The 53616-nt window shown below is 71.1% G+C and carries 60 protein-coding genes, 3 tRNA genes and 3 pseudogenes (2 of these 66 cut by a window edge); 32 read left to right on the forward strand and 34 right to left on the reverse strand.

What is annotated here, in order from left to right; translation table 11 throughout:
- From FHR36_RS38315 to FHR36_RS38330, 4 genes are all read right to left on the reverse strand, one after another.
- A protein-coding gene (locus FHR36_RS38315) for an efflux RND transporter periplasmic adaptor subunit (RefSeq protein ID WP_253804872.1) crosses the window boundary here: on the reverse strand, positions 1-262 show its 5' end (the start). The gene continues 959 nt to the left of window position 1, outside the view; 262 of the gene's 1221 nt are visible here — the first part of the coding sequence; it begins with the start codon at positions 260-262; the stop codon falls past the left edge of the window.
- Positions 263-568: 306 nt separating this feature from the next.
- Positions 569-955 (reverse strand): Imm32 family immunity protein, encoded by a 387-nt coding sequence (locus tag FHR36_RS38320; protein ID WP_253804873.1) that lies wholly within the window; start codon positions 953-955, stop codon positions 569-571.
- On the reverse strand, positions 952-1440 hold the full coding sequence (locus FHR36_RS38325; RefSeq protein ID WP_253804875.1) for a PH domain-containing protein: 489 nt from the start codon (positions 1438-1440) through the stop codon (positions 952-954). Before FHR36_RS38325 ends, FHR36_RS38320 begins: the two co-directional genes overlap by 4 nt.
- Before the next feature lie 241 nt (positions 1441-1681).
- Positions 1682-2587: an NADP-dependent oxidoreductase gene (locus FHR36_RS38330; RefSeq protein WP_253804877.1), complete on the reverse strand. Its 906-nt coding sequence runs from the start codon at positions 2585-2587 to the stop codon at positions 1682-1684.
- A 216-nt stretch (positions 2588-2803) separates the two neighbouring features.
- Here FHR36_RS38330 and FHR36_RS38335 point away from each other — a divergent pair, with 216 nt between their 5' ends.
- A complete protein-coding gene (locus FHR36_RS38335; RefSeq protein ID WP_308199742.1) occupies positions 2804-3535 on the forward strand; it encodes an ATP-grasp domain-containing protein in 732 nt (243 codons plus the stop codon).
- 72 nt (positions 3536-3607) lie between these two features.
- On the opposite strand, the gene FHR36_RS38340 is transcribed toward FHR36_RS38335, so the two are convergent.
- A complete protein-coding gene (locus tag FHR36_RS38340; RefSeq protein ID WP_253804879.1) occupies positions 3608-4345 on the reverse strand; it encodes an SDR family oxidoreductase in 738 nt (245 codons plus the stop codon).
- A 143-nt stretch (positions 4346-4488) separates the two neighbouring features.
- Here FHR36_RS38340 and FHR36_RS38345 point away from each other — a divergent pair, with 143 nt between their 5' ends.
- Positions 4489-5061: a TetR/AcrR family transcriptional regulator gene (locus FHR36_RS38345; RefSeq protein ID WP_253804881.1), complete on the forward strand. Its 573-nt coding sequence runs from the start codon at positions 4489-4491 to the stop codon at positions 5059-5061.
- A 67-nt stretch (positions 5062-5128) separates the two neighbouring features.
- Here the strand turns inward: FHR36_RS38345 and FHR36_RS38350 are convergent, their stop codons facing one another.
- A complete protein-coding gene (locus FHR36_RS38350; RefSeq protein ID WP_253804883.1) occupies positions 5129-6253 on the reverse strand; it encodes a lytic polysaccharide monooxygenase in 1125 nt (374 codons plus the stop codon).
- A 136-nt stretch (positions 6254-6389) separates the two neighbouring features.
- Positions 6390-7736 (reverse strand): Fic family protein, encoded by a 1347-nt coding sequence (locus tag FHR36_RS38355; RefSeq protein ID WP_253804885.1) that lies wholly within the window; start codon positions 7734-7736, stop codon positions 6390-6392.
- Between the two features lie 290 nt (positions 7737-8026).
- On the opposite strand from FHR36_RS38355, the gene FHR36_RS38360 reads away from it, so the two are divergent.
- Positions 8027-8272 (forward strand): hypothetical protein, encoded by a 246-nt coding sequence (locus FHR36_RS38360; RefSeq protein ID WP_253804887.1) that lies wholly within the window; start codon positions 8027-8029, stop codon positions 8270-8272.
- Positions 8273-8353: 81 nt separating this feature from the next.
- Here FHR36_RS38360 and FHR36_RS38365 read toward each other — a convergent pair whose 3' ends face one another.
- From FHR36_RS38365 to FHR36_RS38375, 3 genes are all read right to left on the reverse strand, one after another.
- The gene (locus FHR36_RS38365) at positions 8354-8878 is read right to left on the reverse strand and encodes a hypothetical protein (protein WP_253804889.1); all 525 of its coding nucleotides are present in this window, start codon (positions 8876-8878) and stop codon (positions 8354-8356) included.
- A gap of 71 nt (positions 8879-8949) precedes the next feature.
- Positions 8950-9450 (reverse strand): hypothetical protein, encoded by a 501-nt coding sequence (locus tag FHR36_RS38370; RefSeq protein WP_253804891.1) that lies wholly within the window; start codon positions 9448-9450, stop codon positions 8950-8952.
- A 62-nt stretch (positions 9451-9512) separates the two neighbouring features.
- Positions 9513-10007, reverse strand: a complete 495-nt coding sequence (locus FHR36_RS38375) for a MarR family winged helix-turn-helix transcriptional regulator (RefSeq protein WP_253804893.1) — start codon at positions 10005-10007, stop codon at positions 9513-9515.
- Between the two features lie 84 nt (positions 10008-10091).
- Here FHR36_RS38375 and FHR36_RS38380 point away from each other — a divergent pair, with 84 nt between their 5' ends.
- Positions 10092-10592 (forward strand): cupin domain-containing protein, encoded by a 501-nt coding sequence (locus FHR36_RS38380; protein ID WP_253804895.1) that lies wholly within the window; start codon positions 10092-10094, stop codon positions 10590-10592.
- Positions 10593-10618: 26 nt separating this feature from the next.
- On the opposite strand, the gene FHR36_RS38385 is transcribed toward FHR36_RS38380, so the two are convergent.
- The 5 genes from FHR36_RS38385 to FHR36_RS38405 all read right to left on the reverse strand — a co-directional run bounded on the left by FHR36_RS38385 (position 10619) and on the right by FHR36_RS38405 (position 15340).
- Positions 10619-11809, reverse strand: coding sequence for a hypothetical protein (locus FHR36_RS38385; RefSeq protein ID WP_253804897.1), 1191 nt, complete (start codon positions 11807-11809; stop codon positions 10619-10621).
- Positions 11810-12000: 191 nt separating this feature from the next.
- Positions 12001-12894, reverse strand: coding sequence for a methyltransferase domain-containing protein (locus FHR36_RS38390; protein ID WP_253804899.1), 894 nt, complete (start codon positions 12892-12894; stop codon positions 12001-12003).
- Positions 12895-13132: 238 nt separating this feature from the next.
- Positions 13133-13636, reverse strand: coding sequence for a DUF3592 domain-containing protein (locus FHR36_RS38395; protein WP_253804901.1), 504 nt, complete (start codon positions 13634-13636; stop codon positions 13133-13135).
- Between the two features lie 152 nt (positions 13637-13788).
- Positions 13789-14256, reverse strand: a complete 468-nt coding sequence (locus FHR36_RS38400) for an FxLYD domain-containing protein (protein WP_253804902.1) — start codon at positions 14254-14256, stop codon at positions 13789-13791.
- A 100-nt stretch (positions 14257-14356) separates the two neighbouring features.
- Positions 14357-15340 (reverse strand): hypothetical protein, encoded by a 984-nt coding sequence (locus FHR36_RS38405; protein ID WP_253804903.1) that lies wholly within the window; start codon positions 15338-15340, stop codon positions 14357-14359.
- A 400-nt stretch (positions 15341-15740) separates the two neighbouring features.
- Here FHR36_RS38405 and FHR36_RS38410 point away from each other — a divergent pair.
- The 5 genes from FHR36_RS38410 (at position 15741) to FHR36_RS38430 (ending at position 16801) form a co-directional block, all read left to right on the forward strand.
- Positions 15741-15825, forward strand: a tRNA-Ser gene (locus FHR36_RS38410).
- A gap of 46 nt (positions 15826-15871) precedes the next feature.
- Positions 15872-15964 (forward strand) — tRNA-Ser (locus FHR36_RS38415).
- 1 nt (position 15965) lies between these two features.
- Positions 15966-16046, forward strand: a tRNA-Tyr gene (locus FHR36_RS38420).
- A gap of 210 nt (positions 16047-16256) precedes the next feature.
- On the forward strand, positions 16257-16544 hold the full coding sequence (locus FHR36_RS38425) for a hypothetical protein (RefSeq protein ID WP_253804904.1): 288 nt from the start codon (positions 16257-16259) through the stop codon (positions 16542-16544).
- Entirely contained in the window at positions 16541-16801 is a 261-nt protein-coding gene (locus FHR36_RS38430) for a hypothetical protein (RefSeq protein WP_253804905.1), read from the forward strand. The genes FHR36_RS38425 and FHR36_RS38430 overlap by 4 nt, the downstream gene beginning before the upstream one ends.
- 507 nt (positions 16802-17308) lie before the next feature.
- Here FHR36_RS38430 and FHR36_RS38435 read toward each other — a convergent pair.
- Positions 17309-18385: a hypothetical protein gene (locus tag FHR36_RS38435; protein WP_253804906.1), complete on the reverse strand. Its 1077-nt coding sequence runs from the start codon at positions 18383-18385 to the stop codon at positions 17309-17311.
- Positions 18386-18727: 342 nt separating this feature from the next.
- Here FHR36_RS38435 and FHR36_RS38440 point away from each other — a divergent pair, with 342 nt between their 5' ends.
- Positions 18728-19234, forward strand: coding sequence for a DUF6624 domain-containing protein (locus FHR36_RS38440; protein WP_253804907.1), 507 nt, complete (start codon positions 18728-18730; stop codon positions 19232-19234).
- 129 nt (positions 19235-19363) lie between these two features.
- Here FHR36_RS38440 and FHR36_RS38445 read toward each other — a convergent pair whose 3' ends face one another.
- Positions 19364-19780 (reverse strand): ester cyclase, encoded by a 417-nt coding sequence (locus FHR36_RS38445; RefSeq protein ID WP_253804908.1) that lies wholly within the window; start codon positions 19778-19780, stop codon positions 19364-19366.
- Between the two features lie 743 nt (positions 19781-20523).
- On the opposite strand from FHR36_RS38445, the gene FHR36_RS38450 reads away from it, so the two are divergent.
- Positions 20524-21399 carry a hypothetical protein gene (locus FHR36_RS38450; protein WP_253804909.1) on the forward strand — a complete coding sequence of 292 codons (876 nt, stop codon included), beginning with the start codon at positions 20524-20526 and terminating at the stop codon, positions 21397-21399.
- A 317-nt stretch (positions 21400-21716) separates the two neighbouring features.
- A complete protein-coding gene (locus tag FHR36_RS38455; protein WP_253804910.1) occupies positions 21717-22190 on the forward strand; it encodes a hypothetical protein in 474 nt (157 codons plus the stop codon).
- Positions 22191-22275: 85 nt separating this feature from the next.
- On the opposite strand, the gene FHR36_RS38460 is transcribed toward FHR36_RS38455, so the two are convergent.
- Entirely contained in the window at positions 22276-22845 is a 570-nt protein-coding gene (locus FHR36_RS38460; protein ID WP_253804911.1) for a DUF4262 domain-containing protein, read from the reverse strand.
- A gap of 447 nt (positions 22846-23292) precedes the next feature.
- Here FHR36_RS38460 and FHR36_RS38465 point away from each other — a divergent pair, with 447 nt between their 5' ends.
- The 5 genes and pseudogenes from FHR36_RS38465 to gap all read left to right on the forward strand — a co-directional run bounded on the left by FHR36_RS38465 (position 23293) and on the right by gap (position 28429).
- Positions 23293-23826: an RICIN domain-containing protein gene (locus FHR36_RS38465; RefSeq protein WP_253804912.1), complete on the forward strand. Its 534-nt coding sequence runs from the start codon at positions 23293-23295 to the stop codon at positions 23824-23826.
- Positions 23827-24397: 571 nt separating this feature from the next.
- Positions 24398-25675 (forward strand): MFS transporter, encoded by a 1278-nt coding sequence (locus FHR36_RS38470; RefSeq protein ID WP_253804913.1) that lies wholly within the window; start codon positions 24398-24400, stop codon positions 25673-25675.
- Between the two features lie 130 nt (positions 25676-25805).
- Positions 25806-26267: pseudogene (tpg, locus tag FHR36_RS38475) on the forward strand (telomere-protecting terminal protein Tpg); the annotation flags it as partial.
- Between the two features lie 77 nt (positions 26268-26344).
- The gene (locus FHR36_RS38480; RefSeq protein WP_253804915.1) at positions 26345-27301 is read left to right on the forward strand and encodes a GlxA family transcriptional regulator; all 957 of its coding nucleotides are present in this window, start codon (positions 26345-26347) and stop codon (positions 27299-27301) included.
- Between the two features lie 129 nt (positions 27302-27430).
- Complete coding sequence (gene gap / locus FHR36_RS38485) at positions 27431-28429, forward strand: type I glyceraldehyde-3-phosphate dehydrogenase (RefSeq protein WP_253804916.1); 999 nt, start codon at positions 27431-27433, stop codon at positions 28427-28429.
- 168 nt (positions 28430-28597) lie between these two features.
- Here gap and FHR36_RS38490 read toward each other — a convergent pair whose 3' ends face one another.
- Positions 28598-29752: a helix-turn-helix domain-containing protein gene (locus FHR36_RS38490; protein WP_253804917.1), complete on the reverse strand. Its 1155-nt coding sequence runs from the start codon at positions 29750-29752 to the stop codon at positions 28598-28600.
- A 231-nt stretch (positions 29753-29983) separates the two neighbouring features.
- Between FHR36_RS38490 and FHR36_RS38495 the strand changes: the two genes are divergently transcribed.
- The gene (locus FHR36_RS38495; protein ID WP_253804918.1) at positions 29984-30370 is read left to right on the forward strand and encodes a hypothetical protein; all 387 of its coding nucleotides are present in this window, start codon (positions 29984-29986) and stop codon (positions 30368-30370) included.
- Positions 30371-30514: 144 nt separating this feature from the next.
- On the opposite strand, the gene FHR36_RS38500 is transcribed toward FHR36_RS38495, so the two are convergent.
- Together FHR36_RS38500 and FHR36_RS38505 are read right to left on the reverse strand one after the other, a co-directional pair.
- Complete coding sequence (locus FHR36_RS38500) at positions 30515-31234, reverse strand: G1 family glutamic endopeptidase (RefSeq protein ID WP_301331228.1); 720 nt, start codon at positions 31232-31234, stop codon at positions 30515-30517.
- A gap of 353 nt (positions 31235-31587) precedes the next feature.
- Positions 31588-32430, reverse strand: a complete 843-nt coding sequence (locus FHR36_RS38505) for a helix-turn-helix domain-containing protein (protein WP_253804919.1) — start codon at positions 32428-32430, stop codon at positions 31588-31590.
- Between the two features lie 270 nt (positions 32431-32700).
- Between FHR36_RS38505 and FHR36_RS38510 the strand changes: the two genes are divergently transcribed.
- A complete protein-coding gene (locus tag FHR36_RS38510; RefSeq protein WP_253804920.1) occupies positions 32701-34134 on the forward strand; it encodes an amidohydrolase family protein in 1434 nt (477 codons plus the stop codon).
- Positions 34135-34208: 74 nt separating this feature from the next.
- Here FHR36_RS38510 and FHR36_RS38515 read toward each other — a convergent pair whose 3' ends face one another.
- A complete protein-coding gene (locus FHR36_RS38515) occupies positions 34209-34766 on the reverse strand; it encodes a hypothetical protein (protein WP_253804921.1) in 558 nt (185 codons plus the stop codon).
- A 258-nt stretch (positions 34767-35024) separates the two neighbouring features.
- Positions 35025-35798 (reverse strand): DUF6928 family protein, encoded by a 774-nt coding sequence (locus tag FHR36_RS40470; protein ID WP_407660896.1) that lies wholly within the window; start codon positions 35796-35798, stop codon positions 35025-35027.
- Between FHR36_RS40470 and FHR36_RS38525 the strand changes: the two genes are divergently transcribed.
- The gene (locus FHR36_RS38525; protein WP_253804923.1) at positions 35721-36200 is read left to right on the forward strand and encodes a hypothetical protein; all 480 of its coding nucleotides are present in this window, start codon (positions 35721-35723) and stop codon (positions 36198-36200) included. The two genes, FHR36_RS40470 and FHR36_RS38525, sit on opposite strands and share 78 nt — an antisense overlap.
- Before the next feature lie 36 nt (positions 36201-36236).
- Here the strand turns inward: FHR36_RS38525 and FHR36_RS40475 are convergent.
- The 3 genes and pseudogenes from FHR36_RS40475 to FHR36_RS38540 all read right to left on the reverse strand — a co-directional run bounded on the left by FHR36_RS40475 (position 36237) and on the right by FHR36_RS38540 (position 38433).
- A pseudogene (locus tag FHR36_RS40475) lies at positions 36237-36964 on the reverse strand (SDR family oxidoreductase).
- A 90-nt stretch (positions 36965-37054) separates the two neighbouring features.
- Positions 37055-37582: a GNAT family N-acetyltransferase gene (locus tag FHR36_RS38535; RefSeq protein ID WP_253804924.1), complete on the reverse strand. Its 528-nt coding sequence runs from the start codon at positions 37580-37582 to the stop codon at positions 37055-37057.
- Positions 37583-37911: 329 nt separating this feature from the next.
- Positions 37912-38433, reverse strand: coding sequence for an SMI1/KNR4 family protein (locus FHR36_RS38540; protein WP_253804925.1), 522 nt, complete (start codon positions 38431-38433; stop codon positions 37912-37914).
- Between the two features lie 317 nt (positions 38434-38750).
- On the opposite strand from FHR36_RS38540, the gene FHR36_RS38545 reads away from it, so the two are divergent.
- The 4 genes and pseudogenes from FHR36_RS38545 to FHR36_RS38560 all read left to right on the forward strand — a co-directional run bounded on the left by FHR36_RS38545 (position 38751) and on the right by FHR36_RS38560 (position 41674).
- Complete coding sequence (locus FHR36_RS38545; RefSeq protein ID WP_253804926.1) at positions 38751-38906, forward strand: hypothetical protein; 156 nt, start codon at positions 38751-38753, stop codon at positions 38904-38906.
- 57 nt (positions 38907-38963) lie between these two features.
- A pseudogene (locus FHR36_RS38550) lies at positions 38964-40345 on the forward strand (transposase); the annotation flags it as partial.
- 145 nt (positions 40346-40490) lie between these two features.
- On the forward strand, positions 40491-41096 hold the full coding sequence (locus FHR36_RS38555; RefSeq protein WP_253804927.1) for a hypothetical protein: 606 nt from the start codon (positions 40491-40493) through the stop codon (positions 41094-41096).
- A gap of 110 nt (positions 41097-41206) precedes the next feature.
- Entirely contained in the window at positions 41207-41674 is a 468-nt protein-coding gene (locus tag FHR36_RS38560) for a hypothetical protein (protein ID WP_253804928.1), read from the forward strand.
- A gap of 10 nt (positions 41675-41684) precedes the next feature.
- On the opposite strand, the gene FHR36_RS38565 is transcribed toward FHR36_RS38560, so the two are convergent.
- The 3 genes from FHR36_RS38565 to FHR36_RS38575 form a co-directional block, all read right to left on the reverse strand.
- Positions 41685-43013: a NucA/NucB deoxyribonuclease domain-containing protein gene (locus FHR36_RS38565; RefSeq protein ID WP_253804929.1), complete on the reverse strand. Its 1329-nt coding sequence runs from the start codon at positions 43011-43013 to the stop codon at positions 41685-41687.
- A 227-nt stretch (positions 43014-43240) separates the two neighbouring features.
- Positions 43241-43513 carry a transposase family protein gene (locus FHR36_RS40480; RefSeq protein WP_407660897.1) on the reverse strand — a complete coding sequence of 91 codons (273 nt, stop codon included), beginning with the start codon at positions 43511-43513 and terminating at the stop codon, positions 43241-43243.
- Between the two features lie 3 nt (positions 43514-43516).
- Positions 43517-43672: a hypothetical protein gene (locus tag FHR36_RS38575; protein WP_253804926.1), complete on the reverse strand. Its 156-nt coding sequence runs from the start codon at positions 43670-43672 to the stop codon at positions 43517-43519.
- 254 nt (positions 43673-43926) lie between these two features.
- On the opposite strand from FHR36_RS38575, the gene FHR36_RS38580 reads away from it, so the two are divergent.
- Positions 43927-44526 carry a cation efflux transmembrane domain-containing protein gene (locus FHR36_RS38580; protein WP_253804930.1) on the forward strand — a complete coding sequence of 200 codons (600 nt, stop codon included), beginning with the start codon at positions 43927-43929 and terminating at the stop codon, positions 44524-44526.
- Between the two features lie 152 nt (positions 44527-44678).
- Here the strand turns inward: FHR36_RS38580 and FHR36_RS38585 are convergent, their stop codons facing one another.
- Positions 44679-45209 carry an ArsR/SmtB family transcription factor gene (locus tag FHR36_RS38585; RefSeq protein WP_253804931.1) on the reverse strand — a complete coding sequence of 177 codons (531 nt, stop codon included), beginning with the start codon at positions 45207-45209 and terminating at the stop codon, positions 44679-44681.
- Between the two features lie 103 nt (positions 45210-45312).
- Between FHR36_RS38585 and FHR36_RS38590 the strand changes: the two genes are divergently transcribed.
- Complete coding sequence (locus FHR36_RS38590; protein WP_253804932.1) at positions 45313-46566, forward strand: MFS transporter; 1254 nt, start codon at positions 45313-45315, stop codon at positions 46564-46566.
- Positions 46567-47060: 494 nt separating this feature from the next.
- Complete coding sequence (locus FHR36_RS38595) at positions 47061-48158, forward strand: carboxylate-amine ligase (RefSeq protein ID WP_253804933.1); 1098 nt, start codon at positions 47061-47063, stop codon at positions 48156-48158.
- Between the two features lie 65 nt (positions 48159-48223).
- On the opposite strand, the gene FHR36_RS38600 is transcribed toward FHR36_RS38595, so the two are convergent.
- The 3 genes from FHR36_RS38600 to FHR36_RS38610 form a co-directional block, all read right to left on the reverse strand.
- Positions 48224-48562: a PRC-barrel domain containing protein gene (locus FHR36_RS38600; protein WP_253805022.1), complete on the reverse strand. Its 339-nt coding sequence runs from the start codon at positions 48560-48562 to the stop codon at positions 48224-48226.
- Positions 48563-48640: 78 nt separating this feature from the next.
- Positions 48641-48814, reverse strand: coding sequence for a CsbD family protein (locus FHR36_RS38605; RefSeq protein ID WP_253804934.1), 174 nt, complete (start codon positions 48812-48814; stop codon positions 48641-48643).
- Positions 48815-48926: 112 nt separating this feature from the next.
- Positions 48927-49529, reverse strand: a complete 603-nt coding sequence (locus tag FHR36_RS38610; RefSeq protein WP_253804935.1) for a hypothetical protein — start codon at positions 49527-49529, stop codon at positions 48927-48929.
- A gap of 126 nt (positions 49530-49655) precedes the next feature.
- Here FHR36_RS38610 and FHR36_RS38615 point away from each other — a divergent pair, with 126 nt between their 5' ends.
- The 3 genes from FHR36_RS38615 (at position 49656) to FHR36_RS40485 (ending at position 51214) form a co-directional block, all read left to right on the forward strand.
- On the forward strand, positions 49656-50351 hold the full coding sequence (locus FHR36_RS38615; protein WP_253804936.1) for a TetR/AcrR family transcriptional regulator C-terminal domain-containing protein: 696 nt from the start codon (positions 49656-49658) through the stop codon (positions 50349-50351).
- A gap of 159 nt (positions 50352-50510) precedes the next feature.
- Complete coding sequence (locus FHR36_RS38620; protein ID WP_253804937.1) at positions 50511-50666, forward strand: hypothetical protein; 156 nt, start codon at positions 50511-50513, stop codon at positions 50664-50666.
- Between the two features lie 425 nt (positions 50667-51091).
- On the forward strand, positions 51092-51214 hold the full coding sequence (locus tag FHR36_RS40485) for a hypothetical protein (RefSeq protein ID WP_407660898.1): 123 nt from the start codon (positions 51092-51094) through the stop codon (positions 51212-51214).
- A gap of 476 nt (positions 51215-51690) precedes the next feature.
- Here FHR36_RS40485 and FHR36_RS38630 read toward each other — a convergent pair whose 3' ends face one another.
- Positions 51691-52692, reverse strand: a complete 1002-nt coding sequence (locus tag FHR36_RS38630; protein ID WP_253804938.1) for a helix-turn-helix domain-containing protein — start codon at positions 52690-52692, stop codon at positions 51691-51693.
- Positions 52693-52888: 196 nt separating this feature from the next.
- Here FHR36_RS38630 and FHR36_RS38635 point away from each other — a divergent pair, with 196 nt between their 5' ends.
- A complete protein-coding gene (locus FHR36_RS38635) occupies positions 52889-53407 on the forward strand; it encodes a hypothetical protein (protein WP_253804939.1) in 519 nt (172 codons plus the stop codon).
- A 174-nt stretch (positions 53408-53581) separates the two neighbouring features.
- Positions 53582-53616, forward strand: the 5' portion of a protein-coding gene (locus FHR36_RS38640; protein WP_253804940.1) for a hypothetical protein. The gene runs 430 nt beyond the window's last position; only the first 35 of its 465 coding nucleotides appear in the window; its start codon is at positions 53582-53584; its stop codon lies beyond the right edge, outside the window.

Below are 53616 nucleotides of genomic sequence, written 5' to 3' on the forward strand. Positions count from 1 at the left end.
CGCGGCCGAGACCGGTCGCCGGGTCCGGGGACGACGTGAACCACGCGCACGGATCCTCGGTGCCCGACTGCGGATCCCCCGCCGCGGCGGAACGCCCGAAGAACAGCCAGAACCGGGCGGTCGGCACAACCGTCCCCGTCAGCCGTACGGTGCGCGAGACGTTCGCCCGCTCCGCCTTGCGGCCGGTCGCCGGCGCCGCGGTGGACGCGACCAGGAGGTACCCCGTCGTGGTGGCGAAGAGGCACAGGATCGAGCCCAGCAAAAGCCACGCCCCCCGCGGTCCGCCGAGGCCGCCGAACGGTGCTCCCATATCGCTGCCCCCGCAGTGTCGGTGCTGTCGCTCACCCCTCAACGACCGGTCGAGTGGATCGACACTGTTCGATCCGCCGTTCGGGTGCACCGCGCCACCGACCGGCCGAAGGACAGGCGACAGCCGCGTTCGTGCTGCGTGCGTCGAGATCGCTGCCGCAGAGACAGGCGCTCGGGCTCGGCGACTCACGCCTTCCGCTGTCTCGGAGACCGACTCGTAGCAGGCAGCAGCCAGTGACTCCACCTGGCAACGCCGCACTCAGCAGGCCGGCATGCCTCCGTGTGGGCTGTTGACCACCAGCGGCAGAGACCCTTCGGCAAGGTAGAAGTGCCCGGGGAAGTAGTCGATGTGGAGGTGGCCGCCGTCCTCAGCGGAGGCGATGCTACGGAGATTGTCCGCGAGCACCGCCCGGCCGGCGGATTCACCGCTGATGACAAGGAACCGCCGCTCGGCATCCAGCTGGACCAGCACGCCAGGGCCGGCAGTCCTCTTGACCTCGATCCCCGCCAGAGCGTCGCTGCCCGGCGAGGACGTGGAGCTGAGCTGCCCCTCGCCCTCGGCCACTGCGTCCGCCAGACGATGCAACTCCTCCGCAGACGCCGTGAGATCCACTTCGCCGTATACGGGGTCGCAGATGAGCCTCACTTCGGCGATCCGGTGGCCAGCACGGCCACCACCAGAAGCGTGACGGCGACCAGGACGGCCAGCGTGACGAGCCAGCCGAACCCCATCGGGTGCCGGTCCCGGAACTTCAGCGGGGGCCGGATCCGGGCGCTCGGGTGCGTGGAGGCCTTCCACCAGGCATCCACCTGCCGGATGTTGTCCTCGAAGTTCGGCGAGGAATAGAACACGCTGCGGTGCAGGCCGGGCAGGACGCGGCGGCGGCCGTCGGTGAGGTGTATCCGGGCGTCGTGCGTCGACCCGGACGTGCGGATGTCGAGCCACTGGATCCGGTGCCAGGGGTAGCTGCGGCCGGCGCCGAACCAGATGACGGTGATCCCGGCGGGACCGACGGTCGTCGCGGCCCGGAAACGCAGGTAGACACCGACGGCGCCGAACACCAGGAAGACCGGGAGTCCCCAGAGGATCCCTGCCTCACCCAGCCGGACCGAGCTGACCACGACCGGCACGGCCCCGCACCCGATCGTGACCGCTGCCCTCCTCACCCCGGCAGCCCGGTACTGCTCTCTCCCCTGGAACCGCAGTTCGTCCACGGCGGGCACACTACTCGCGCACGCCCGGCGGGAGCCAGGCCCTGGGTCTGAGCATCGTGCGGAGCAGGCGACGGCAGCCGGGCGGGTGCGCCCGACTGCGCCGGGGCGGCGACCCGCATGGCGCTCACGACCCCGCTGTGCCGGTATTGAGGCGGGGTCAGGGGAGGAGGACGGCCTTGCCCTGGTTGCGGTGGGCTTCGAGGTCGGCGTGGGCCCGGGCGGCGTCGGAGAGGGGGTAGGTGCGCCAGATCGGGACGGTGAGTGCGCCGGTGGCGGCCAACCGCGCCAGCTCGGGCAGGGCTTCGCCGCCCTGGTCGGCGGTGCCGGCGCTGAAGCGGACGCCGTGCTGCGCGGCGGCCAGATCGGCGATGGTGACGACCTTGCCCGCGTCGCCGGTCAGCGCGACGGAGTCGTCGAGGACGCCGGCGCCGGAGGCGTCGAACACGGCGTCAACCCCCTGCGGAGCGGCGGCCCGGACCCGCTTCGGCCAGCCGTCGCCGTAGCGGACGGCGGTGGCGCCGAGCGCGGTGACGCGTTCGAGATCCTTCGCGCCGGCCGTGCCGACGACGGTGGTGCCGCGGGCGACGGCCAGCTGGACCGCGATGACGCCCACGCTGCCGGCGGCGCCGTGGATCAGCAGGGTCTGCCCCGGCTGCACGCCGAGCTCCCCGAGGACCCGCATCGCGGCCCGGCCGACCGACACCAGCGAGGCCGCGACCTCCCACGACAGGGCGTCGGGCTTGGCCACCGGCCGCTCCAGCAGGGCGTACTCGCGGTAGCTGCCGCCGACGGTGACGCCGAGGACCTCGTCCCCCACGGCGGCGTCGGCCCCCTCGCCGACGGCATCGACGACACCGGCCGCGTCCAGCCCGAGGACCGCGGGGAAGTCGACCGGGGCCATGCGCGCCATCAGGCCGGACCGGATCTTGATGTCGAGCGGGTTCACCGACGCGGCCCTGACCCTGATCCGGACCTGGCCCGGGCCCGGCTCCGGCGGGTCGACCTCCGTCAGCCGGAGCACCTCGGGCGCGCCGTACTCGGAGAAAGTGATCGCTTTGGACATCGGAACTCCCAGGTCGAGGCAGACGGGGACCGCTCCCTCCGACCCACTCTGCGGCGGCGACGGCGTCCTCGCCGCTCGGGCGGTGGGACGGGGGCCGGTCGGTGCGTCGGCGCGGATACTCGGCTGCGGCCGCGGGCCCGGCGGTCTAGCGTGAGGGCCTTGCGGAGTGGGGGAGGGGTCGAAGTGCTGGTCATGCCGGGGCGGCGGACGTCGACGATGGAGCTGCTGGCCGCCGAGGCGGCGGGCCGGGGGATGGCAGTCCGGGCAGCAGAGGCGCCAGGCCCGCTTGCGGGCCCGGCGCACTGGTACGGCGGGCCGGTGGCGGGTGCGCGGCTGGCGGACCGGCTCGGGTTCGCGCTGCTCGAACCGGCGGACGACTGGCTGGCCGAGCTGCCGGAGGAGTTCACCGGCCGGGAGGTCCGGGCGGCGACCGTCGCGGACGCGGGGGCGCTGCAGCGGCCGACGTTCGTGAAGCCGCCGCGGGACAAGTCCTTCCCGGCGGACGTCTACGCCGACGGTTCCCGGCTGCCGGCCGGACTGGACCCGGCGACGCCGGTGCTGCTCTCCGAGGTGGTGACGTTCGCGGCCGAGTACCGGCTGTTCCTGCTGGACGGGCGGATCGCCGCGGCGAGCCGGTACGCGGTGTTCGGCCGGCTCGACCCGCGCCCGATCGGCGCGGACCGGACCGTCGCCGCCGAGATCGCCGCCTTCGTCGACCGGCTGGTCGCCGCAGCCGGGCACACCCTGCCCAGCGCCGTCGTCGTGGACGTCGGACAGCTGCTCGACCCGTACCGACCGGGCCACCGGTGGGCGGTGGTGGAGGCCAACATGGCGTGGTTCTCGCACGTGTACGCCGCCGACCCGGCGCGGGTGCTGGACGTGGTGCTGCGGGCGGCCGGGCCGCGCAAGCGGGTGAGGCCGGGGGATCTGCCGTATGTGCGCCACTGATGGCGGCGTGCCGCGCAGAGTTGGGACGGCTGCGCGGCCCGGTGCGGGCAGGCCCGGTGCGGTGCGTCGCGGTCAGGCCTGCACGGTCGGGCGGACGACGATCTCGCTGACGTCGACGCCGTCGGGCTGCTCGATGGCGTAGCCGATGGCGGAGGCGACGGCGCCGGGCGGCATGGCGATCTCGTCGCGCTGTCGGGTCATCGCGGCCGCGATCTCGGGGCCGGCGCCTTTGCCGATGCCTTCGGTGTGGGTGAAGCCCGGCGAGACGAGGGTGACGCGCAGGTCGGGGCCGGATTCCTGGCGCAGGCCCTCGGTGAGCACCTTCACCGCCGTCTTGGTGGCGGCGTAGACCGCCTGGGGGCTCTTGACGACGTAGGCCGCGGTGGAGCCGACGTTGACGAAGTGGCCGGAGCGCTGTCGGCGGAAGACGGGCAGGGCCGCGCCGATGCCGTTGAGCAGGCCGGTGATGTGGGTGGCGACCATGGCGTCCCAGTCGTCCTGGCGCAGGTCGTCGAAGGGGGAGACGGCCATCGTGCCCGCGTTGGAGACGAGGACGTCGAGCCGGCCGTACCGGTCGAGGGCGGTGTCGGTCAGACGCACGAGGTCTTCGCGGCGGGTGACGTCCACGACCACGCCGGTGGCGGCGCCGCCGTTCGCCGTGATGGCGTCGACGACGGCGCTCAGCCGGTCCTCGCGGCGGGCTCCGAGAACGAGCCGGGCGCCCCGTTCGGCGAGGTGGATGGCGGTGGCCTCGCCGATGCCGCTGCTGGCGCCCGTGATCGCGACGACCTTGCCCCGGATACCCGACATGGGCAGCTTCCTTCCGCTGGATGTGCGCAGGTTCGGTGGGGTGGCCTACAGTCAACCGGAGGCGCGCCCACTTACGCCCACGCTAAGTGGAGGCGCCTCCACTTAGCAAGCGGACAGGTCGACGAGAGGAATGACGAGCAGCGATGGGCGACGGAGCGGTTCGACCGTTGAGAGCCGACGCGCTGCGCAACCGGGAGAAGATCCTCGCCGCGGCCGTGCGGGCCTTCACCACCCAGGGGCTGGACGCACACCTGGAGCAGATCGCCAAGGACGCGGGGGTGGGCACGGCGACCCTCTACCGCAACTTCCCCACCCGGGAAGCCCTGGTCGAGGCGGTCTACCGCAACGAGGTGGCCGGCCTGTGCGACGCCGCCACCGCACTGCTCGCCCAACACGCACCCCTGGAGGCGCTGCGCGCGTGGACCCGCCTCTTCCTCGACTACGTCACCGCCAAGTACGGCATGATCGACGCCCTGCGCGCCATCGCCGCGACCGGCGGCAACCCGTACGGCCACAGCCGGGAGATGATCCGGGACGCCATCGGCACGCTCATGGACGCGTGCACGGCCGCCGGGGAGATCCGCACCGACATCCGGCCCGCCGACATCGCGGCCGCTCTGGAGGGCATCGCCCTCACCTCGGCGGGTGCCGAGCACCGCGAGCAGGCGGAGCGCCTGCTCGACCTCACCCTGGACGGCCTCGCGCACCGCCCCTGAGGGCGCGTACGCGAGGCCGCCGAGGACGCCGAGGCCGCCGCGGCGGCGGCCGGGTGGTGGGCCGGTCTCAGCCGAACCGGACGTCGCAGACGGAGACGAAGTACTCGCCCCAGCCGCCGTGCCCGCCGTGGCCGCCCCAGATGTTGACGAGGGCGTGGCGGCCGGACTTGCGCGGGACGGTGCGCAGGGTGCGGGTCTCGATCCGGTTCAGCGGCTGCTCGGGGGCCGGGACGTCGTCGCCGCCGTAGAGGTCGACGAGGAAGGGCACCGGGTCGAGGGTGTCCCAGGAGATGCCGTCCTCGGGTCGCCAGCCGTCGCGGGTGACGAACCACTGGTGGGTCCAGGTCCAGCCGGTGTGCGGCTGCGTGTAGCCGTACGTCAGGGTGAGCTCGCCCCCGGCGGTGTCGAGGCGGTCGACCGGCCAGTCGGCTCCCGCGACGTCTCCCGGACGCAGCGCCAGGCCGCGGAACTCCTTGCGGCCCGCGGAGGGGACGACGGGCTCGTCGGCGGCGAAGTACTTGCGATACTCGAGGTACTGGCCGTTCCAGGCCTTGTTGTCGGCGGTGACGGCGGGGACGACCGCGGCCCAGTCGCCCGGGTTGTCGACCTGCTGGTAGGCGGCCTGGCAGACCGGGTCCTGCTCCTTGCGGACCAGGGCGCGGTAGGTGCGCGACAGTGGGTGGTAGACGGTCCCGTGCCGCGGGGCGCCGTCCGCGGAGCCGGCCGGCGAGTCGTCCGCGGTGCGGGCGGGGGAGCCGCTCTCGGAGTACGGGTTGCGGTAGGCCTCGGCGCCGGCGAGGTCGGCCTCGGCGGGCTCGGTCCACTCGCTCCACCCGCCGTCCAGCTCGGCCCGGATCCGGACGGAATGGCGGCCGGTCGCGGCGGGGCCGAGGCTCAGCCAGTGCGTACGGGCGAGGTTCCAGTACGTGCCCCAGGACGGCAGGCTGTTGAAGCCGATGACGACGGTCTGCACGAACTCGCCGCCGTTCACCTCGACTTCGTACTGGCGCGGGTAGTCGCCGTTCTTGCCCTCCGTCCAGTCGCCCGGCAGGCCGGAGCCGTTGTTCCGGCCGACGGTCCACTCCAGGGAGATGCCGAGGATGCGTTCGGCTCCGTCCTGGCGGTACGTCGGGGAGGCCTTCAGTGCGGTGGGCGGGAGGGTCGCTCCGGCGGGTCGTGGGGTCGGGCTCACGGTTCGCTCCATTCTCGGGCCGCCCGGCGGGGTGCGGGCGGCGTGAAGTTTGCTTGCGAACCATTCCCCTCCGGGCCGGGCCGGTGAAACGCGGTTGCCCGGATTTCACCCCTGACAGCGCGGCCGTGACCGTGTCCTATCCGGTGGTGGAGTGGGCGGCGAGGTTGCGGCGGGTCCCCTCCAGGTGGATGCCGATGTACTGGGCGAGGGTGGGGCCGTCCTGAGGATTCGCGGCCTGGAAGGAGATCCGCCGGAGCAGGAGGACGTCGTCGAGCGTGATCCCCTCGCGGGCGAGGACGAACACGAGGGTGAGGAAGGCGGCCCGGGCGTTGCCGTCGTCGAACGGGTGGAAGAAGCAGACGTCGAGGTGGGCGCGGGCGGCGCGGGCGGTGAGGGGGAGGGGACGGCCGGCGTCGGCGGTGCTCTCGGCCAGACAGGCATCCAGCTGGGCACGGGTCTCCGGGCCGATGCCGTAGCGCTCCCGGCCTTCCTTGGCGAACGCGGGCGAGGTGCGGAACGGCGGCGGCTGATCCGCGCCCAGAACGTGCTGCTGCCATCCGCGGAGAAGGCCGAAGTCCAGGGAGGCGCCGCGCGCCGCGTCGGCCCGTACCGCCGCCAGGGCGGCGAGCATGCCGTCGGCGCGGGCGGGGTCGATGGTGCCGTCGAACGCGCGGATGTCCTCGGCGGCGCCGTCCCGCGACGGGACCACCGGACCGTCCGCGCCGGCGTCGGGGCTCTCCCGCCAGGGCGCCGACGCGCGCACCGCGAGCCAGCTCTGCAGGTGGTCCGGCGGGGGCGGGTCGACCCGTTCGGCGGCGAGGTCCGGCCGCAGCGACAGCGACAGCCGCTCCGCGACATCCTCGACCAGCACCGCGTCCGGGCCTGTCCAGCTCCGGAACCGGCCCCCGATCGCCTGCTCCACCATGCCCACGGCGGCTCCGGGCTCGACCCCCCAGCGGGTGAGGAACCAGGTGAGCACCTGACGGCAGTGCCCGTACCAGCCGCTGCCGCCGCCGGTGCGGTCGGACACCTGAAGGATCAGGTTGCGGGCGGTGCGTTCCCACAGGATCCGCTGCTCCCCGACCGAGGCCAGGTCCAGCGGGTGGGCCTCGAACCACCCCGCGAGGGACTCCAGCCATGCACGCCACTCGCACAGTGCCGCGACGACCAGGGCGAGCGTCTCGTCCGCCGTGGTGATCGAGTGCGGCGGGCAGCACCAGCTCCCGACCGGACCCCCGTCGAAGTCGCCCTCGTCGTGCGCCCAGCGCCAACCCGCGGCCCAGACGCCGTAGTGGCCGATGAGGGCATGCGACATCGCGTCGGCCCACGGCTTGCCCTCGTCCCGGGTCCAGGCCCTCGATGCCGGACGGTCGGGGCACGACGGCACCCGAGCGGCAGGTCCGAGGGACCGCACCACCCGCACGGCCGCGTCGGCGTCGAAGGGGTGCCGGGCCGGGTCGACGTCGTCCCAGTTCAGACGCACAGGGGACAGCTCATGAATCACCGCCCAAGCCTCCCGACCCTCCGGCCTCCGATCAAGCGGATTTGCCGCCGATGCGACCCGCCGGGGGCAGCCCGCTCACCCTGGTCGAGGGCGGCACCGACCTCGCCGTCGCCTCATGGTGGTGAGTGGACGGCTGGAGGATCTTGTGAAGGAATCATCCAGCCTGTTGGATGGGCGGCATGCTGACGCGGTCTGACAGGGGCACCTTCGAACAACGGATCAGCCCCTACCCGATATCGACGCCCCGCTCCACGTGGGAGCGGTTCAACATGGCGAAGACCGACTCCGGCTGGCCCCTGCTGATCGCGAATCTTCTGCTTGCTGCGGCAGCCGCCGGCGTGCTCACCTACCTCGGCGCATCGCGCAGTCGATTGTTCCTGGTCCTCGGTATCGCCATGATCGGACACGTCATCAGGACCATCTACGTCATGGCCTGTGTTGTCCGAGGCGAAACCGATCGAGTGGCGCCGGGAGGCACTGCCGGTGCTCGGAGGGGTGCCGGTCGGCACAGGTGAAGATGCCGCAGGAACGACGTCGTGTCTCTGGAAGCAGCGGAGAGTTACCGGTCTGACGGGTAATCCGGCGTGGGCGGGTGGTCAGCAGCACTGCTCCGGGGCGTCCTCGACCAGACCCATGATGGCGAGGATCTCCGCGTCGACGAGGAAGATCGCGGCGCCTTCGTGATGGTCCGGCATGGCGGTGGCCTCGGCGGCGGTGAGGCCGATCCAGCCGATCGCCCCGCCGCCGATCTGTGCGGGGTCGAGGCCGTAGCGTGCGCACAGCTCGCGGTGCAGGGCGGTCAGGTAGGCGGCCCAGGTCGCGTGGTCGGCGCGGTCGATGCCGCTGAGGTCGTTGAGCCAGCCGTCGGCGTGGTCCTGGTATCCGGTCCTCGGCCCGCGGAAGTCGCTGGCCCAGCCGCACCGGCCCTCCGCCGGGTCGGACGCCCGTTCCACGGTATGGAGCCGGTGCCAGGGCCTGCTGCGCGCGAGGTGGTCCGCACAGTAGGTCACGGTCACGGCGGGGCTGATGCCGGCGGCCGGGTCAGGCGCATCGGTGAAGCCGTCGACGGCGGTGGTGACGTCGGCGTCGCAGCGGTGGATCGCCCGAGTGGTCCCGTGCATCATGCACCTCCTGGTCGGGGTGAAGCTCGGCGCGCAGGCCCGGAGCCCGTGAGCCTGTATCTGGGGGTCGGTCAGTCGCGGATCCCGACATGCAGGATGGTGGCCCAGTCGCTGGTGATCAGCAGCAGGTTGCGCCACGCCAGGTCGCCCGCGTGCGGGCCGGTGACGTCGCCGGAGCCCCGGACCGGCCCGAGGTGTGCTTCGATGAGGTCGGCGATGCCATCGGCGAGTTCGCTTGCCTGCCGGATCTCGTCGGGCGTGCGCAGGTTGGGGTCCGAGTACCTGGTGGCGGGCTGTATGAACCCTGTGGTCACCTGCCGGCGGAAGATGTCCCGCCAGGCGTGTGGTGATTCGAACGGATCGACCGGCGTTCTCACCCGGTGTCCGGTGGCCCCCGCGTCGTACACGGCTTGAGCGATGCCCGTCATCCAGTCCTGACTGGGTGTCACCACCGCCACTGGGACCACCGGGAACAGGTGGATGGACGACACATGGTTGCAGGCGTCGAGCAGGTCCTCGAGTCGTTCGGCTGCGGCTGACACCGCGTCCGGAGCGTCGAGTGGGTTCAGCATGGGCGTCCGGTCCTGTGTGTGGTTCCGCGCTTCGGCGGGTGGGGCGACGCGTCCGGGCGTGTTCAGGGGCGTGAGGGCTCGACCGCGTCGAGGAGCTTGCGCAGGATCGAGTCGAGGGCGGCGTGTTCGGCGGCGGTGAGCGGGGCGAGGAGTCGGGCCTCGGTCGCGGCGTGGTCGGTCATCGCCGCATCGACGGTGGCCATGCCCTCGTCCGTCAGGGCGACCTGGAAGCTGCGGCGGTCGTCGGGGTCGAGCCGACGCTCGACCAGGCCCGCCGCCTCCAGCCGGTCGATCCGGCTGGTCATGCCGGCCCGGGACATCATCAGCGTCGCCGCGAGGGCGGAGGGGATCAGCACGTAGGGGGGCCCGGACCTGCGCAGTGTGGCGAGGACGTCGAACTCGCCCCGCTGCAGGCCGTGCTGCTTGAAGACGTCGTCGACGACCCGTCCGGCGAGCATGGCGAACCGCCCGAACCGTCCGGCGGTGCCGACGGCCGAGAGGTCCAGCTCGGGCCGCTCGTGCTGCCACTGCTCCACGATCAGGTCCACTTCGTCCATGTGGGGAATTCTATTCGATGGGCGATAGTTAGACGTAGTACTATCAGTCGTGGAATCGACTTCGCGAGGGGACGGGGACCAGCCATGTCAGTGATCGGGCACGACGCCGTACTGGTGCGCAGCGAGGAGGCCGAGACGCTCGGCCTGGGCGGGAGCGCGGTGCGACTGCTGGCCGACGCGAGTGCCACCGGAGGCGCACTGAGCACCCTTCGGGTGACGCTGGCGCGCGGAGCGGACGGGGCCACCCCGCACTACCACTCCGGCTCCTCCGAACTCTTCTACGTCACCGACGGCGAGCTGCAGGTGCTGGTCGGCAAGGAGGTCGTCACCGCGCACGCCGGCGACCTGCTGGTCGTGCCGCCGCACCTGCCGCACGCCTTCGCCGCGCCGCCGTCCTCCGGGGCGGACCTGCTGATCGTGATCACTCCCGGCGTCGAGCGCTTCGAGTACTTCCGCATGCTGGAGCGCCTGCGCCGAGGCGAGGCCACCGTGGAGGAGCTGCTCGCGAGTCAGGAGCGCTTCGACAACCACTTCCTGGAGGCCCCGACCTGGCGCGAAGCCCGCGAGGCGGGCACCTCGGACTGACGTGTACCGCCTCGCCGCGCCTCGGCTCAGCGCCGTCGGCCCGCCACTGCCGGGGACAGGACCCGGTCGGCGAGGCGGCAGGTGAGCACGGCTGCGGCGACGGCTGCGACCGCTGCGCCGAGGAGCGCGGTCTCGTAGTGGACGCCGGTGGTCAGCCGTACGGCAGCGGCGGCCGCGAGCAGGGCCGCGAGCGCTGCGGGCACCAGGGCGAGCGCCGAGGTACGAGGTCGGGTAGCCAGGGCCGGGACGGCGGCCGCGAGCAGGACCAGGAGTCCGGCCGCGGCGGCGAGCAGCGGAGTTCCGAAGTTGACGCCGTACCGGATCGCCAGCGCCGGGACGAAGAACAGCACCAGCGACCGGCGCAGCCCGTCCGCGAGCAGCCCGGTGGCCGGCTGGGCCGCCGAGCCGGTGGCGGACGGGATCCGGCGGCGGAGGAGTGCGGTCGCGGCGAGGACGGCCACCGCCGCGACCGCGCCGGGGAGCCGACCGGGCAGTCGGCCGAGGTTGTAGAGCAGCGCCGTGTCGTAGACGGCGAGGACCAGGTGGCCGAGCGCGGCGAGGTCGACGGCGAAGAGCAGCAGACCCGCGGTGCCGGGCGGCCATGCCGGAGCGCGGTCGGTGGCCCGGGCGTCCCGCCGGACGAGAGCGGCGATCGCGGGCGGGATGAGCACGGCGGACAGCAGGCGCAGCGCGATGTCCTGTCCCGTCCACGGGGTGCGCAGCTGCCACTCGACGGCGCAGAAGACGGCGGTGTACGAGGCGGCGGCGAGCGGGAGCAGCGGCGAGAGGGCGGCCCGCCGGTAGGTTCCCGGGTCGAGCCGGCGCAGGACGGCCAGGAACACCAGCAGGACGAAGGGCAGTTCGAGCAGCGCCGGGACGCGGAGCAGGCACGGGGCGAGGAGCTCCGGCGCGGGCACGTGAGCGGCGAAGGCCCGCATGGCCGGGCCGTCGGCTAGGTCGAACCAGCCGGGCGGCAGCAGCCGGGCGACGAACGAGGCATCACCGCCGTGCACCCGCAGCAGGTAGACGGTGACCAGGACTTGATTGAGGAAGATCAGCGCGGTGACGGCGGCCAGCGCGACCTCCGGGGTCGCGCCGCGCTGTCCATTGGCCACCTCGCTCGGCGCCGGGCGGCGCAGTGCCCGCGGCGCCTGCCACAGGGAGGCAGCGGCGGATCCGGCCACGGCGGTGTCCACGAGGAGGGTGCCGATCGACATGGTCGGCCACTGTAGGCGACCAGCCAGCGCCTCGGTGGCGCGGGGTCTCCAGCGCCGCTGTCACGGTGGGCCGGGTGTCGCGGTACTTCACTGCGTGACGGCAGACACCCGGGCTGTCGGTCCGCGGTGGAGCCGTCCCCGAACGCGGCGCGCGAAGTGTGCTGTCGGAGGAGGCGGGATCGGTTCAGCACCTAACCGAGTGCCGGCGGGTTCTCGGCCGGACGGCGTCCCCAGGCCGAGATCAGCGGTGCGAGTGTCAGGTCGAGTTGGCCCGCGTGGATGGCGGCCAGGTGCGCGTCGATCTCGACGTCGTCGGCCAGGCCCGCCGCGAGCAGCTCGCCGCGCACGTGCCGGATGGTCGCCGCCTCCAGCCGGTCGCAGGCAGGACCGCCGACCGGGAAGGTGCCCCTCGCGGCGACGTCCACCAAGCCTGCCTCGCGCAAGGCCCGCGGCAGTGTCCGGCCGTAGCGCAGGTCCGCGCCGCGGCGCGCCATCAGCTCCCGGACCGCGTCGCGCAGCCGGTTGGCCCGCCGCTGGGCCGGGCCGCTGTCGTCCAGGCAGGCCAGTGGCTGCAGAGCGGTGTCGGCGTCCTCGACCAGCAGCCAGCCGCCGGGCCGTAGCGCTGCCGCCATCGTGGCCAACGCCCGGGCCCGGTCGGGCACATGGACCAGCACGAGCCGGGCGTGCACCAGATCGAACGTTCCCGGCTCCGGGGGCGGGTCAGCGGCGACGTCGTGCCGGCGCACCTCGTACCCGTCGCCCGTCTTCAGCCACGACGGGTCGATGTCCGTGGCCAGCACGTACCCGGTCGGACCGACGGCCGCCGCGAGCGCCTCCGGGATACCGGGGCCACCGGCCCCCACTTCCCAGCAGCGCGAGCCGGCGCCGACCCCCAGCCGATCGAAATGCCCGCGCGTCACGCCGTCGAACAGCTCGGCCAGCCAGACGAACCGCTCGCCCGCCTCGGCGCGCGCGTTGTCCAGCAGGTACCCGCGCTCGGGGGCGGGCTCTCCACCGGGCGGGGTGGTCCCGACTGTCGGGTCCGGTCGTCCATCGACGTGCGGCGGGCGGGGCGAGGAGGTCATGACTCCATGGTCGACCTTCCCGGGCCACCAGCGCCATGACGACAGGCGAGGCATGTCTCACACAGCGAGCGGCTACGGCCGGTTCGACCTCGTACCGAACGTCATCCGAGGTGCGCCGAAGCAAGGTCTTCACCGGCCGGTGCTCCCGGTCACCTGAACGGTGCTCACAGCGTCCGCTCGGGCCGTCATCGTCCACCGTTGTGCCCACAAGGCGGGCGACCGGGCCCCGCGGCAGACCCTAGCGGACCTGTGTGATGCCGGAGGGGGAGTCCGGTGGCATGCCGCTGGGGTCGATGATTCCGAAACCCGTAGCGGCGAAGAGGAGACCGACACAGGCGAAGACCGCGCCGAAGACCACAGCGAGGACCAGTTCGATCGGCTCTCCTTGCGAGGCCGAGACGACGGCGGCGTGCTCGGGGTCATCAGGCAGATAGCGGACCGGTACGACGTCGCCGACGACGTGAGGAGCCCGGGAGGTCCGGTCGAGACGGACGTCCCGGCCGTCGAAGGTCCGGAATCCGAGGATCGCGTGGCGGACGGTGCGGGTGCTTCCGTCCTGGTCGCGTCGGCGCGTCGTGTAGGTCTCGAGGCAGACGGCCTCGGCCATCAGCCCGTGGGCCAGGGCCCTCCGCCGGTGCGCCAGCCGATGGGCGAAGTAGACGGACATTCCGACGCCTGCGCCTGCGAACAGCAGCCCGAGGAGTCCGAAGACCGCATTGAAGGTGTGCTCGGTGTCGACCATCTCTTCCCCCGTGGCAGCCCCGAGTGGTGGCGGACAGAGTTGTCCGTGCCAGGTGGATGCTGCCCCGCTGCGCGTCGGCCGACTCCCGTGCCTCGTCCTGCGGCGGAGCCGCCCTGATCACGGGACCGGATCCGGCAGCTCGCCGGCACCGATCACCCCGTGGTGATCTCGTACCGCGTCACCTTGACGACCTTGCAGCTGATCGTCTCTCCGCCGACGACGGTCGCACTCGGCGCCTCGCCGGCCGCGGTCTGACCTGGAGCGACCTTCTCCACATCAGCCAGCCCCGTGCCCAGTCGTGCGCCGGACTCGTCCGCGATGTCGACGTCGACGAAGTACGTGGTGGGCCACCTGGAGTGATTGGTGACCTTCACCTCGATCCGGGGAAGATGGTGGGAGTCGACCGTGCAGGCGGTGATCTCGGCGTCCCGCAGAGCCTCCGCGGGATCCACCGTGGGCCTGCTGAACGACGGCATCGGCAGTGCGCTGAACGGGATCGGCAGCCCGCTGCTCGCGCTGCTCGGCGTGGCGATCTCCGGCTCGCCGACCGCCCGACAGCCGGTGAGCGCGAGTACAACGAGGGGGCCTGCGGCCAGGACGGCCGTCTTGCGGGCGTGCATGTTTCTCCTGCGCGTGTGGTGATCAGCAACGAGGGCCGGCGTCGGGCGCGGTCACGGTCGGACGGACTCGGCGCGGCGCAGCCGGGTGGTGGCGTAGCGGTCAGACGGAGCGGCCCTGAGTCCGGGTCGAGGTGGACAGGCCCAGCGCGCGGCGGACGGTCCGGGCGGCCTCCTGGCTGTCCTTGTCCGCACGGCAGGCGGCCTGCACCTGCTGCGCGGCCTGCTCCCGGGAGGTGGCGGAGGCGGCCTCCTGCCAGGCGGCGAGGGCCTGGCGGTGGTGGTCCAGGAGGGTGCCCAGGGCCTGCTGGGCCTCGTTCGGGACGGTGAGCGCGGCCAGCCGGTCGATGATCTGGTGCTCGGCGGTCTTCATGTCCTCGGCCCAGTCGACCAGTTCGCCGAGCTCGGCCGGACCCTTCGCGTCGACCCAGGCGGAGACCGCCATGTTGTACGGCCGCACCGCGCGCAGGTACTCGCGCTGCTCGGAGGTCGAGGAGAGGCCGGCGCGCAGCGCCGTACGGATCGGCAGGCCGTCGTCGTCATAGACGCAGGTGACCGTCCGCCGGGTGTCCAGGTCGCGGAACTTGGGGTAGATCGGGGCGGCGAGGACGTTCTGCGGCAGCGACCACGGATCCGGGTTGTAGTCGGCGAAGTCCAGCTGGCAGGACGCCAGCGCGGCGCGCACAAGCGCCGACTGGGTCCGGAGCTCGATGTGCGGCAGGCTCACCTGCGCCACCACCTCGCCGCGGTGGGGCTGGGTGCACGGGACGGTCCGGACGCGGCCCGGATAGTCGAAGGTGCTCTGGCCGGCGTCGTCCGAGACCTTGTCCCGGTCGTCGATGACGTAGCAGGTGCCCGGCGCGAGCGAGGTGAGGGCGACCCGCGGGTCGCGTGTCACGTCCCGGTTGTGCACGGCCATCAGCAGGACCAGGCCGCCCACCGTCACACCGGCGAGCAGCCGCGCCCAGTTGGCCGCGCCCATGCCGCGCAGGCCGGCGGTGAAGCCGCCCCTGCGCCGCGCTCCGCCGTCGAACTCGGGTGGCCGGTACGGGTCGGCGCCGTACGAGTACTGCGGCGGTATGTCCATGTGTCTCCCCGGATGGAGCCGCCCGGCGGTCGGGCGGCGGACGATCGCGGGATGCTACCGCACCCGAACCGGTGCGCTGAAATGCATTTCCGCTGGTCAAGGGAGACGGTTGCCGCTGCCGGAACTGGGCCGGCGCGAAAACGGGTTGTCCCTGTCGCCGACGGTCCGGCACGATGAACCCATCGCGCCGACAGGCCCAGGAACAGGAAGGAGCGCGACAGTGACCACCGTGACCCGTGTCCAGTCGTATCAGCGCTCCGCGAGTTCCTCATCGAGTTCCCCGTATCGCGGGACGTCCTCCTCGTAGTGCGCCGACCGGCTCCTGTGCCGGGCCGCCCCGGGGACGGTGTCCCCGCCGGGCGGCCCTTTCTCATGTGCCGCCCGGCCCTCGCAGTGACAGGGAGAGTTGGCCGAGTGGTAAGGCAGCGGCTTGCTAAGCCGTCGTCGGGGTCGCACCCGCGCGCGTTCGATCCGCGCACTCTCCGCGCAGCACCTGCAGTTCCCGTAGTTCCCGTAGTTCCCGTAGTTCCCGGAGGAGCCAGCCGACAGGCGGCGGCCGCGGTCTTGAAAACCGTCGGGGTGCGACGAGCGCCCGTGTGGGTTCGACTCCCACCTCCTCCGCCAAGGGCGAGCTGGGCATCGGTTGAGCCCAAGGGCCTGTAAAGCCCCCGCTCCGGCTGTGGCGGTTCGAATCCGCCCTCGCCCACCGCGCGGCGGACGCGCCTGCGCTGGTCGTGCCGGTCCTCGCTGCTTCGTGGCTACGGCTCCGGGAGGGCGGGGTGCGGCCGGTACGTCTGCGTAAGCGGCGGCGTCGTCCACCAACCGCGGGCCTTGCGCGCGTGCGGCCAAGGTTGTTTGCCACCCCGGCCGTCGGATTGCCGTAGCGTGACCGACGACGACGTGGATGGAGAGTCGCATGAGCGCGCAGCCGGACCAGCTTTCCCCTCTGCCACCCGCTCCGGCCCCGACGGCGGCCGAGGATCGCAGGACGTGGTGGCCGCAGGCGCTCGAGCGTGACGGGGCGGCCAGGGCCATGGACGACTCCTCCTGGCAGGTGTACGACCTGACGCCCCCTCTCGACCCGGTGCGCAGCTCGCTGGTCCGCCTGGACAGTCCGGCCAGTGCGGTTGCCCCGTATGTTGCGGGCGGCATGGACGACGAGGACGGCATCGACCTCGACCGGCCCGTCGGAACCCGCCCGTGAACGATCAGGTCTGGCCCGTCCGCCTGTCCCCGCAGGCAGCCAAGACGTTCGCCGCGCTCCCCGCGCACGCACAGCAACTCGTACGCGACGTCCTCGACATCGCCTCCCGCACCCCGTGGGGATGGCCGCAGTGGGACGCCACCGACCCCGAGGGCGAGAGCGTGCGCTGCGCCTCGGTCGGCCAGGTCAGCCTCGTCTACCTGGTGAACTCCGTCGCGGGACGGCTCTACGTCATCGATGTCGTCTGGCTCGGCTGACCGAGCGCCCGACCCACCGACCCGCTGCCCCACGAAACGCCCGGCGGGAGCGGACCGTGGGGCGCCCGCCGGGTTGGGCGGCCGTCCGGTCTTGACCACTGAGGGACGGTCGAACAGGTTCAGGAACAGGACGGAAGCGTGGCGAATTGCCCGAGCCGACGACGAAGGGCCGGCGTTCGCCTGCAGCGTCGATGTCGTCGGCCACGGTCCCGCGAGTCCCCGGGTGCCTGGGTCCCCTCACCAGAGGTTGCGCTGCTCGCTCGTTTCCGCATCGCCGGGTGCCAGGGGCCGCCACTGGGCCGTCGCGGGCGCAGTGGCGGACTCCGGCTCTCGGTTGCCGACGCTCAGTGTTCGGCGCGGGAGAGCCACGCTTCCGCCCACCGCGTGTCCTCGGCGTTCCACTCGCGCTCGTCGATGAGGTGGCGTGTTTAGGAACGGAATGCCTCGGCGCGATACGGCTGCGGGACGGCGAGGGCGTACTGGGGGTCGGCCTGCCAGGCGACCGGGTCAGGGTGTGCGGAGGGTTTGGTCGCTGCTGGTGGTGCGGGCGTACCAGGCCTCGGATTCGTCCGGGGTGAGGACTCGGGTCAACTCCGCAGTGCCGGGGAGCATCGGAAAGAAGCGGTCCGCGTTCCAACTCCGCGGGTACGCCGGCTGGTCGAGGATGAGGAGACGGCGGCCCTCCACGACGGGGATGTCGTCGGGCATGCCCTCGTTCCAGATCCGCTTCCCGTCCGGGGTGAGGAGTTCGAAGGCTCCGGTGGCGGTGGTGTCGGTGCGTCCGCGCGCGGGACGGGGCTCGGTGGCCAGGCGGACGCTCGCGGCAGACGGTGCGGTACCGGGGACGTGGCCGCCGCCGATGAGGACGTGGGCGAGCAGCGTGTGGAGCTGGAAGTTGTCCCCGATGCCGCTGATGCGGACCTCGAACCCGGTGCGGGTGGGGCGGTGCAGGACGAGCAGGGGTTCGTCGTCCAGGACGGCCAGCACGTAGGCGAGGCACTTGAGGTCGTGCATCGCCAGCGCCTCCAACTCGCGGCAGGCGGCGAGGAGTGCGGGCGCGTGCCGGCGGCGGACCTCGGCGCTGCGGCACAGTACAGCGAGCGCGGGTGGCTGCCATTCCTCGACCGTGCACCAGGCCAGTGCCAGCCGCAGCGCCTCGGGTGCGTCGTCGCCGAGGCGGGCCAGCAGGGTGTCATCGATGATCTTCTCGTCCGGCTCCGGCAGCTCGCCTCCGCCGTCGGCCTTCCAGCGGCGGGCGAACTCCGCCGCGTCGAGCAGATCCTGGCGGACACTGTCGAGGATCGGCTCGGCGCAGGCCGTCGGGTCGGCTCCGCGCTCCACACAGAAGCCGACCGTGGTCGCCAGCATCGGACGCGGGCCGGCGGGCGGGAACGAGGGGAGAAGCGCGGCCAGTCGGGGCCCCGCGTCGACGCACGCGCTGTCCGCTGCCGCCGACTGGAGGGCGTGCAGCGCCATGGAGAAGGCCTGCTCGGTGCGAGCGCCGTCGCGGGCGGCCACCGCCTGCTCGAGCTCGGACACGGCGGCGTCCAGGGCCGCAGCCTTCTGCTTCCGTCTGAAGATCACCGGCACACCCTAGGCCCGAGGCCGGACAGGCGCCATGGCCACCCCGTGCAGAACCGCTTACGCTCCGACGGCTGCCCCCATGTCCTGGTGGCTGCCAGGCGGTCGGCCTGTCGCAGCGCTCGGCAACGTCGAGGCAGCCGTGGTGGTCGGCTCGCGGCCTTCACCTACGGCTTCCACGGGCCTGTCAGCGTTGCGTCGATACCGCTCTTGCTCCGCGGACAGATCAAGTATTCCAGCATCCGGACAGGGCTGTCACCGTCCTCCGGGAGGAGATTTTGTCGTGATCTGCCCACCTAAGGTTGCGGATGACCAGCGAGAACCCCGATCTGACTTGGAGTAGGAATGGCATCCGACGTCGCCACAGCGGCCGCGGAACTCACCGCCATGGTTGCGGCAGACCACCAGGCCGCGCGCCAGGCAAACAGCGACGACCCGGCGGAGCAGTTGGCGTGGCGTCGTCTGACGGCCCGGCACGCCGATCGTCTCAGCGAGATCATGGACGCGCACGGGTGGCCGACCGCGGACCTGGTCGGCGAGGAAGCGGCTCGGGCCGCGTGGCTGATCGCACAGCACGCCGACCGGCAGCTCGACGTTCAGCGGCGCGCACTGCGACTGATGGAGCAGGCGGTGGCCGACGGCGCTGCCAGCCCGCGCGACCTCGCTTTCCTGCGTGATCGCACGCTCGTGAACGAAGGGCAGAAGCAGATCTATGGCACGCAGATCGCCGGAGTGAGGGAGGGCTCGCCGATTCCGTGGCCCTGCGAGGATCCCGAGCACATGGACGAGCGTCGTGAAGAAGTCGGTATCCCGCCGTTTTCCGAGTACGTCGCCCAGTTCTCGCCGGCCTGAGTCTCTCCGGGCATCCGGCGGACCACGCTCACGCCTGATCCGCCGGACACACCCTGGCGCTGCACGAGGTTGCGTCAGCCCTGTCCCGTGCCGTCCGGGTCGGGGGAGGAGCAGGGCGGCGCGGTCCGGTCAGAAGGGCGGGATCTGCTCGGGTACGAGTCCGGCCTGGCGGAGGAGGCCGTACAGGTCGGTCTCGCCCCAGAACTCGACGATCCGTCCGTCCTGGAGCCGGTAGGACTTGACGCCCGTCATGGTGAGGTCCCGGCCGCTGCGGTCGTGGGTGTAGGTGAGCGTGAACGCCACGGTCACCCGGTCGCCGGCGGAGAAGAGGTCGTCCACCTGCACGCGGCAGTTGGACAGCCCCGGGGTCAGCACCGCTCCCTCGGGGAAGTGCCGGCCCCGGCCGTGAATGCCGGCGCCGTGAACGAGGACGTCCTCGGCGACGATCTCCTCGAACTCGGCAATCTCCTTCGTTTCGAAGACCCGAAGGTAGCGGCGGACGACCTCGGCATTGCGCTTGCTGATGACTTCGACTGAGTCGGACATGGAAGGACCGTATCCATCGGCCGATCTGAACTTCTCCATGGTGGCCTCGCTCCGCACGTCACTGCTCGACCCGGGCGTTGGCTGAAGCGGATCCTCCGGGGGCATCGGGTCGGTGGTGGTGATGGGCCGCGGGCATGAGGCGGTGCGGGACGGCCTGGGCGGATCCGGAGTGTGGCGCTGACGGCAGCGCTGCCGCCCCCGGTGCGCGCACCGGCGGACAGTGCCATGGCGATGTCGGTGAACCAGGCAAGGAGCGTGGAGTTCCGGCGCGGCCGGGTTGGGCGGAGATGTCGAGTTCCATGAACCTCGACCAGGGGATGGTCCCGGTGCCGGATCCCCGTGCGCGCGGTGTCATCCCGCCCGGTCCGAGTTCCACGTAGTGAGCCCTCGGGCGCGACCGATCACCGATGACCCATGCGCGCCCGGTGTACTCGAGTGGTCCGAGTTCGCCGGTCATCGTCCTGTCCTGTCCCCGCGCTGCCGCACTGCCGTCCCGGGACAGGTTACGGAGCGGACGGCGAGGGGTGGGAGCGAACCGCCGGGACAGTCGTTCGCCGCCGCTCGGTAGCAGCCGTCACCGCCCACGTGCCGCCGACTGTGCCATCGCAACGGTGGAGTCGTCCAAGGCGGGGGCGACCCGGGGGGACTGCGAGAAGCCGGTTGCGGGGTGGTCGGGTGCTGCGGTGGAATCGGGCACCTGTGCCACGGGAGTCGGCGGCGCTGGCGGGGGAGGGGAGCGGTCGGTGGACGAGACAATGGCGTTGGACGGTGTGTTGGAGCGGGCACGCGCGGTGCGGGTGGCGCCGGTGCGTGCAGCCGGGTCGGGCGGGGAGATCCGGGTCGACCTCGGCGATCCGGCGGAGTCGGTCCGGTTCAGGACGGCGATGGCGGTGGATTCGCTGCCCGGCTTCCACTGCATGTGCATCGGTGACGTCCGCCTCGAACTCCTCGGCGGGGACGGTGGCCGGCTGACCGAGGTGGTCCTGCACCACGGGAGGACGCTGCGCTGGGAGCGGTGGGAGAGCGACGCGGTGCTCACGGACGGGCGCCTGCTGCTGGACTGGTTGGCCGAGCACGGCATGCCCGGTCCCTTGGAGCAGTTCGAGGCCGCCCTGCGACGGAACGAGGAGGCGGACGAGCTGCGGCGCGCCTGGGTGGCCGTGATGCCCGCCGCGCTGGAGGAGTTCACCGACCGCATCCTCGGGCTGTCCCCGTTCGACGGAGGTGCCGAGGCCGCGCTGCTCGCGGACCTCGAGGACCGGCTGCGACACGACGTCCCCGACCCGGTCGAGCGGACGCTGGCCCTGCTGGCCTGGTTCGGATCCGGCAGCGGCCGCTGCTCCGGTTACCCCTCGTACGAAGGCGTGCCCGGCGAGCTGCTCGGTGTGCTGCCGATCACCGACCTGCTCTCCGCCCTGGCCGACCCGCGGGCCGGGGACCGCCACGACGCCGGCGCCGTACGGCACCTGGTCGGCTGGAAGACCCGCCCCGACCAGAAGCAGGACGTCGCCGCCCTGCCCGACTCGCTGCGCGCCCGCCTGCTTGCCCACGCCCGCCGCAGCGGCGACGCCGACAAGCAGTCCCGTGCGGAGGGCTGGCTGGCACCCGCCCGGGGGTGAGCCCCGCCGGGCCGCATCCCTGTGCAGGCGCCGGAACCTGACATCGCTCCGCCTCACGCCTCGGCGTCCAGCAGCGCCAGGAGCCGATCCGCGAGGGATCCGGCACATCGAAGGCTGCGCCGAGCGCGGCCCCCGCCCCCGCCTCGATGCGGTGGCCGGACGGTCATGCCGTCGGCGGCGTGTCCGGGCGGAGTTCGCCACCATTCGACTCAGCCCGAAAAGCTTTGGCGCCGTCGGCGCCCGCTGCCAGCATCGCGATGTCGCTACCGGCCGGGTCCGGTTCGTCCGACCCGCCCATGCAGAGGAGATGCTCCGCCATGCGCTCACTCGTCCGCACCACCCTCCGGCGAGCCTTCGGCCTCACCGCCGCCGCCACCGTGCTCGCCGCCGGCACGACGCTCGCCACCAGCGGCACGGCCAGCGCCCACCCGGGCGACAACGTCTGCCGCGGCGGCGGCAGTGGCTGGGTCCAGGTCCACGGCTACAACCTGCTCCCGTGCGTCTACCAGGACAGCAGCGGCAAGATGCACGGCAAGGTCACCGCCACCGGCGGCTACACCGACGTTTACCTCCACATCGTGCTCGGCTACCGCTGCAACGACTGGAGCGTGCCCGAGTGGCTCGGGTACACGGACACCCCGGTGCGCATCTGGCCGGGTGGCGGCACCCTGTACACGGCGCCCAGCTCGGGCGAACCCGTCAGGGCCGACTGCCAGTACTTCTCGATGGCGTACATCGTCAACAGCGGCCACCGCGAGGGGGACGTCGAGGCCGGCCCGGTTGTCGGCTGAGCCGGTGCGCGGGTGTCCCGGTCGCCGCCGCGGCCGGGACATCTGGTGGCCGCGGCAGTTCCGGTGGGCGGTGCCTACGTCGGCGTCAGCCGGCCTCCTCGGTCCAGACTCCCTTCGGGTGTTCGTCGACCGGAAGTCGGAGGTCCGGCTGGGCGCGGCACCCCGGAGTGGCTTGTTCGTCCGAGGGCCAGCGCCGGTCCCGGTCGGGCCAGACCAGCTGCACGATGGGGACCGGGGTCCGCCGGTAGAAACCGACGGCCGTACCGAACAGGGGGTGGTGCCAACCGGCGTCAACCGGTTGGAGTCGGAGTTCGTATCCGTCGATGACACCGGGGAGCAGTGCGCCGGTCTCCGTTGACGCTCCGTCACGCAGCCGGGCGGCAGCCTCGCCGACCCAGTGCATCAGCCCGTGCAGCTCCAGGCCGAACATGGCGACCTCCGGAATCCGGTACGAGTGCCACAGGCCGACGGTGAAGGCCCAGTCGGGCACTCCTCCTCCGCCGCCCACGCCCACCACGTGCCAGCCGTGCTCGCGGACGTGTGCCATCTCCGACGACCAGTGCTTCGCCCGCTGCCGCCGCGCGCGGAATGTCGCGGAGGCGGCGGGATCGCAGAGCACGCAGGGGCACGGCGAGGGCGTGGTCGGGTCGGCCATTCCGGTATCCAAGCAGATCAGGGCAGGTGGCCGCCTCCTCCCTGCCATCGGCCTCGCAGTGGTGGAGCCGGCCCGGCTCGAAGAACAGCTACTGCGGCTCCTGGACCGCGGGCCACGCGCCGGCCCGGCTCCGCGCTGCGCGAGCGGATGACCGGCCACGGGCCGCAGTTCGGCGTGGTTCGGCCGCGGGCCTGCGCATCCCGGGGAACCGGCGGCGCCCCGCTCCGAAGCGGGGCCGGGCGCGCTGCTTCGGGCAGCGGCGTTGTACCCGGCAGGCATGTGCACACCGGCGATCGGCATCACCGTCCCGGGCCGCGGACCGTCGCCGAAACGCTTTCGCTCACGGTCGCGCCGACCGCTAAGGTGTCGCCTCGGACCTCCCGGCGATCATGTTGCCGGGCAGCAGCCCCACCCATTCGCACCTCTCTCCGACGGGGTATCACCATCATGGCCATCAAGACCCGCATAGCCGCCGCCCTGCTGGGCGCCGGCCTCGCGGTGAGCGCGGGCGCGCCCACCGCCAGCGCTGCCGCTTCGCCGTTCCACCCCGCCGGCGTGCCGAACGTCGTCGTGCTGGGCATCGCGAACAGTCCGCACTGCCTGGAGATCGCCGACTGGCGCACCGACAACGGTGCTCCCGCCCGTCAGTGGGACTGCCACTACGGTGCCAGCCAGCAGTGGAGCCTGACGGCCGGCCCCACGGGCTCACTTGTCAACGTCCACAGCGGCGAATGCCTGGAGATCGCCGACTGGCGGACCGACAACGGTGCTCCCGCCCGTCAGTGGAGCTGCACCGGTGGCGCCAGCCAGCAGTGGACCTGGACGCACGTCCCCGGCACCGGCTACGTCCTGCGCAACGTCCACAGCGGCAGGTGCCTGGAGATCGACGGCCGGAGCACCGGCAACGGTGTCCTCGCCCAGCAGTGGGACTGCTGGAACGGCAACAACCAGATCTGGTTCCCCCTCTCGCCGAACCACTAGCGAATCCGCCGCGACCTGCGGAGCGGTCAGGACGCCCGGCCCGGCCCGGCCCGCCCCGCAGGCCGACGGGCCCGGCCAGCCTTGATCAGCTCCGGCAGGAGCTGCCGGCAAGGGCTCTGATCAACTCGATTCCGTCCGCCGTACGCCGTGATTCCATGAGGCAGAGCAGGTCGGACCGGGACCAAGCTGTCGCGCACCTATGACCCAACGGGCCGATCTTCTGCGAGAGTTGCGGGCTTGTTGCGGGATGGCCAGGGGCCGCGCCGAGAATGAGCTGGGCTGCTGGCTTGCGGTCGGGCGATCTTGGTCGGCAGGATCAGTTACCAACGACGCTCGGACCTTCACCCGGCTCTGCTCGAACTGGCTTGCAGTCTCATCTGTCTCCGCCGCCTGCGCCGCGCGCTCTGAACGGTCCGTCAGTGTGCCGACCTGTAACGGCAAATTCGATTGCGATCCCCGTCGCGCCGTGTGTAGGGTCCCGCCCGTGCTTACAACGCCCCGTGTTTCTTAGCTCGGACACCAGCTTCGACGCCACCCTTGTGTCCTAGAGCTGTTACGGAGCGTAACAATAGTGAATACCTTTCGTGGTTCCGGCCTGCTTCGGAACCGGGACTTCTCGCTGCTGCTGAGCAGCCAGCTGATCGCCGCCGTCGGCGACCAGGCCCAGTTCATGGCCCTGCCGCTGGTCGTCGTGGCCCTCACCGGGTCGGCCACCCAGGCCGGGTTCGTGCTGGGCCTGGGCACCGTCTCCTTCCTTGCCTTCGGGCTCGTCGCGGGGGTGCTCGTCGACCGGTGGGACCGCAAGACCATCATGATCTGGTGCGAGGCCGGCCGGACCCTACTCACGGTCGGCGTCGTCGTCGCGGACTGGCTGGACCGCCTCGCGATGCCCCAGCTGTACGCGACGGCCGTCCTTGCCGGGATCCTGGGGACGCTCTTCCAGGTCGCCAACACCTCGGCGCTGCCGAACGTCGTCGATGCACAGCAACTGCCCACCGCCCTCGGCTACCAGCAGTCCGCCGGCAGCGCGGTGAGCATCCTCGGAGCCCCGCTCGCCGGTGCGCTCTACGCCGTCGGGCGGGTCGTGCCGTTCGCCGTCAACGCGGTGTCCTTCGCCGTCTCCGCCGTGTCTCTCCGGATGATGCACGCCCGTTTCCAGACGGAACGTCAGGAGATCCGAGCCAGGGCGCGGATCACTACGGAGATCCGCGAGGGGGTCGGCTGGCTGTGGCGTGAGCCGGTCGTCCGCTTCCTCACCCTCGTGACGGCGGCTGACAAGATCCGCTACGGCGCCGGCTATCTGCTGATCATCACCCTTGCCCAGCAGCTCGGCTCGTCGCCGCTGTGGATCGGGGTCGTCTTCGGCGGAGCGGCCGTCGGCGCGATGGCAGGGGCGCTGGTGTCGAACCGGGCCACGCGTCGGTTCCCGCTCGGTCACATCGCCGTCGTGATGCTGTGGCTGGAGGCGGTGATGTTCCCGTTGTACGCACTTGCTCCCAGCCCACTGCTGCTGGCCGTAGTCGCAGCCGGCGAGTCCCTGGTGGCTCCTGTGTACGCGGTGGCGATGACTGCCCACCAGCTGAGTATCACCCCTGATGAGCTGCGAGGCCGTGTGACAAGCGCCGTGTCGACGCTCACCACGGGTGCTCTGTCGATCGGCACGCTGGCGGGCGGTGCGTTGATCGGCGCGCTGGGGGCCAAGCCGCTGGTCTGGCTCTGCGGAGCATGGCTACTCGCCCTCGCCCTGCTGACCACGGCGAACCGGGCCGTGCGGCACGCGCCGAGGGCGGGCATCATCTCGCGGGCGGAGGGAGCCGACGCGCACCAGAAGGCGACCCTGACCAGCTAGCCCTTCATGCCTCGGCCACCGCTGATCGTCCCGCGTCCGTGAGCACAGATGCGTCAGCGGTGGCCTTGGGTGGGCCACACGACTTCGGCGACGAGGCAGGTCGGCCGCCCAACTCAGGAAGGTCGCCAGGCCGGACACCGGGGCCCTGGCCGACACGGTCGGCGTGTCCGTGCGCACCGCCCAGCGCTGGGTCTCCGCGCTGCGCGACGGCGCCGAACCGACCATGACCAAGGGCAACGAGAAGAAGGTCGAGCAGGCCGTCCGCGCCGGATGGCAGCCCCGCGTCCGCAGCCGCATGCGCCGCGCCGCCGAGGCCAATGGCTTCCAGCTCAGCACGATGGCGCAGTTCGGCTTCGCCAGCGCCGCCGGCTCCACCGACGACCCGCGGCTGCGCACCATCAGCCAGCACATCAGCGGCGAGTACGCCCGCCGCCTGTTCGCCGCCCGTGACGCCGGAGCGAGCGAACGCCGACAGGCCGACATCCTCGCCGAAGGGCTGCAGGAGGCGTACTTCAAGGACGGCGGCCGCCGCGCCCAGGGCCTGGCCGTGGAGTTCACCGGGATCCAGTGGGCCGACTTCGGCATCGACTGAGGCCGGCCTGCCCGACTGGCGGCGTGCGGCTGCGGCCGGGCGGCGCATCGCCGTCGCGCCCCACGTAACCTCGTCCTGTGTCATCCTCCCGCCAGCATCGCGTCGCCGTCCTCGTCCTCGAAGGCGCCAAGCCGCTCGATGTCGGGATTCCCGCGCAGGTCTTCACGACCCGCGCGAGCATGCCGTACGAGGTGCGCGTGTGCGGGGCGACGCCCGGCCTGGTGACCGGCGGCGACGGCCTCGCGTACTACGTCGGCCACGGCCTGGACGCCCTCGAGTGGGCGGACATCGTCTTCATCCCCGGCTACCGCTTCCCGGACCGCGACGACCCGCCGCAGGCCGTCGTCGACGCCCTGATCGCCGCCCACGAACGGGGCGCGAGGCTGGCCGCGATCTCGACGGGCGCGTTCGCGCTCGCCGCCACCGGCCTGCTCGACGGCAGGCGCGCCACGACGCACTGGCACTACACGCGGGCCCTCGCGGCCAAGCACCCGCTCGTCCGGGTCGACGAGAACGTGCTGTTCGTCGACGAGGGCAGCGTGCTCACCTCGGCCGGCGCCGCGTCCGGCATCGACCTGTGCCTGCACATCCTGCGCGGAGACCTCGGCGTGGCGGCGTCCAACCACGCGGCCCGGCGCCTGGTCGCGGCCCCCTACCGCAGCGGCGGGCAGGCCCAGTACCTGCCGCGCAGCGTCCCCGAGCCGCTCGGCGAGCGGTTCGCCGCCACCCGCGAATGGACGCTGCACCGGCTCGGCGAACCCCTCACGCTCGACATCCTGGCGCGACAGGCCGGGGTCTCCGCGCGCACGTTCTCCCGGCGCTTCGCCGAGGAGACCGGCTACACGCCGATGCAGTGGGTGATGCGCGCCCGCATCGACCTGGCCCGCGAACTGCTGGAGCGCTCGGAGCGCAGCGTCGAACAGATCGCCGCCGACGTCGGGCTCGGCACCGGCGCGAACCTGCGCCTGCACTTCCAGCACATCCTCGGCACCACCCCGACCGAGTACCGGCGCACCTTCACCCGGGGCGAGTGACCTGCCCGGCACCGGGTGAGGACGTCGGCGCGACGTTGGCGCGATCCTTTTGAACCGTGGCGATGTCGCCACTGTCGGCGGCGCCGGCCGTGGACGAACCTGGTGGCGAACAGGGAAGGGACCCCACACATGACTCGCATCGCCATCAACGGATTCGGCCGCATCGGACGCAATGTGCTGCGCGCCCTGCTCGAGCGCGACAGCGCCCTCGAGATCGTCGCCGTCAACGACCTGACCGAGCCCACCACGCTCGCCCGGCTGCTCGCCTACGACAGCACCGCCGGCCGGCTCGGCCGCCCGGTGACCGTCGACGGGGACGCCCTTGTCGTCGACGGCCGCCGGATCACCGTGACGGCCGAGCGTGACCCGGCGCAGCTGCCGTGGGCCGAACTCGGCATCGACATCGTCCTGGAGGCCACCGGCCGCTTCACCTCGGCGAAGGACGCCCGCGCCCACCTCGACGCGGGTGCGCGGAAGGTCCTCGTCAGCGCGCCGTCGGACGGCGCCGACGTCACGCTCGCCTTCGGGGTCAACACCGGCGCCTACGACCCGGACCTGCACACCATCGTCTCGAACGCCTCCTGCACCACCAACGCGCTCGCGCCGCTGGCCGCCGTCCTCGACGAACTCGCCGGCATCGAGCACGGGTTCATGACCACGGTGCACGCCTACACGCAGGAGCAGAACCTGCAGGACGGCCCGCACCGCGACCCCCGTCGCGCCCGCGCCGCCGGCGTCAACATCGTGCCGACCACGACCGGCGCCGCCAAGGCGATCGGCCTGGTGCTGCCGAACCTCGACGGCAAGCTGTCGGGCGACTCGATCCGCGTCCCGGTGCCGGTCGGCTCGATCGTCGAACTCAACACGACCGTCGCCCGCGAGGTGAGCCGCGACGACGTGCTGGCCGCGTACCGCGCCGCAGCCGAGGGGCCGCTCGCCGGCGTCCTCGAGTACTCGGAGGACCCGCTCGTCTCGTCCGACATCACGGGCAACCCCGCGTCGTCGATCTTCGACTCGGCCCTCACCCGCGTCGACGGCCGCCACGTCAAGGTGGTCGCCTGGTACGACAACGAGTGGGGCTTCTCCAACCGCGTCATCGACACGCTCGAGCTGCTCGCCGCCCGCTGACCCTCTGACCCGCCACACGCCCGGGAGTGCCCGGCCTGTCCGGTGACCGCGCTGCACGTACTGCGCGCGGGTCCGGTGAGCCGGGCCCCCGGGCGGGCGGTCCAGGTGTTGTTGTCGGGCCTGGCCACGAGACCCCGCCCGGTGGCCGCGCTCCCTCACCGCGCTGTCTCAGCGGGCAGCCAGGGCGAGTGCCTCCCACCGGGTCGCCGGTCCGACGGGGACCTCGGTGTCCAGGCAGTCGGACGCGTCTCCGTACAGCCGGTATCGCGTGGACAGCCGGTGCTGGTCCAGGGTCAGATCCGGGAGGTTCTGCCAGGGACCTCCGAAGCCGGCGCGGTCGGCGTAGCTGGCAACGGCGCTGACCAGAAGGCCCCCTACGGCTTCGTCGCACAGCCATCCCTGGCCGATGAAACGGGTAAAGCCGTGCTGCGAGTCCGCGCCGGAGGCCGAGCCGACGGCGGTGACGCCGTGGAACTCGTCGACTGAGATCTGGTCGCCGCCGGAGGCCGGCCAGGTGGCGGTGATCCGGTCCGAACCCGGACGTAGTCGGTTCGCGTTGAGGGACACGAGGATCACCAGCCGATCACCGTCACCATCGGCGGACTCACCCGCCTCGGTGTAGCTGTTGCCCGCGGTGTCGGTCACCGCGACCGCCCCGGGTCGGGCGTTGACCAGGTGAACCGTGACGATCAGTGAGTCGCCCCGGGCGACGGGGTGTTCGACCGCCATGGCCGTTCCCAGGCTGCCGAGCGCGCCGGCAGGGGAGACGTCGCTGCCGACCCGGGCGACGTACGAGATCTGCCCGGGCACGGAGGCTGGTTGCGTGACGACCGCCGGATCGGCCGCGCTGCCGACGGCTGCCAGCAGGCATGCGCCCACCAGCGCACCTAACCGCACCGCTCGGAACGCTCGGCCTCGGTGCCAGTGATGGAAGGCGGTCCTCCCAGCCGGAGCGGCCTGTGCAGAGCCGCGTCGGTCTCCGGGGCCGTGGTGGCCGGCGTCGAGCGGGGCGTCCACCGGATCGGGCGGGGCGGCGGGGGACGGCGTCGGCTCCGGGGGCGTGGCCACCGCCTCGGGCCGATCGCTCGGCGCAGCTGTCGACGGCTGCGCGGCCACCGTCAGGCGGTCCCGTTCCTGCTCGGTGAGCTTCATCGAATCCGCCAGCAACCGCACCGAGCTGAGGCGCGGCTGCCGCACCCGACCGCGTTCCAGATCACGGATCGTCCGGGACGACAGACCCGACCGGCCGGCGAGTTCCTCCTGGGTCAGCCCGGCCCGTAAGCGCCATTGGCGAATCAGCCGACCGAACTCGGGCACGTCCATGGCTTCCCCCTCGGAAGGCTCCCCCGAGCCACCGGGAAGATCGAAGCAGTCGCCCACCTTCCGGTCAACCTCCGGTCAGGGATGCGGGGCTTGCCGGGAGGCTCCGCCCAACTTCCCATCGGACTCCTGGAATTCTCCGTCCGGGTGCCGAGAGGCTCGTGGTCGAACCGGGCGGCGGGATCCGCAAGCCGCCACCCGGGCCGTTCGCGAATCCGAGAAGGGAACCGCTTCATGCTGTCTCGCCGTACGTCCCTGCGCTCCGCCGTGGCCGCCCTCGGCGTGGGTGCCGCGCTCGCCCTGGGCGCCAGCACCCCCGCCTTCGCCGCCAACGAGGGCGACCACTGGCTCTACACGCCCAACTGCACCGCCGACCAGAAGATCGAGCTGCACCCCTACAGCGGGGTCTACCACGACGCCCAGGCCATCGACCCGACCTACCTGGGCGGGAGCTGTGAGTTCATCCTCACGGACAACGGCCGGGTCATCTACGACTCCTTCAGCGGTGCGCAGTCCCCCTGGTACTACGACGGCCCCGGCCACACCATCTGCGCCAAGGTGATCGAGTACAACTACAACGGGCGTGGCACCAACTACACGGCCAACGGCGTCTGCAACTGACCCACGAGCCGATGAACGCATCGGCCTGCTGATCCACAACCGCGGTCCCACCGCCGGTGTTCGGACGGTGGGACCGCAGTCGTCGGAGTCGGCCGGCAAGGCGACCGGCGGTGACTGGGCCCCCTCCGCTGGGGCACCGGCGCCCTACTCGCGCAGGAACGTTTCGCTGAAGCTGGTGCCACTGGAGCCGAGCGCGCTGGTGCGGGCCTCGTAGGCGCCGTTCGAGGGGTCGAGCGCGACCGGGCCGAAGGAACCGAGGGACTTGCCGTTGACGGTGGCGGAGCTGAAGTTCTGGGTGCCGAAGTTGGGGTAGGCCCCGGTCGGCGACTCGATGATGACCTCGGCGCTGGCGCGCTTCGCGGAGGAGAGGGACTTGGTGGTGCTGTAGGTCCAGCTCCGCGAGGAGTTGGTGAGCTTGAGGGTGTACTTGCTGCCCCCGGCGTAGGTCACCGAGGCGGTGATGACGTCGCCGGCCGACACCGGGTACGAACCGGTGCTCAGGTAGACCGGGTTCGCGGGGTACATCTCGTACCAGGCCTGGTGCACGGGGCTGCCGCTGGAGCAGTCGGTCGCCACCCCGGTCTGCTCGACGGTCGAGGAGCCGTACCCGTCGATGCCGACCCAGGGGGCGTAGAGGTCGTTGGTGGAGTTGCAGGTCGCCCTCGCCTCGGTCCAGGTCGCCGAGACGGAGGTGAAGCCGCTGCCCGTGGCGACGTAGCCGCCCCAGTTGTAGCCGTTGGTGTTGTACTGCAGGGGACGGAACGACAGTCCCTGTGCGGCCGCCGCCGTGGTCGGCGCCGCGGGGGCCACGAGGGTGGTCGCCGCTGCCGCGAGGGTGGCGAGGCGTATCAGGACTCTGCGCATGGTGGCTCCTCTGTGGGGGAACGCTCAGGATGCTCACACGCCAGCCCGAGCCGTGTGGGCGGCTGTTGGGGGTGGCAGTTCAGGATTGCCCTACTGCCATGGGCATGGCAAGCCATCTTCTGGCAAAGGGACATGAGCGAAATACTCCGCCGCATACCTCGTTTGACGGCAGCTCCTCTGCCGGCCGCCCGCCTCCAGGCGGTCCGTCAGCTCACCGGACCCGTCGACGACACCAGGACGGGAAGGCAGCTACAGGCCCAGCCCCGGACGCCAACGAGTGGCATCACCGGTTCTACGACCGCGCCGCGTTCGAAGAGCCCACCGCAACGACTTTGACGCGCGGGCTTCGGTCCTCAGCCGTTCGAGGGGGTCGGGACCGGAAGGAGGGCGAGGCGTACGGCGGACGGGCTTCCCGGGGTGGCCTGGTAGACCACCAGCTGCTGGTCGGGGGAGCTGTTGAGGGTGAGCGTCTCGTAGGCCAGCTCCAGGTCGCCGGCCTGCGGGTGGTGCAGCCGTTTGGTGCCCGCGGACTTGCCGTGCACGTCGTGGCGTGCCCACAGGACGCGGAACTCGTGGCTCTGGAGGGAGAGTTCGCCGACCAGGCAGACGAGCCGCGGGTCGTGGGGATCCTGGCCTGCGGCGCTGCGCAGGGCGGCGACGGCGGAGCGGGCCGCTGCCGGCCAGTCCGCGTGGAACGGCCGGGCGGCCGGGTCGAGGAACGTCATTCGCACGAGGTTGTCCACCCGCCCGAACTCGCTGTAGAGGGCGGCGGCCTGCCGGTTGAGGGCCAGGACGTCCAGGGTCCGGCCGGTGACCAGGGCGGGCGTGGTCAGTGCGGACATCAGGTGCACCAGCGCGGGCGCGGCCCGGTCGGGCGCGCGCCGTAGCCGTAGCCGTGGTGCGGGCGGTGCGGCGAGGTTGGTCAGGTGCTCGGCGGCGTCCGCGTCCAGGTGCAGGGCGCGGGCGACGGCGTGCAGCAGCTGTGCGGAGGGGTTGCGCTCACGGCCCTGTTCGAGGCGGGTGTAGTAGTCGGTGCTGACCCCGGCGAGTTGGGCGACCTCTTCCCGGCGCAGGCCGGGCACCCGCCGGTGGCCGGAGATCGTTACGCCCGCCTGCTCGGGGGACAGCCGGGCGCGGCGGGCCCGCAGGTACTCCCCGAGCGGGTTGTCGCGTCGCGGGGGTCGTTCCGAGTTCATGATCCGAGGCTACGGGGACGCAGGAACCGGCAGAACCCCTCACCGGGGGTGCGTCACACCCTGGGAGCGCCGCACCCGCGGTGAGCTGAGGCCTGGAGGAGCCTGCGGCCGCCTGCCAGCGTGGACCTCCGGACACCTCGTCACCGACCCCTGCGGACCGACCGACCGCGGATCGCCGCCCGGGACGTGTCCACGGGCCCGAGGCCCATCCCGGACCGGCCCCGCCGCGTCCCCCTCACCCACCGACCCTGTTTGCGAAACGGACCCTGCATGCAGCACCTCGTCCACCGCTCGACCGACACCGACCGGCCCGCACTCCTCGACCGGCTGCGCGCAACCGCCGGCGACCGGGAGCGCCGCGTCCTGTTCACCGGCGCCACGATCCTCACCATGGACCCGGCCCTCGGCACCCTCGAACGCGGCGACCTCCTCGTCACCGGCAGCACGATCACCGCCGTCGGCCCCGACCTGAAGGCGGCCGGCGCCGCGGACAACGCCATCGTGGTCGACGCCGGCGGCACCCTCCTCGCCCCGGGCTTCGTCGACACGCACCGACACGCCTGGCAGGCGCAACTGCGCCGCACCATCCCCGACGTCGACGACCTGGCCGGCTACCTGGCCACCACCCTGGCCGGCTGCGCCCCGGCCTACCGGCCCGAGGACATGTACACCGGCACGCGGCTGGCCGCGCTCGGCGCCGTCGACGCGGGCATCACCACGATGCTGGACTTCTCCCACAACTCCCGCAGCGCGGCGCACTCCGACGCCGCCGTGCAAGCACTCCTCGACACCGGCATCCGCGGTGTCCATGCCGCGATGGCGCCGCATTTCGGCAGCTGGGACCGACAGTGGCCGGCCGACCTGGCGCGGCTGCGCGACCGGTACGCCGACCCGCTGCTCACCTTCCGCCTCGCCGCCCTGGCCACTCCCGAGATCGCCGGACCCGACCTTGCCTTCGGACCAGAACTAGCGTGTTTCGCCCGAGAGTTGGGAATCGGCGTGAGCGTGGACGCGGTGTTCGGCGAAGCCTCCTCGCGGGCGATCCTCGACTGGGAGCGGGCAGGACTGCTCGACGAGCAGGTGTCGCTGATCCACGCCACCGGCCTCGGCCCCGATGCCTGGCGGGCGATCGCGGCCAGTGGCGCCACCGTCTCGCTCGCCCCCACCTCCGAGCCGCAGATCGGCCTGGAGAGCGCCGTACCCGCCGTCGACGAGGCACTGGCCGTCGGCGTGCGGCCCGGGCTGAGCATCGACGTCGAAGTCGCCCTCGCCGGCGACATGTTCACCCAGATGCGAGCGCTGCTCGCGATCCAGCGGATGCGCGCCGTGAACGCCGCCTACCTCGCGGGCGACAGTGGACCGGTGCCGCAGCGGATCGGCACCGCCGACGTCCTGGACTTCGCCACCCTCCAGGGCGCACGCACCTGCGGCCTCGACCGGGTCACCGGCTCCCTCACCCCCGGCAAGCAGGCCGACCTGCTGCTGCTCACCGCCGACGAGCTCAACAACCTTCCCCTGAACGACCCGACCGGCACGGCCGTCCTCGGTTGCGACACCCGCAACATCGACACCGTGCTGATCGCCGGACAGGTCCGCAAATGGGCCGGCCGCGTCCTGGACGTCGACCTGCCCGCGCTGCGCGCCGAGGCCTCGGCCTCACGCGACCGTATCCTCCGCGCGGCCGCCGGTCACCAGCAGGACTGACCACCGGGCGCCGGCGCGGGTCCGCTCCCGGCCGGGCGGCCGGACGGCCGGAGGGGAGCGGACCCGGTCGGTCATCAGCCGGGGGTGACCGCGTTCCAGGTCAGTTCACGCTGGAAGCCGTGGCGCCAGCCGCGGGTGTGGACGGGGTCGGTGCGGGGGTTGTCGAAGCCGTCCTTGGCGTCGACGTTCTGCCCGCTGTCCCAGAAGGACTGCAGCGCGGACGCCCCCCAGCCCTCCCGTCCTCCCCACGACCACAGTTCGCCGTTGGCCCCCAGGGGCGAGGTCCCGGAGTCCTCCATCACCACGACGCCCTCGTTGCCGCCGGTGTAGGCCATGATTTCGTCCTTGGCCGGGTTGTACAGGGTGAACTGCCCGGCGGGGCCGAGCTGCTTCCACAGGCAGAAGGGGTCGGGGTTGGCGGTGTCGACCTTCTTGAGCCAGACCCAGTTGTCCGCGGGGCTGGCGCACAGTGCGTAGCCGGAGAACGTCCCGCTCATGATCATGACCTTGGGCGTGGCGGCCTGGGCCGGGGTCCCGGGCAGTGCGGCGAGAAGGGCGGTGGCGATGCCGGCGGCCGCGAGGCCGTTCCGGAGGCGGCGGCGATTGCGGGAGACCTGCGTGAACGGATTCATGTGAAGAGACTCCTTTTCTGGTGTCCGGATTCCTGGACGGCTTTCGTCCCGCCCGTTTCCTGATGCGGGCGTCCTGCTTTCTCCGTGCATTCCTCTCCGTCACCGGCTGATGTCATGACTATGACAAGCGAGGGAGGTGGGGGGAACCGACTCGACCTGGACGGACTATGCCGTGGCACAAGTGGGCCAGGAGGACCTGCGGGCCGACGAGTGTGGTCCGCGTACGTCGAGCGACAGTTGACCCTGAGCGGGCGGCGCTCAGGAGGCGATCGGGCCGCGGACCAGGAAGCCGTGGAGCCCGATGGCTGCGCCGTCGACGTCGGCGGGTTCCGGCGGGCCGTCGAGGGCGAGCCCGCAGAGGGCACGCAATGCATCGACGCCCAACCTCAGGGCGTGGAACGGCAGGGCGTCGGGGTCCTCGGCGCGGTCGGGCCAGGGGACGGTGGCGGCGCGGCGGTCGGCCGCCCAGTAGCGGGCCTCGAAGGGAAGCGGCTCGCCGATGTCCTCGACGCGGCCCATTTCGGCGCCTCGTTCCGATCCTCCGGCACGCCGCAAGCGGTCGTCTGCCGCTGCGCCTCGACGTCCTCGTCGGCCGGGTCTTTGCGAACTCCCGGGGCGCTCGCCAGCCTGCTGGACGCCGCACTTCTGCGGTTCGTCTCCGCACCCTGGGTGACCGGCCCGCTCGGAATGTACCGCTGGCCGGCCGCGCGGGCCTGTTCGTGGGCTGCAGTGTCGGAGATCGATGTCCGTCTTTGCCTGGATGCCGCCGCTGCGGCGGGTCGGCTGATGGTGCGTTCGGTCGATGGACGCGGCTTCGGTCTCGCGGCTTTCGTCCCGGGCCGGCCGGGTGAGGTGTGCTGTTGGTGGTGTCCGGGTGGGTGGGGGAGGTGCGAGTCTTTGTTCAGGCGGTCGCGGGACGGCGCCGGGGGCAGTGATGTCGCTTGGGAGCAAGAGATGGTCGATGAGAGTGTGGTCGAGGCCGTGGTGGCCCGGTTGCGGGCGGCGGGCGGCGCTGAAGGGGCCGAACCGCATCCGCGGGCCGGGGCGCTCGTCCTCCCGGACGGGCGGCCTGCACCCCAGTGCATCCGCCTCTGGGCGGCGTTCGACAACTTCTACCCGTTGAACGGCGGCCGCAGCAGCGTGCCCGTTGCCGACGACGAGGGCGTGCTGGTGGTGGAGCCGATGGACCGTGTCCTGCGGCGGGTGTGCCTGGAGTCGATCGAGGACGAGATCGACGACGAGACCGCGGAGTACCTCGAGGAACTGGTCGAGAAGTTCGCCGCAGATCTTCCCGGCTACGGGGCCGTCCTCGCGGACGAGCACCCGGACCCGGTGCTGTGGATCTCGGCTTCCGCAGAGGTGAGCGTCCTGTGGTACAGGCACGATGCGTTCGACCGGCGGATTCCGTTCCTGGACCTCATCGCCGACCTGTGACCGTCGACGTGCCGGTAGTGCTGGGTCGACGGGGGTCTACAGCTGCTCGAAGTGGAAGGAACGGATGAAGCAGTCCCGCGGCTGGCCGAGGGCGAAGAGGACGCAGTCGAGGACGGATCGGGCGGTCAGCGGGTCGTCCGCGGTCCGGGAGGCCTGGTCCCAGGTGGCGTGGAGCGGGTCGCCGTCCGTGAAGTCCGGCGGGTAGAGCGAGATGACCCGGATGCCCTCGGGGCGGAGTCGATGGGAGAGGACGTCGGCGAAGCCGGCCTGGGCGGCCTTGGCTGCGTAGAACGCGGGATGCGCCTGGGACCGGTGGTTCCGGGCCTCTGCGGCCGAGGAGACCAGGTTGACCACATCCGCGCCCTCGGACGCCCGGAGCAGGGGCAGGAAGTGCTTGACCGTCAGCAGGGTGCCGGTGGCTCCGGAAGCGACGGTGTCGGTGATCGCTTCGTCGTCGGCGTCCCACAGGTCAGGGCCGGCGAGGTACCGGCGCCGTTGTTGATCAGCACATCCACGCTGGGGGTGTGCGCGGCGACCTGCTGCGCGAAGTCCCGTACCGTGGCCGGGTCGGCCAGATCGCAGGCGAATGCCTCCACGCGCGCACCGCTGTCGGCCGCCACCTCCTCGGCCGTCCTCCGGGCGGCGGCTGGCGTGCGGGCGGAGACGAACACGTGCGCACCCGTCCGGCCGGCGTGCAACGCGAACGCCCTCCCGAACCCGCGCCCGGCCCCGGTGACAACCACGGTCTTCCCGGCGAGATCCATCCGAGTACCCCCTTCGACCTTCCTGGTGTTGATCACGGTGAGCCTAACCTCCGTGTTGCGGGTCGGTTCGGCTGATCCGGATGATCGAGGTCAGTCGCCGAGGACCCGCTCCCACAGCAGCCCGTCCCGCCAGCTCCCGTCGAGAAAGATCGAGGAGTGCGCGACGCCGTACGGGCTGAACCCGTTGCGGCGCAGCACCCGCTGCGACGGCAGATTCTCCAGATTGGTGGACGCCTCGGCGCGGTGCAGCCCGAGTTCGTCCGTCATCACCCGGAGTGCGAGCTCGACGGCGCGCCCGGCGTGCCCTTGGTTCTGGGCGACACTGCCGATCCAGTATCCGACGGAGCCGCGGCGTAGGTGCACCTGCGGCAGGATGCCTCCGATGGTGACCTGCCCGATCACCTGGTCGTCGGCGAGTACCACGCCCGGCCAGACCGTGCCGGCCCGGTATCCGGCCAGCAGCTCGTCGATCCGCTCCGCCTGGCCCTCCGGGGTGAAGAACTCGGCCGGCCGGGCCGGTTCCCACCGCCGAAAAGCCTCGACGTCCCGCACCCGATGCGCGGCGATCGGGGCGGCGTCGGTCGGCTCGATCAGGCGGATCCTGGTGCTGCTGTGCATGGGCTGATCCTTGTCGGGGTGCGTCGGACGAGACGGCCAGCCTATGCACCGGTTGGCTTTGTTCACGAGAACGGGTTCTGGTCCAACTTCTGTGGCGTGCCCACCCTCTGTGACCGTTGATCTTGCTGGCGGGTCTCGCGTGATCGCGATCTCGATGCCGTGCAAGAGTCTGACAGGCCAACAGGTCGCGCCGTAGGAAAGCCCGCTGCTGAACCGAGCGCTTCCCGACCGGCCGAGCAGCCGGTGAGCGGCGCGAACGTACCGGAGGGCGAGGTTGTGGGCGTGGCCGGACAGAGCTGGAACCCGCACCTGCCGACGCCATGCTCGCTTCAGGACAGGGGCTCGTAGAAAGCGCCGTCGGGCGCGAAGTTGCGGGAGCCCGCCATCACATCCTCGCCCCGGAGGTAGGCCAACAGCCATTCGCCGAACGTCATCTCATAGAGAACCCAGGAGAAGGAGTCGAGCTCCTGAATGAGGACGCGCCAGGGCGACGAGGGCCCAGCCGGAACGCGGAGGAAGACAGCCTCGCCTGTCCGAGCTGTCGCGATCGGCATCAACTCGCCGGGCCTCGCCCCCGCAGGGCCGGGCAGGAACTCTGTCGAGTCCTCCTCTTGCCAGAACTCGAGGTTGTCGCGGACAGATTTATGAAGGTTGTGCAGAAGATGGCCGGCCGGATGCTCCAGGTACAGCTGATTGTTGATCAGGACCGACCCGTAGGCGTCCACGACCTCACGGAAGTCCGCCGGGAACTCGAACCCGAACTCCCGCTCCATCTCCGCCCACGGCTCCGGATCCGACCAGTTGAATCCGGGCTCGCCCAACAGCGACCGAACCTCCGAGAACGATGCCACCACTGCGCCCTCCACCAGGTTGCGGACGTCCTGGCTGGAGCACCCGCACCGGCAGCATACGAGCTGCCGACCCGCGCCCGGCGCCCACCCGGATCGAGACCGGCACCGACTTCTGCCGCCTCGCCACCACCCCCGCCCGACCGACCAGCAGCCGCTCTCGGAGGCCGTCAACAACCGCTCTCAGGTCTTTCTTCTCAAGTTCTGGTCCAACTTCTCTGGCGCACCTACTCCGTGTGACCGTTGAGCTCGTCGGACACCTCCCGAGATCGTCTGGAAACGGCCGGTGGCGGCGGCGTTCGGGCTGATGGTTCTGGGCTGTGCGCGAGGTACTGCTCCGGCTGGAAGAGCTGCTCTTCCTGTCGGCTCCGGAGATCAGGGTGGTGTCGGTGCAGGACGACGGCGAGGTGGTCCGCGTCGGTGTCAGATCCCGTACAACCAAGGCGTGCTGCCCGGGCTGCGGGAGCTGGTCGTAGCGGGTGTATGGTTCCTACCTGCGGTTTCCCGCCGATCTTCCCGTGGCAGGACGGCGAGTGGTACTGCGGCTTCGGGTCCGGCGCTTCACGTGCGACGCCGCCTCATGCGAGCGGCGGACGTTCGTCGAGCAGGTCACGGGTCTGCCCCGCCGACACAGCCGGCGGACCGAACGAATGCGGTCGGCACTGGCCGAGGTCGGCCTCGCCCTGGCCGGCCGCGCCGGTGCCCGGCTGGCCGACGTCTTCGGGGCGAGAGCCAGCCGGAACACGGTCCTGCGACTGGTCGATGCGCTCCCGGAACCGCAGCCGCGGACCCCGCGGGTGGTCGGCGTCGACGAGTACGCGATGCGCAAGGGACGTGTCTACGGGACCGTCCTGGTCGACGTCGAGACCCGCCGACCAATTGACCTGCTGCCGGATCGCGAGGCGGCCACGGTCGCGGCCTGGCTGGCCGAACGCCCGGGGACCGAGGTCGTCTGCCGTGACCGCGCTCCGTTCTTCGCCGAAGGCGCCAGCACCGGGGCACCCACCGCCGTCCAGGTTGCCGACCGTTTCCACCTCTGGCGCAACCTCGGCGAAGCCGCCGAACGGTGCATCTCCCGCCATCGTTCCTGCCTGCGCGCGACCACCGCCGAGGCGGCCCCGCAGAAGGCAGAGGCCCCGGCACCGGCGGACAGCGGCTCGCCGTGGCCCACCGGACACCGCTTCGCCGACCGCACCCGCACCAAGCACGCCACCGTCCACGCGCTGCTGGCCGCCGGCCACAGCCGGCGCTCGATCCAACGCCAGCTCGGCATGACCTACCGCACCGTCCAGCGGCTGGCGGACGCCGCGAGGCCGGAAGACCTGTTCCAGGGACAGTGGCAGAACCGCAGGACCAAGCTCGACGACTTCAAGCCGTACCTGAACGACCGGTGGGCCGAAGGCTGCGCGAACGCCTGGACCCTCTGGGAAGAGATCAAGACGCACGGCTACACAGGCGGCTACGGCGCCGTCCGCGCCTACCTTCAGCCGTTCCGCACATCCCCGACCGCGCCGGCCGCCCGTCCGCCGTCCCCGCGCACGGTCACCGGCTGGATCCTGACCCACCCCGATACCCTGCCGGAGAGCGAGCGCCTGAAGCTCAAGTCCGTCCTCGCCGACTGCCCCGAACTGGATTCGCTCACCGGGCACGTCCGCGCGTTCGGGAAGATGCTCACCCAGCTCCAGGCGACCAGCTCCCGCAATGGATCAAGGCGGTCCGTGCCGACGACCTGCCCAGCCTCCACACCTTCGCCAACGGCCTCGAACGCGATCTCGCCGCCGTCACCACCGGCCTGACACTGTCCTGGAGCTCCGGCGTCGTCGAAGGCCACGTCAACCGGATCAAAATGATCAAGCGCCAGATGTACGGCCGCGCCGGCTTCGACCTGCTGCGGAAACGAGTCCTGCTGGCCTCCTGACCGGCCCATGCTGGAGTCACTCCGCGGCCTGACGAGGAGTGCCGCAGTAGCCCGAGCTGGTAGTGGCACCCGCTTCCTTGCTCGGCTATGTTCACGCGCGCGACATGACGCCGCAGCCAATACAGGTGACCAGGAGAACAGCGTGAACGGTGAGTCCGAGGACAAGACATCCGCGCTTCAGACGATCCGCGGGCTTCGGGCTCTGGTCGCGCCGCCGATCGGTGGCGGGAATGCCATTGACTGGTCGCACATGACCGTTGAGTACGACCACGGTTTCCCCGACGACTACCAGGCCTTCATGCAGGTCTACGGAGAGGGGACATTCGACAACTTCCTGTACGTGAATCCCCCGGTCTCCGAGGTCTACCCGGATCCGTCCTCCGCCGTGAGTGGCAGCACCGCGACTGCACGCTACACAGGCGAGGAGGAGGAATTCGGCGAGCCCGAGCTGCTGATCGCGTGGGGCGGCACGGTGGACGCCGACCTGCTGTGCTGGTACGCCTCTGATCCCGATCCGAATCGATGGACGACCGTCATTTGGCGCCGCCAGTGGGCCGCGCCGGAATCGTGGGTGCGCTTTGACTGTGGGATGGTCGAGCTCCTGTGCCGCTACGTGCAGCACGAGATCCCGCACTTCTGGATCGACGACCTGCGGTACGAAGGATCGCGGTTCGTCCACAGCAGGGACGCACGTCGCTGGCGCCGCCTGCGGCTCGATCCCTGGGGCGCCGAACCCCTGATGGCATAGCAAGGACAACTCCGCGGCCGGCCACCACAACTACAGAGCGTGTCTGCACCACAGAAGTTGGACCAGAACCCACTCTCACCTACGCAGCCACCCATGGCACGATGTGAAGCATGAGTACGCCAGGGCGGGTCAGCGGCAAGGTGTCGGTCGAGAACAGCCAGTTCGGCCTCTGGGAGGACGACCCCTTCGATGAAGGGGGCGGTCCTTGGATGGCTCTGGAGATCGCAGACCATCCGTCCTTTGCCACCGTCGACGAAGGTCGTGTCAAAGTGCGGAGCCTGCACAAGGACCATTACGCCTCAGTCACCCTGGAGTATGGTCAGGATGCTCTCGCAACGGCGCACGGCTGGGAAATGATCGGCGCATACCGCTACGTCACTCGGGGCGCCGCGGTGGAGCTGTGGTCGCTTTTCTCGGGTCCGGCTGGTGTTGAGCTTGAGCTCGGTGAACCGCAGTCGGCCTTGTGGCTGCAGATCTTCCGCAGGAGGCCGAAGGGGGCTCTCTCTTTCGAGGAGAGCCCCCTCGGTGTGCCTGAGGACCTGGAAGAATACTGGTTCTACTTCTCGCCCTGCCGGTGACCGACTGCCCCTACGGGGTGATCAAAACCTTGAATTTGTCGTTGTGAAGGATTCGCTGCGAACTGTAGAAATTCGCAAGGTCGTATCCCGCGTTGCTGTTTTCAGTCGCGCTGACATACTTGACGGAGAAGTTTCCGTTGCCGACGCCTGCCCCCTCCCATGTCGATGCGAACGGGAATTCGTCGCACTCCTCGAGCGGCGCATGGGGCAGGGGGGCGCACGCCCTGCTCACGGCACTGCGATTGTCGGCATACGCCTGAGCGGCCAACGGGTTGGCTCCGGAGTAGAGGCGAGACAGCGTGGAGCCCTGCCGGGCGTTCCCCGGGATGACCTTGGGTGAATTGTCGGACTTCACTGGAAGCGTGCTTCCCGGGTCGGTGAACGCCTGGTTGATGTGCTGGGCAACTCCCTTGACGCGCGTGTCGCTCATACTCATGGTCATCGTGGGAGTCAGCTCGCTGAAGACGACGCCCTGCTTGGACGGCAGGTAGGAGGCCGAGTCGAATCGGACCGTGCTAAACCCTCCGGAGAGCCACTGGGTGGGGTAGGTGCCGGCAGGGAAGAATATCTTGTAGAACCATTGGATGTTGCAAACCTTGATCTTGTCGTCCCCGTCGCCGACGGTTGGTGGAGACGTTATGTTCATTCCGAGGAATCCGTTTCCCTGCAGCTGGGCGGCCGTTGCGGTGTAAGGGTTGGTTCCCCCCGATACGGCGCACTCAGGGTCGTTCGTGCCAGTGCCGGCCGCCCGGTACGTCTGGATTTGGCTGGCGGCGGTGTAGACGCCGCTGTAGCGGATATCGGTGATCTCGACGCTACTGAGGACTTCCCTGGTTCCGTTGGATCCCGTTGTCACCTCGGTCTGCAGGAAGCTGATCGTCCCGAGGGTCTGACCGCTCGCGCTGACTGCAATGGAATAGATCGTCTGGTAGCGGCAGAAGTCATATCGAGATACGATCTTTCCTTCCCTGACGCCGGCATCAGGGTTCGCTCGGCAGGCATTGAAGTCCACGATGCCCGTGATTCCCGCCGTGCTGCCTGCTGCAACGTTCGGCACGCGCTGTGGCGGGGCTCCACTCTCGCCGCCTGAAGGGCTCGGCTTGATGCCGACCGCCGGGGAGGCTGTGCCTCCGATTTCTACCGAGCCTGCTTCGGAGAACCGCTCCCGGACTCGCGAAATGCTCTCCCCCACCTCCACGGTGATGGAGGGGTCAGAGCTTGAGTAGGAGACGATGGATATGTTTCCACGCGTTTCTGCGGAAACAGGTGCGGCCGCAGTCAGTGCGGTTGTCGCAGTCAGTGCGGAAACCAGCGCGAGGTGACGCCATTGGATATTCAACCCTACCCCCCCAGGCATGATTGGCCTAATTCCTGTGCAAACCCTACTCGGGGCCCTGCTTGGTCAATATGGTGGTGTACGCACTTGGCTTGTTCTGGGCGATGACTGGCCGGACCGGGTGGCCGGTCGTGGCGCGCCTCCGGCGAGCCCGCTGCAAGCGGGGTGACCGGGACCCGCCGTGACCAGCCCGCTTCGGGAACTCCGCTGTCCGCCTTCCCTGCGCCGGTTCACCAGCCAGGCCGTGGTCGACCCGGTGGCGCCGTGCTCGTGCCGCAGGAGCAGTGCCCGCCATCCGGAACCCCTCCGCCGCGCCCGCCGCTACCGACCCGCTGCTGGTCGCCTACGTCGCCCGGGTCGGCGACCGGTACGACCAGATGATGGCCAACAAGGCCCGGAACAACGGCGGCGTCGCACGTGAAGCGCCGGACCCGAAGCCGCAGTACCACTCGCCGTCCTGCCACGGGAAGATCGGCGGGAAACCGCAGGTAGGAACCATGCACCCGCTACGACCAGCTCCCGCAGCCCGGGCAGCACGCCTTGGTTGTACGGGATCTGACACCGACGCGGACCACCTCGCCGTCGTCCTGCACCGACACCACCCTGATCTCCGGAGCCGACAGGAAGAGCAGCTCTTCCAGCCGGAGCAGTACCTCGCGCACAGCCCAGAACCATCAGCCCGAACGCCGCCGCCACCGGCCGTTTCCAGACGATCTCGGGAGGTGTCCGACGAGCTCAACGGTCACACGGAGTAGTCACACCACAGAAGTTGGACCAGAACCGAGAATGGGCAGCACCCGCTCACCGATCCGGGAGGCACCCGCAGGCCCCAGGCAATGCGAAATGCTCACCAGGTTCAGCAGCACGCGGAGCGCCCCACCGTCGCAGCTGCCGATGGCACTGGGAGACTCGTGCCGTGACCGCCACCGATGATGTCGCCCGCCAGACCCTGCTTCGCCGTGGCTTCGCCCTGGAGTACGCCACACTCGCCTGGAATGTGCTCGGCATCGTGGTGCTCGCTGTAGCCGCGATCGCGGCGAGGTCCGTGGCCCTGGCCGGGTTCGGTCTCGACTCCCTGATCGAGATCGGTGCCTCCACCGTAGTCATCTGGGAGCTGTCCGGAAGCGGCGTGGACCGGCAGAGGCGGGCGCTGAGGCTGATCGGGGTCGGATTCGCCCTGCTCTCCGTCTATCTCCTGGTGCAGTCGACGTGGGTGCTGTCCGTCGGATTCCGCCCGCACCACTCGTTGCTGGGCATCGCGTGGACCGCCATCACCGCAGCTGTGATGTTCACGCTCGCGGCGGGCAAGGCCCGTACCGGGGCGGCGTTGGACAACCCGGTACTGAAGACCGAGGGTCGGGTCACTCTGATCGACGGTCTGCTCGCAGCCGCCGTCCTGGTCGGCCTCGTCCTCAACTCCCTGGCCGGCTGGTGGTGGGCGGACCCGCTCGCCGGATACGTCCTCGTGTACTACGCGATCCGCGAGGTGAAGGAGATCTTCTTCGGCAAGCACTGACCGGGCTGGGCGCAGAAGTGCCTTCCGCTCGGACCGGCAGTACCCGTCGACAGGTTCATCGTCCCAGCTCAGAAGGCACCCTCGTACGTCCTCCTGCTGGAGAACCACCGGGCCGATTCGGAGCAGACGTGCTCGTCGGCGCTCGTGCGGGGTCAGTGGTGCTCCGGCGGATCCGGCGGCGTCGTGTGCTGGAGCGGGAAGGCCATCATGGTGACGCCGAGGGGGATCGTGCCCGGTGCGTGCGGCGGCTGGGCGGCCTCGTGGAGTTCGACGGCGAGTTCGGTGAGTCGTCGTCGGATGTCGTGCCAGGTTTCGGGATCCACCCACAGCTCGGCGTCGACGGTGACGCCCTCGCCCGCCGCCAGTCGGCGACCGGCACGTTCGCGGAGGGTGTGCGCCATCGTCTCGGCCAGCATCGGGGCTCCGTGGTGCTGGTCCGACAGCGGCGTGCCGCGGACGGTGCGGTAGCGGCGCTCCCTGCCGCCGCGACGCGTGCGCTCCTCCGCCAGTTCGACCAGGCCCACGGTGTTCAAACGCCGCAAGTGCTGGCTGGCCAGCGCATGGGAGACGTCCAGCTCGCGGGCGAGTTCGGCGGCCGACATTGGTCCCGGCCACATGAGGCTGAGCATCCGCAGCCGCAGGGGATGGGCGAGTGCACGGAGGACGGGGTCGGTGTCGGTCACGTAGGCCAGTAAACCGCATCCGGTGCGTCCTGAATCCCTACCTCCAATCAAATGATTGGGGGTAGGGTGGGCGCCGATCGAAGGCACATCGAGGGGGCTGCGGATGAGTCGGCACACGCTCAGGGTCCTGCGGGACCGTAACGCGGGGTTGTACCTGGGCGGGGTGATCGTCTCGGGGTTCGGCGACTCGGCCATGGCGCTCGCCGCCGGTATCTGGGTCAAGACCCTCACCGGTTCCGCCGGTCTTGCCGCGCTGGTCGGAGTCTGCCTGTGGCTGCCGGCCTTCGCCGGCCCGGTGATCGGCACGGTGGCGGACCGGGTGCGCCGCCGCCCGCTCCTGGTTGCCACCAACCTGGTCCTGGCCGCCGTCATGACCGCGCCGATCGCCGTACGCTCCCCGGCGGAGGTCTGGCTGCTGTTCGGGGTGCTGACCCTGGTCGGCGCGGGCATGGTCCTGACGGACGCGGCGGCGACCGCACTGGTCGCCGCCGCCGTACCGGAGGAACTGCGGGGCGACTTCAACGGCCTGGTGTACACCGCGCTCGAGAGCATGAAGCTGCTCGCACCGCTGGCCGGGGCGGGACTCTTCACCCTGTACGGCGGGCCCGCGGTGGCGGCACTGGACGCGGTCACCTTCGTCCTGGCCGCGGCCGCCTTCCGGTTCATCCGCGTACGGGAGGCCCCGCCCGCCGCCCGCGACAAGCGGGCCTGGGCCACCGAGACCGCCGAGGGCGCCCGCTATCTGTGGCGGCACCCGGTGCTGCGCCCGCTGGTGCTCACCGGCGGGACGGCCATGGTGCTCTCCAGCCTGAGCAGTACGGCCACCTTCGCCATGCTCGACACCGGACTCCACCGGTCCGCGGCGTACGCAGGCGTTCTGACCCCGTTTCAGGGGCTCGGATCGGTCGTCGCCGGGCTGACGGCCGGTGCGTTGATGCGGCGCATGTCCGAGCGCGCCTTCTCGGCGATCGGACTCGCACTCTTCGCGCTCGGGGTGCTCGCGCGGGCGACTCCGTGGCTGCCGGTCGTGCTCGGCGGCAGCCTGGCCATCGGCCTGGGCCTGCCCTGCGCACTCATCGTCGCCATGACCGCCGTGCAGCGGGAGACACCGAGCGAACTGCTCGGCAGGGTCGCCGCCACGGCCAACACGCTGATGTTCGCGCCCACCGGGCCCGCTGTGATCATCGGCGCCGCGATGGTGGCCGGCCTCGACTACCGGGTGCAGCTCCTCGCCGCCGGGGCCACGGGCCTGGCGTCGGCCGCCGTGCTCGCCCGCGCCGGCCGCGCCCCCCGGCCCACGGCACCGGACGGCGCCCGCTCGACAGCCGAACCGCAGCAGGCCGACATCGCGTTGTAGGGGGGCGGCCGGTCCTCGCAGGACCGGTGTACTGCCCGGTCTCGACCGGCCGAGCAAAACCTGTTTCGCGGAGCGGTGGAGGAAGATCGTCGAGGCCTCGGCGGTGGTGCCCCGGCGAGGATCCCGCGTGGCCGGCTGCCGAGGGTGCGGGCGACGGCTTCGAGTCCGTCGGCGTCCGAGCGGCACAGGTCGGTGCCCGTGGGAGAGTGCGGTGCACGCAACCTCCGGGAGCGCTGACCGTTGCAGGGCGTCGCACTGTTCGGTCCCGGTAGGTGTCGGGGCCCGGCACCTGGGCGCTCCGCCCGGGACGTCACGGTTGCCCCCGGCCCGTCCCGGGGGTGCGGTCGCCGACCGGGCCGCGGCGAGCGAGGCGACCCGGCTTCACGCCGACGCGCCCCGTGCGGGTTGTCCGGAGGCCCCGGCAGGCTCTCGCGCCGCACCCATCGGTCGGCCGGCGGAGGATTGCGGCCGGATCACCGGGGTATGCGCCGACCATGCTCACCCTCGGCGTGGAGGAGGAGTACCTCCTTCTCGACCTCGACACGGGCCTGCCGCGTGCCCGTGCGGAACAGGTGCGCCGAACGGCCGGGCTGCAGTACTCCCTCGCCGAGGCCGAGGTGCAGCGTGAGCTCCTGCAGGCCCAGCTGGAGGTCGCCACGCCCATCTGCCGTGAGCTGGCGGAAGTCGGGGGACACCTCCTGCGGATGCGCCACGCTCTGGGGGATGCGGCCGTCACGGACGGCTGTCGTCTCGCCGCGTCCGCCGCCGCCCCCTTCGCCGACCACCTCACTGTCCCGATCACCGACACAGCCCGCTACCGCGCCATGCACGCCGATGCGCCGCAACTGACCGACGAGCAACTGATCACCGGTATGCACGTCCACCTCGGCATTCCCGACCGCGCGGCCGGCGTTGTCGTGATGAACGGGCTGCGCCCGTGGCTTCCGCTGCTGGTGGCTCTGGCAGCCAACTCGCCCCTGTGGCATGGTGTCGACACGGGCTTCGCCAGCTGGCGCACCATCGTCTTCAGTCGCTGGCCCGTCAGCGGCCCGCCCCCTCGTTTCGAGGACGCGGCCGACTACGATCGCCGCACCCAAGCGCTGGTGGCCCGCCGCCTGATCCACGACCGAGGGCAGATCTACTGGCACATCAGGCTGTCCGACCGCTACCCCACCGTCGAGATCCGCGCCATGGACGTCCAGCTCCGTCCGGACGAGGCGGTCATGCTCGCCGGCACCGTCCGGGCTCTGGCAGACCAGGCCATCAGCAACGAGAGGGCCGGGCGCCCCGCCCCCGCCGTTCAGCCGGAGGCCTTGGCCGCTGCGGTGTGGCACGGCGCGCGCCACGGCTCCACAAGCGAGGTGTTCGACCCCGTCCACGGTCGGCTCACCGCGATCGGCGACGCTGCGGCCATTCTGCTCGACTCCGTGGACCCGGCTCTCTCCCGGAGCGGCGACCGCCGGCACATCGTCCCCGTATTCGAGCGGCTGCTGCGCGAGGGCAACGGTGCCACCCGCCAGCGCCGGGTGCTGCGAGAGCGCGGCCGGGAAGGTCTGATCGCGATGATCAGCGACCAGACCACCGGCACCTGACCACTCTCTGACACTGCGCTGTGTCTTCCCCCGGGCCTTCCCTCCGGGGCCTCCCTCCGGCCAGGTCAGCGCCCCTGGGATCCGTAGTACGTCGCGACGCCCTCGCGGTAGCCGGTGTCGGCGCGGTGGGTGTCGGGGTCGTACTCGGGTGCGCCCTTGATCTGTTCCTTGGTGCGGTTGACGTGGATCGTCTCACCGTCGCGGTCGACGCGGGTGATGGTTCCGGCCGGCAGCATCACGTGCTTGCCGATCAGCCACGGCTTGCAGTTGACGACGATGTGGGCCGAGCCGATGTCGTCGGTGGCGTCGTCGACCTTGCCGATGTGGCCGTCGCTGGCCTCGACCTTGTATCCGGTCAGGCTGGTGCCGGGTGTGTAGCGCGATTCGGGGCTGTAGCCCCACATGTCGGACACGGAGTGCTCCTTCGTTTCGCTCGTCGTTTCGCTCTTCGTTTCCTGCGCGGGTGCGGCCGGGCTGTGCTGTCAGTGCTTGAGTGCGTCCTTCGCCTTGGCGCCGGCCTGCTTGGCGTCCCCCTTTACCTGGTCGGCGCGGCCCTCTGCTTCGAGGCTGCGGTTGCCGGTGGCGCGTCCGATGGTCTTCTTCGCGCCGCCCTTGACTGCTTCGGCCTTGTGGGCGGCCTTCTTGCCGATACCCATGACTGGTTCCTTCCTCTGGTGTTCCTGTGCGTGGAGCGGTTGGTGCCGGGTTCCTGCGTGGGCCACGCCTCCTTTCGGGAAGCGGGCTCGCATCCGGACAGCGGGTCTGCGGTCAGTGGGATTCGGACTCGCGGGAGATGAGGTGGGGTCTGCGGTGCCCGTCGCCGTTCGGCGTCGCGTCGGGTCCGGGCGGAGTGCCGTCGTCCTGGAGCATGGGGCCGGTGCGTGTCCCGGCGGTCTGCTCGTGCGCACCGCTCTGCCCGCGCATCAGGTCGATGCGCTGCAATGCGATGGCGTCGCGCTGCTCGGCGAGGTCGTCGCGCTGCTCGGCGAGTGTGTCCTGCTCCCGGGCGTTCCGGTCGTCGGCGAGTGTCGCCGCCTCCGTCCGGGCGGTGTCCCGCTGCTCGGCGAGGGCGTCGCGGTCCTGGGTGGCGGCGGCCGTTTCCCGGCGGGAGTCGCGAAGTTCGTGCCGCGCGGTGGCGCCCCGACGTGAGGTGCGGCGCGCTCCGGTCAGGAGGAGGCCGAGTCCGAGCATGGCGGCCGCGCCGACGATGATGCCCAAGAGGAAGAGCGTCCCGGTGGAGCCGGTGATGTGGTGGCCGAACAGCGTGAATGTGTTCGTGAGGTCGTGCGCGGCGCCGGTGTTGGTGAAGATTCCCGCCAGGGCGACGACTGCTGCGGCGATCAGGACGATTAGTCCGAGAACAAGGATCATGGCGTTACTCCAGGATGTCTACGTCGTATGCCTACAGCTAACTCCCGAAGTACACTGAAAGATACACCGTAGGTCTACGAACTTTGAGTGGGCAATCGGTGACCAGCAGCGACAGGAGGTGTCGATATGACCACCCCACCGGCCGCCCCGGCGGTCGAGAAGCGCGATTCGCCGGCCGGCGGGAAACTCAGCCGGGAGCGGGTGCTGGCTTGCGCGCTGGAGATCATCGACCGCGAGGGCATCGAAAGAATGTCGATGCGGCGCCTGGCCCGCGCGCTCGGCCATGATCCGATGAGCCTCTACCGCTACGCGCCGAACAAGGCCGCCCTGCTCGACGGCGTCGCCGAGACCGTCCTCTCCGAACTCATGGTCGACTCCGACGATCCCGACTGGAAAGCCCAACTGCGTTCCGTGGCACGTCAGTTCCGTGGGATCGCGCTCGCCCATCCCCATGTCGTGCCGCTCCTGGTCACCCGCCCGCTCGCCACCCCGCTGGCCCTCCGCCCACTCGGCACGCTGCGCCCCCTCGAAGCCACCCTCGCCCTGCTCACCCGGGCCGGCTTCAGCGCCCCCGACGCCCTCCACGTCTACCGTGCCCTGTTCGGCCTCCTCCACGGCCACGTCCTCAACGAACTCCAGGAACTCGTCGACAACCCCGACGAGACCGACGACCTGCTGCGCCTGGGCCTGCACCGGCTGCCGCTCGGCGAATTCCCGCTCCTGCGCGGCCTCGCCTCCACCCTGCTCTCCTATGACGGCGTGGCCGAACTCGAGCGCGGCCTCGACATCCTCCTCGCGGGCCTGACCACCGCGCCCCCCTAGCGCCCTCGCATCGGACACGGGAGGAAACAGCGTCGACCGAAGATCGAAAGGAGAAGGAGCGATCCCCGCCCAAGACCCGGGAAGAGGGAATGCAGCACAGTCTCCGTCGCAGGTCCGGACGGAGGACCACACCGGGGGGAGCGGAAAACGGAGCACAAAATGATCATCCTCGGAGTCCTCCTCCTTCTCATCGGAATCGTCGCCGGAATTCCTTTCCTGTGGACCATCGGCGCCGTCCTGGCCCTCATCGGCGTCGCCCTGCTGATCATGGGATCGGTCGGCCACGAGGTCGCGGGTCGCCGCCACTACTGGTAGACACGGATGCACACCTGCGCCCTGCCGGCGCCGCACCAGAGCCGTTCCCACCCCGCCCGGGGTGGGACCGGCGCGTTCTCCCCAAGCCTTTTCCCCGGAACGGACGCATCCTCCGGTCCCTTTCCGGTTGGTCCTGCGATGAGTCGTTGTTCGCCGCTGCGAACTGCTTCCCGGCCACCGTCCGAAATCCACGATGCGCGCTACGGTGTAATCGGGCTCGGGTACGTCCCTGCGCGATTTTTCCGCCGGCCCGGCGACCCGCACTTCCGGTACCGGTTCGGCACATCTGTGGCCGGCGAGCTCCGCGGACTGGTGCACGCCCATGTCGGCTGGCTCTTCACCCGCGACGTCACCCCGCCGAGCCGCTACGCCCCCGGCCTGCTGGCCGACCCGGACCTGCGGGCCGTCTCCCGGCCTTCCCCTGGTTGTGCCTGCTGTCCCTCGGCATCCCCGCCGGTGCGGGCTGGGCGATCGGCGGCACCTGGCACGCCGCGCTGACCGCACTGCTGTGGGCCGGACTCGTCCGCGTCGCCCTGCGCAGCACGTGACATGGAGCGTCAACTCCCTTTGCCACACCGCCGGCGCCTCTGACCCCGGAGGCCCCCGTGGCCATCAACGCTCCCACTCTGCAGGTGACCGTGCACCGCCATCGCCACACCGACCGCGCCACCGTCCACCCCGTCGGCGCTTCCTCCAGCCCGGGCAGTGCGCCTTCCAGCCGAGGCCCTGCTCGCCGATCTGCGCAGCAGCTACCGGCCACCCCGCCCGGCGACGACGGTGGAAGCCCAGGACCTGTTCCGGCGCGGCAGGCGGTCAGGACCACCCGCGGGAGGTGACCGCCCGGCCCCGTCGCGGTCCGGCCGGCGGCGTGCCCTCCCACGGCCCTCTGCAACCCTGGCAGCCGGCCACCCCGGCACCGGGCACGACGGAAGCTGGTCCTTTGTGCGCGGACCGAACCGCCGGCCGAGCATCAGGGCGAGGCCGGCGTGCCCGCGGACGGGACCCTTCACCGGACGGTCGTCCCTCACCTGGATCGGAGCAGTGCTGCTGCCACGGTGGTGGCGTAGTGGCGGACACGGCTGCCGTCGCGCCGGCTGGTGATCAGTCCTGCTTCGCGGAGCACGGTGGCGTGTTCGGAGGCGGTGGCGAGGGCGACGTCGGTGCGGCGGGCGAGGTCGCTGGTGGTGAGTCCGGGGGCGGCGGCGATGGTCTGCAGCAGGGTGGCGCGGGTGCCGCCGAGGAGTCGGCGGAGAGCGGCCGCGCTGCGGGTCTCCCGTTCCGGGCGGGTACCGGTGAGCGGGTGCGCGGTGTCGGGGTCGAACGGCAGTGGGTACGCCAGGACGGCCGTGCTGCCGGTGTCGTCGCCGAGGCGCAGCCGGGGCAGAGCGCCGCAGAACAGCATCGGGGCGAGGCGCAGGCCGCGTCCGGCCAGGTCGATGTCGGTGTCGATCGGGGACGGCACGGTGAGGACCGGCGGTTGCCAGCTGACGGCGGGATGCACCTGACGGAGCAGGGCGTCGACGCCGTGGTGGGTCAGGAGGGTGGTCTTGTGCGCGACGTCGGCGTCCAGGGCGGCTTGGATGCGGGGCTCGTGCGGGGTGACGGCGATCCGGTTCCAGGTGGACAGCGCGTCGGTGACGGCGGTCATGGTGTCGATGTCGCCGTCCGCGAGCCGACGCACCCAGCCGGGTAGGCGGGTGGTGGTGCCGAGGCGGGTGAGGTCGGCGCGGATCTGCCGTGCGGGCGTGGCGCGGACGGCCTCCACGGCGGCGGCGTCGCCGGGGGTGCCCCGGAGGACCGGGGTGAGGAAGTCGGGGATCCAGCCGCGGGCCGGGACGAGGTCCCGGAGTGGTCGGACGGCGGCCGGTATGCGCCCGCGCAGGCCGTCCCGCCAAGGTCCGAAGCGTAACTGCTGGTCGGTGCGGGTCAGCGTCTGGAGGGCCAGCACGGCCTCGCTCAACGGTGGTGGAGCGTCGTTGAGCGTGACCTTGCACAGGTCCTCGAAGGTGAAGTGAAGCCGCAGCACCGTATGCCCCCGTCCCGTGTCGACCCCCGCCGGCGGCCACCGATGCTACCGGCAGGTTTCGAGCTCGGCCGAAAGGTTGTGCGACCCCGACCGGGCCCTGCCAGGCTCCACGTCGACCGACTCCGGCCGCCCTTGCCGGCGGAGTCGTGCAGGACGGATTTCCGTGGATCCGCTTGACGAGAGGAACGAGTAGCACATGGGTATTTTCAAGCACCGCTCCGGATTTCTGGGTGCCGGCCTCCGGCTCCTGGTCGTGGCGATCTCCCTGCTCGGGCTGACGGCCCTGTCGGCCGGCCCGAGCAGCGCCGCGGTGCGTCCCGCCGCCTGCCCGCCGGCCTACGCCATGCCGGGTGAGCACAAGGTGCAGGTCGGGTCGCAGGCCGCGTACGTGTACCTGGTGTACGACTGCAGCACCTACTCGACGTACGCCGTGCTCGACGCGTCCGGGCTCGGCGGCTCGTCACCCTGGTGGCTCGCGGTCGACATCGTCGATCAGAACACCGACATCGTCGGCCACGCGGACACCCGCGGATACGGCACCGAGCCCCACGCGCGAACCATCTCCATCTCGCTCAACCACACCGGCGGCCACAAGATGTACCAGGCCCGCGCCTGGTTCCGGAACGCCGCCGGGTGCAGCGTCTTCTTCGACTCCGACTGGTGGGCCTACTCCACCGGCGACGACCTGGGCGGTGGCTGGGACGCCCACTGCTGACCCGGCGAACAGCCCGACCGTGGCCCGGTGCGCAACGGTCGGAGGCCGGTAGCGCCCGCATCTGAGGCCACGACAGCCCCTCGCATCGGGCCCCGGTGAACGGGCGGCCTCGGACCGGAGCTGCCGATCCGGGACCCCCTTGCTCCACCGTCCATATATTTCTCAGGAGACCTCATGAAGCTTCAGAAGGCTGCCGTCGCGACGCTGAC

The sequence above is a fragment of the Kitasatospora cinereorecta genome, assembly GCF_024172095.1.
GTDB classification, from domain to species: domain Bacteria; phylum Actinomycetota; class Actinomycetes; order Streptomycetales; family Streptomycetaceae; genus Kitasatospora; species Kitasatospora cinereorecta.

Excerpts from the sequence above, each read along its gene's own strand:
- FHR36_RS38330 (WP_253804877.1), bottom strand. The coding sequence starts at position 2,587 with ATGTCCAAAGCGATCACTTTCTCCGAGTACGGCGCGCCCGAGGTGCTC.
- FHR36_RS38335 (WP_308199742.1), top strand. The coding sequence starts at position 2,804 with ATGGAGCTGCTGGCCGCCGAGGCGGCGGGCCGGGGGATGGCAGTCCGG.
- FHR36_RS38340 (WP_253804879.1), bottom strand. The coding sequence starts at position 4,345 with ATGTCGGGTATCCGGGGCAAGGTCGTCGCGATCACGGGCGCCAGCAGC.
- FHR36_RS38345 (WP_253804881.1), top strand. The coding sequence starts at position 4,489 with ATGGGCGACGGAGCGGTTCGACCGTTGAGAGCCGACGCGCTGCGCAAC.
- FHR36_RS38360 (WP_253804887.1), top strand. The coding sequence starts at position 8,027 with ATGGCGAAGACCGACTCCGGCTGGCCCCTGCTGATCGCGAATCTTCTG.
- FHR36_RS38365 (WP_253804889.1), bottom strand. The coding sequence starts at position 8,878 with ATGCACGGGACCACTCGGGCGATCCACCGCTGCGACGCCGACGTCACC.
- FHR36_RS38370 (WP_253804891.1), bottom strand. The coding sequence starts at position 9,450 with ATGCTGAACCCACTCGACGCTCCGGACGCGGTGTCAGCCGCAGCCGAA.
- FHR36_RS38375 (WP_253804893.1), bottom strand. The coding sequence starts at position 10,007 with ATGGACGAAGTGGACCTGATCGTGGAGCAGTGGCAGCACGAGCGGCCC.
- FHR36_RS38380 (WP_253804895.1), top strand. The coding sequence starts at position 10,092 with ATGTCAGTGATCGGGCACGACGCCGTACTGGTGCGCAGCGAGGAGGCC.
- FHR36_RS38385 (WP_253804897.1), bottom strand. The coding sequence starts at position 11,809 with ATGTCGATCGGCACCCTCCTCGTGGACACCGCCGTGGCCGGATCCGCC.
- FHR36_RS38390 (WP_253804899.1), bottom strand. The coding sequence starts at position 12,894 with ATGACCTCCTCGCCCCGCCCGCCGCACGTCGATGGACGACCGGACCCG.
- FHR36_RS38395 (WP_253804901.1), bottom strand. The coding sequence starts at position 13,636 with ATGGTCGACACCGAGCACACCTTCAATGCGGTCTTCGGACTCCTCGGG.
- FHR36_RS38400 (WP_253804902.1), bottom strand. The coding sequence starts at position 14,256 with ATGCACGCCCGCAAGACGGCCGTCCTGGCCGCAGGCCCCCTCGTTGTA.
- FHR36_RS38405 (WP_253804903.1), bottom strand. The coding sequence starts at position 15,340 with ATGGACATACCGCCGCAGTACTCGTACGGCGCCGACCCGTACCGGCCA.
- FHR36_RS38425 (WP_253804904.1), top strand. The coding sequence starts at position 16,257 with ATGAGCGCGCAGCCGGACCAGCTTTCCCCTCTGCCACCCGCTCCGGCC.
- FHR36_RS38440 (WP_253804907.1), top strand. The coding sequence starts at position 18,728 with ATGGCATCCGACGTCGCCACAGCGGCCGCGGAACTCACCGCCATGGTT.
- FHR36_RS38445 (WP_253804908.1), bottom strand. The coding sequence starts at position 19,780 with ATGTCCGACTCAGTCGAAGTCATCAGCAAGCGCAATGCCGAGGTCGTC.
- FHR36_RS38455 (WP_253804910.1), top strand. The coding sequence starts at position 21,717 with ATGCGCTCACTCGTCCGCACCACCCTCCGGCGAGCCTTCGGCCTCACC.
- FHR36_RS38460 (WP_253804911.1), bottom strand. The coding sequence starts at position 22,845 with ATGGCCGACCCGACCACGCCCTCGCCGTGCCCCTGCGTGCTCTGCGAT.
- FHR36_RS38465 (WP_253804912.1), top strand. The coding sequence starts at position 23,293 with ATGGCCATCAAGACCCGCATAGCCGCCGCCCTGCTGGGCGCCGGCCTC.
- gap (WP_253804916.1), top strand. The coding sequence starts at position 27,431 with ATGACTCGCATCGCCATCAACGGATTCGGCCGCATCGGACGCAATGTG.
- FHR36_RS38490 (WP_253804917.1), bottom strand. The coding sequence starts at position 29,752 with ATGGACGTGCCCGAGTTCGGTCGGCTGATTCGCCAATGGCGCTTACGG.
- FHR36_RS38495 (WP_253804918.1), top strand. The coding sequence starts at position 29,984 with ATGCTGTCTCGCCGTACGTCCCTGCGCTCCGCCGTGGCCGCCCTCGGC.
- FHR36_RS38500 (WP_301331228.1), bottom strand. The coding sequence starts at position 31,234 with ATGCGCAGAGTCCTGATACGCCTCGCCACCCTCGCGGCAGCGGCGACC.
- FHR36_RS38505 (WP_253804919.1), bottom strand. The coding sequence starts at position 32,430 with ATGAACTCGGAACGACCCCCGCGACGCGACAACCCGCTCGGGGAGTAC.
- FHR36_RS38510 (WP_253804920.1), top strand. The coding sequence starts at position 32,701 with ATGCAGCACCTCGTCCACCGCTCGACCGACACCGACCGGCCCGCACTC.
- FHR36_RS38515 (WP_253804921.1), bottom strand. The coding sequence starts at position 34,766 with ATGAATCCGTTCACGCAGGTCTCCCGCAATCGCCGCCGCCTCCGGAAC.
- FHR36_RS38525 (WP_253804923.1), top strand. The coding sequence starts at position 35,721 with ATGGTCGATGAGAGTGTGGTCGAGGCCGTGGTGGCCCGGTTGCGGGCG.
- FHR36_RS40470 (WP_407660896.1), bottom strand. The coding sequence starts at position 35,798 with ATGCGGTTCGGCCCCTTCAGCGCCGCCCGCCGCCCGCAACCGGGCCAC.
- FHR36_RS38535 (WP_253804924.1), bottom strand. The coding sequence starts at position 37,582 with ATGCACAGCAGCACCAGGATCCGCCTGATCGAGCCGACCGACGCCGCC.
- FHR36_RS38560 (WP_253804928.1), top strand. The coding sequence starts at position 41,207 with ATGAGTACGCCAGGGCGGGTCAGCGGCAAGGTGTCGGTCGAGAACAGC.
- FHR36_RS38590 (WP_253804932.1), top strand. The coding sequence starts at position 45,313 with ATGAGTCGGCACACGCTCAGGGTCCTGCGGGACCGTAACGCGGGGTTG.
- FHR36_RS38595 (WP_253804933.1), top strand. The coding sequence starts at position 47,061 with ATGCTCACCCTCGGCGTGGAGGAGGAGTACCTCCTTCTCGACCTCGAC.
- FHR36_RS38600 (WP_253805022.1), bottom strand. The coding sequence starts at position 48,562 with ATGTGGGGCTACAGCCCCGAATCGCGCTACACACCCGGCACCAGCCTG.
- FHR36_RS38605 (WP_253804934.1), bottom strand. The coding sequence starts at position 48,814 with ATGGGTATCGGCAAGAAGGCCGCCCACAAGGCCGAAGCAGTCAAGGGC.
- FHR36_RS38610 (WP_253804935.1), bottom strand. The coding sequence starts at position 49,529 with ATGATCCTTGTTCTCGGACTAATCGTCCTGATCGCCGCAGCAGTCGTC.
- FHR36_RS38615 (WP_253804936.1), top strand. The coding sequence starts at position 49,656 with ATGACCACCCCACCGGCCGCCCCGGCGGTCGAGAAGCGCGATTCGCCG.
- FHR36_RS38620 (WP_253804937.1), top strand. The coding sequence starts at position 50,511 with ATGATCATCCTCGGAGTCCTCCTCCTTCTCATCGGAATCGTCGCCGGA.
- FHR36_RS38635 (WP_253804939.1), top strand. The coding sequence starts at position 52,889 with ATGGGTATTTTCAAGCACCGCTCCGGATTTCTGGGTGCCGGCCTCCGG.